Below are 57671 nucleotides of genomic sequence, written 5' to 3'. Positions count from 1 at the left end.
GATTCAATATCCAGCATCGACCTGAAGATTCTCAAACAGTTACAGGACGACTGCAGTCTCACCGCAGCGCAGTTGGCTGACCGAATCGGACTGTCTCAGAGCCCCTGCTGGCGCCGGGTCAACCGTTTGGAGCAAGAAGGCTTTATCCATAAGCGCGTGGCTTTGCTGGACGCCGAAAAGCTGGGTATGGACGTAGTAGTATTTTGCACCGTAAACCTCTCTGTCCACGGCAGACAGTCATTGGAAGAGTTTGAAGAAGCCGTGCGGCGGTTACCGGAAGTGACCGAGTGTTACACCATGACCGGCACCATGGACTACATGCTCAAGATCGTAACCAGGGATATCCGGCATTACGAGCAGTTTGTAAGAACCTTTCTTTCGCAGATGCCCGGCATTCAGGAGATTCATTCCAACGTGGCGGTCACCACCATCAAGAACACCACTGCTCTGCCGTTGGATACTCAGCTGGATTGACGGTGCTCGTGCAATAATTTCACCACAAAGTCGTCCAGCGCCTGACGCTGGGCATCGATTAACACCGGCAGTGGAAACTCTGCGGGCAGATTTTGCCGCAGTATGCGACCAAAAATGCTGTCCACATGACAGGCGACACCGATACACCCCTGGGACTGCAACTGACGATATCGCTCCATTAGCTGACCCATAGCGCCAGAGGTAAAGCCCGCGGTTTCGTCCGGGTGCTCGTAGAGAATCCAGCTGTCGAGAGAGGCAGCAGTTTGCTCCACTTGGTCAAAGGCCTGATCAATTGCGATAGCATCGAAATCCGCAGAAGGGTATGTATGAACTACCTGCCCTTCAACCAGAATATGCTTATATTCCCCGATCACCGTCATCAAGCTGTCTAACCTGAAGTCCCCTGAATATCTTCAGTATAGCTGAGACCGCAATGGGGGGAATATCAACTTTTCTCAGGTGACTCTTTCGTTTACGTACAGACCTGGAGCCTGACACAATGGCGGATAGCGGTAACTTCCCAAACGCTCAGGCGCGACTTGCTCCTCATCTGAGTGCTCCACCAGCCACTGCTGCCAGTGCTCCCACCAGCTGCCACTGTGGCGCTGTGCATCAGCCCGCCATTGGTCCGCGTTGGCCGGGCGCGAGTCGTTGGTGTAATAAAAAGTATTGGCAATACCCGGTGGCCGCAGAATACTTTGAATATGCCCGCTGGTACTGAGCACAAACGTGCAATCGGTATTCAGCAGGTCGGGCACTTCGTAGCATTTTTTCCAGGGCATCAAATAGTCTTCGTCGCCGCCGACACAATAAAAATCCATGCTAATTCGCCGAATATCAACTGGCTGCCCCTTGACCACCAACCGACCGGGCTCGGCAAAGGCATCGTCAATCAGGATATCCAGAAAGTCACTGTGCAACCCCGCCGGCAAGCGGGTGGAGTCGTTGTCCCAATAAAGTATATCCATCGAGGGCGGTTCCTTGCCCAGCAAGTAATTGTTCACCCAGTAGTTCCAGACCAAATCCGTTGGACGCAACCAGGCGAAGATATGTGACAACTCCTTGCCGTTCATGAAACCCTGGGCCTGTGACCGTTTTCGACTCAACTCCACGGCTTCACGGGTGGCGAACAAACCTAGCGCGGAGGTGTCATCTGTTTGCAGCGCGGTCACAAACATGGAATGAGAATGCACCAGCGGTTTGTCGACGGCCGCCAGGTAACCCAATAGCGCCATGGAAGTAATACCACCGGCACAGGCGCTGGCCAGGTTAATGCTGTCATTGCCGGTAATTTCGCACATCACCTCAATGGCTTTTTCCAACTCGGTAACATAGCGATCCAACCCCCAGTCAGCGCAGTGTGCATTGGGGTTACGCCAGCTGATAACAAATGGTTGAATGCCCTGCGTCTTGAGGTAGTGCACCAGGCTGTTTTTGGGTGTCAGGTCGAACACGTAAAATTTATTCACCTGAGGCGGGACAATAAGCACCGGGCGCTTTTGTACGGTTTGTCCTTCTTCCATACGATACTGGATCAGCTCCAATACATCACTGCGGTGCACCACTGCTCCCGCACTGTTAGCAAGATTGCGGCCGACCTCAAAGGCGTCTGACTTTATCTGGGTGGGCATACCGTGGTTGGTGCGCCAGTCCTGCAGGAGATTACTGACCCCATCGACATAGCTCTTGCCACCGGTCTGAAACGCACGCTTAACCGCTACCGGATTCATGGGCGAGTTAGTGGGCGAGATTAACGCGCTAACCTGCTGGTAGAGAAAATGGGTGCGACGATGATCCGCATCATCCAGATCGAGATCATCCACCCAACCGGATACTTCCCGATCCCAGGCTAAGTAGGTTTGCAGTGTCTTTCGATAGAGAAAGTTTTCTCTCCAGACCGCGTCACGAAAACGTTTATCGCCCCGTTCGGGTTCAATGTCCGATTTGTTGGTGGCAATCCTGGCTACTTCCTTGACGAAACTTGAGCAGTGATCAACAAACACCTCTGGTTGCCGGGACGTTTGCCGAAAGAACAGCCCAAACGATTCCAGCACACCTTTGCCGGGCAGTTTTTTGTCTGACTTCGACACATTGGAGCCGGCGGAAGCCTCGGCTTTGGCAACCTGGACATCAGAACTGGCTTGTGTCTTCAAACTGGCCGTTGATGTTGTTCTGGTAGTCGTTTTTGTTGCGTCGCCAGAACTCGCTTTTGCAGTTTCATAGCGAGATTTGCGAAAAGCATTCACGAAGCGATTAAGTTTCTGCGCACTGCTTTGAACTCGTTCGAGACTGGACAAGAGTTCATCATCAGGACAGTCTAGAGAAATCTCGTTAATAACGGAAAGCGGTTCGCGTCGAAAAACGGTTCCGTTGCCGGCGGCGATCTCAGTTGGCAAGTCCGCCAACTTGATGTCCACTGAAGCTTCCGGGGCAAGAGCCGCCAGCTCCGGAATTGGGCTGCCTGAATTCATTGTACTTCTCACTGCTGTTAATTCGGTCGGCAACACCTAGATGGAATACCAACCTGCATCGAAAGATGCGCACAAGTAACACCCTACCGGTATCAATCAGGCGGCGGTGGTAGACTCAGTTTTGCTGGTTTTTTTAGCCCGACTCGCGGTACTTTTCTGCGCTTGCAACTGCGAAGACAACTCAGTAATTGAGTCGGCCATGTCTTTCATCAGAGAAGTCATCTCGTCCATGTCCTTTCGACTGGGAACGCCCATAAAGTGCAGAGAGCGATTCACACCTTCGTCGATCATGTGTTCAACGTCTTCGATGCGTTCCTGGGCCTTGTGCTTGATATCTTCGCTGGCAGATGTGAGCTTTTCGCGACGCTCCAGAATCCGGCGAGGGGGGTTAAACTCAACCTTGGCTCCTTTTTCCGCCATTTCCCGCGCAAATTCGGTGATCTTTTCTTCCGCAGTCACGGCGGCACCCAGGCAGGTGTGCCAGGCGAATTTGTAGGCGTTCCCCACCTGACCAACCAATTGACGTATTGGCTTTTTGGGGGTTGTGGATTGTGTTACTTCAATTTCATTGGCAACTGACATGTCTATAACCTCAAAAAAATGTAGGCCATCTGATGTGGCGTTTGATCAGAAGAAACTGGAGCATCTGGAAGCGGCTATCCTTGCCCTGATAAATTCCCTGTTTGTGGAGTGTGACAAAATCGCATCCGAGATTGCTGGCGCCCCTGGATTTGAGATACTCAACGAGTTTCGGATTCAGGGCGCTTGGTACAGTTTCAAAATATGGAGATTAACGGTGACTTGTCAATGAAGAAACGATGAAAAAATTGTTAATCTTGAAATGGCGCGAAACATCGCCCCACAAAGGTGCAAGAAATTGTGACAGGGATAAAACATGGCGCAGGAGGCTGTCTTTTTTTCGTCATTTTCGACGTTGTTTAAAAAAACGGTCACAGACGCTTGATAAATCATTAGCGATGCACATACTGAATTTCTCATGCCCCATTAGGCCATCACAATGAATGCACCCGCCGACTGCACGATCGACATTGAGGAGAGCTTCGTGGAGGTCATGGGTCTGCAGATTCGTATTGCCCGTAAAGCGGGTTGCAGTCAGCGACCACTGCTGTTGTTTAATGGTATCGGTGCCAATACGGAGATTCTCTATCCGCTCATGCAAGAGCTTAAAGGCATCGAGTGCCTGACCTTTGACATGCCCGGTATCGGTTTGTCAGAGGTTTCGAAGATGCCGATGCGATTTAAGGGCCTGGCGCGAATGTCGACCCAAATTCTCGACCATTTCGGCTATGGCAAAGTCGACGTTCTGGGGGTTTCCTGGGGCGGAGGTATGGCGCAGGAATTTGCCTACCGTTACCCCAAGCGCTGCCAGAATCTGGTGCTGGCAGCGACCAGTGCCGGCGCCATTATGGTACCGGGCAAACCATCGGTGTTTATGAAACTGTCGAACCCGAAGCGTTACTTTGATAAGCATTATCTGCGCGACATCGCCCAGCACATTTATGGCGGCGAACTGCGCAAGGACCCCCAGCTTATGGAAGAGTACACCGATCGCGTAAGGGCGCCCAAGTCGGCACAAGGGTATCTTTACCAGCTTTATGCCGCCTCGCTTTGGACCAGTATTCACTGGCTATCGAAATTACCTCAACAAACGCTGATTCTCGCCGGTCGGGACGATCCATTAGTGCCCATTGTTAACGCCCGCATCCTCCACAGTCGAATTCCTTACAGTCAATTGATCGAGGTGGACTGCGGCCATCTGTTACTGATGACCCGAATGGTGGAGATCTCTGCCAGGATTGTGGAATTTCTGCAATTTGCCGACATTGACTCCGGCCACGACGCCGAATCAGGTCACGGCGTCGTGCACTGATACTGAGGAGATAGACCATGCTGACCGTCACCATTATCTTTCTCGCCTTTACGTTGTGGACCCTGTTCCACTGGCAAACCCTGCCGGAGCTGCTGACCAATGAGTCCGAGGGCGAACCCTGGCCGCTCAGTATCCACCATACGGCGACCCCGATTCGCTTGGTGGTGATGACGTTAATCTATGCCGGTTGGAGCTACTTTTTACTCTATGTCATGACCTCCCTGCTGGAAAACATCATGACTCCGGAAAGAGCATCCTGGTTGGCCCTGGCACTACTGATCGGCGCCCACTTCTTTCCCTATCTGTCCGGTTTGTGCTCCTTTGTGCGCTACTTTTTCCAGCGCCACTTGTTTTTTCCGTCTTTGCCCAGTCATCAGGAGGATCAGATCATTGGCGTGTTAATGGGACAGGCGGTAAAGGGTGGTAACTTGAGGAAGGAAATCAAGCATCTGCAGAAATTGCTCAAGCAGGAATTTCGCTCCCCTATCCATGCATTCAATCTGGTAGGACTGCGCAATGAGCACAAACTGGTGCGACAAGAATATAAAAGCCTTCGTCGTAAGGGCGTATTAAAACAACGCGAGCTTGATGAGTGGGAACGCCAGCTTCTGAACTTCCATTTGTATTCCTGCTACCGCCTGTTGACGCGAATCACGCTGGCCCGCTACTGGGCCGGACGGGACCGCCGCCGGGCATTTCGCGAGCTGGGTTATCTGATCAAAATCGGCGACGGAGATATCTATGCCAAAGCCAGGCGATTGAAATATGCGCTGTGGAATATTCTATTGCACGGTCATTTGCGAAGACCTCACGCGCACCAGGGCAGCAAATCGGCCCAAACTCAGTGACCTGTCTTACAGACCTGTCTCAAAGCCCCATGGCCTGGCGAACGATAGCGTTTTTTAGTGGCGCCAGGCCATTGAGCTGACGCATGCCTTCATTGCGTAACCAGCGCACGGGCAAGTCGCGGGTGCCAAAGAGGCGCTTGAAAGCTTCCATGATTGCCATCATGCTGAGATTGTGGCTCTTGCGACGGCGCTGATAGCGTTTAAGAATGGAATGCTCCGAGAGAGGCAATTGGCGCTCGCAGCCACGAAGGATTTCCTCCGTTAAAACTGCAACATCCAGAAATCCGAGGTTGACCCCCTGCCCTGCCAGGGGGTGGATGGTATGAGCGGCGTCCCCTACCAGAGCCAGGCCTCTGTCTACATAATCGGTGGCGTGGCGCTGGCGCAGTGGAAAGCTGTAGCGCTTTGCCACATCAACGATATCACCGAGACGGTATTCGAAGGCATCAGCCAATGCCTTGCGGAACGCTTTGTCATCCAGTGACATCAACTCGTCAACGAGTTGATCTTCGATCGACCATACGATTGAACTGTAGTTGGAACAAGCGTTACCCGCGTCGCTCTGCAACGGCAAAAACGCCAGAGGGCCGGTTGGCAAAAAACGCTGCCAGGCGGTGAACTGATGAGAAAGCTCCGTCTTGACGGTGGTGACAATGGCACTGTGCCCATAACTCCATTCTCGAGTATGCAAACCCGCCATCTGGCGTATCGGCGAGTTGGCACCATCGGCCGCGATGACCAGAGGCGCGTGCAGCTCTCGGCCGTCTTCGAGATTGACGAGACGAACCTCTCTCTGTTCATCATATTGCACGTTCAGCACTTTGGCCGGACGCAACAGATCGATGGCATCGAGCAAATCGATCCGGCTGAGCAGTGCACGGGTTACCACGCTGTTTTCAACAATATGGCCAAGGCTTAGCTGCTGCACTTCGCGACAATCGAAATGAATCTGACCGGTACCTTCAGCATCCCAGACATCCATATCGGTGTAGGGGCACACCCGTTGCGCCACAATGTCATGCCAAACATCGACCTGTTCCAACAGTGAACGGGATGCATGAGTTAAAGCGACGACTCTCGGGTCAAAATCGGTTCCGGAAAACTGCGCCGGATCTCCACCGGCTTCCACCACAGCGATGCGCAGGTGCGCCCCCTCCGGTGAGCTTGCCAGTGCACAGGCCATGGCGCTGCCGACAAGACCGGCGCCGACAATGATAAGGTCGTAGAATTCATGAGTAGATGACGATGTGGTGTCCATAATCCTGGATTCTTTAAAAAGGAAATGCCGTCAGAGAATCACTTTGCGCCCGGCGCTGCCCATAGTCTGCTGGGTCAGCCATCCTTTTGCCGGCGCCACCGCTTCCAGACCAATAAAACCTAACGCCCTTAACGCGGCACGGGGCAGCGCGCTGCTGGAAAACCATTTGGTGAGCTGATCACTGAATTGTATGGTCAGTTGTTGGTCGAGTTGTTGCTGCTGCTGGTATTGCTGCAAACGGCTCAAACTGCCTAATCGCTCGCCTGGTATATTTTGTTTCAACGTGGCTGCCAGAGCCGCACAGTCGCGCAGCGCCAAATTAAACCCCTGCCCTGCGACGGGGTGCAGGAAGTGCGCTGCATTGCCCATAATCACGATGGAGGAACGCACCTGCTCTTTTGCCACAGACAATGCCAGCGGGTAGCTATCGCGTTTGCCAACCTCAATCAGTCTGCCCAGACGATAGCCAAAGCGCTGCTGCAGTCGCTGCAGAAAGTCGTCGTCGGACGCTTGCAGCAATTCGCCCACACACTCACTCGGTTGCGTCCATACCAGCGCACTTTGGCAACCTTGTACAGAGCCGCCCAGAGGTAACAACGCCAGCGGGCCTTCGTCGGTAAAGCGTTCATAGGCAACCCCCTGGTGAGGTTGATCCAGACTGATATTGGCTATGACGGCAGTCTGCCGGTAGTCCTCCACCGCCAGATCAATACCCAGACTTTCGCGCAGGGGCGAGCGGGCACCGTCGGCAATGACCACCAAATCTGTGTGAAGACTGTACTCTTCACCCTGATAACGGAGCGAGAGCCTGGCGCCGTCCGCCACGGGTTGTATGCGCCCAACCTGCGCCGGCGCCAGCAACTGCAAATTCGGTAACTGATGCAAATGACTGAGCAGAGTCCGACCGATCCAGGTGTTGGGCACCACATAGCCCAGCGCTTCGACGCCGGCCTGGTGACGATCGATCAGACTGCCTCCCAAATGGCCGCGATCAGAAACGTGCACCTGATGAATAGGGGTCGCCTGCTGTCTGAGAATATCCCACAGGCCGGCCTGCTGGAGCAAGGTGACACTGCCCCAGGCAATGGCCGTTGAACGGTCATCAAAACTGGGCTGGTAAATTGGCTCACCAGCGGCCGGTAATTCAAACGCTTCCAGCAAAGCGATACGCCAATTGGGATTGGCCTGAGCCAGCAAGGCGGCCAAAGTGGCACCAACCATGCCTCCACCAATGATGGCGATGTCCACAGGTTCCAGCTCATTCATGGCGTTGCGGCTCGTCTATTGTTCAGCCATCAATTGTTCAGCCATCAGGGCCTCAATGGCCTCGATGCTTTTGGGTACCGCAGAGGTGAGAACATCACAACCTTCTTTTGTGATAATCACATCGTCCTCAATACGAATGCCAATGCCACGCCACTTGGCATCCACGCCGGCATTGTCAGGTGCCACATAGATGCCCGGCTCCACCGTCATGCACATGCCCGGCTCCAGCACACGCCACTCACCACCGACGCGATAATCGCCCACGTCGTGAACATCAATACCCAACCAGTGGCCAATGCGGTGCATATAGAATTCTTTGTAGGCTTCGTTTTCGATCAGCTCGTCAACATCACCCAACAAAAGCCCTAACTCAACCAGACCCTCGGTGATCACTCTGATGGAGGCTTCGTGGGGCTCGTTCCAGTGGTTTCCGGGTTTGATTTTGTCGATGGCGGCTTGTTGTGCCTTGAGTGTCAGTTCGTAAAGCTGCCTCTGTTCCGGATTAAAAACACCATTTACCGGAAATGTACGGGTAATATCTGCGGCGTAATATTCCAATTCACAGCCGGCATCGATCAATACCAGATCACCGTCCTTGAGTTCGTCCGAGTTCTCCACATAGTGCAGAATGCAGCCGTTGGCACCACCACCCACTATGGTGTTATAGGCCGGGAAACGCGCGCCGTTCATCGCAAACTCATGTTGAATTTCTGCTTCCAGCTGAAATTCAAAGCGCCCGGGGCGGCAGGCCTTCATGGCTCGCAGATGAGCGGCGGCTGAAATTTCCCCCGCCCGTTGCAGCAGTCGCACCTCAGCCGCACTTTTATAGAGCCGCATGTCGTGAAGAGTATGATCCAGGTCCAGCAACTCACCGGGCGGAATGGCTCCCGTGCGCACCCGCGCTCGAATGGCGTTCACCCACACCATCACCTGATGATCGAAGTCGGCATCTCGCCCCATAGCGTAATAAATGCGTTCACGCCCTTCGATCAGTCCGGGCAGAATATCGTCAATGTCGTCGATCGGAAACGCGTCGTCGGCACCGAATGTTTTGCAAGCGGCTTCCGGACCGGTACGGTAACCGTGCCACACTTCCTTTTCACGGTCTTTTTCCCGACAGAACAGCACATACTCACCGTGCTCACGGCCAGGCAATAACACCAATACGGCTTCGGGCTCGACGAAACCGGATAAGTAATAAAAGTCGCTATCCTGTCGATAGGAATATTCGGTATCCCGCGATCGGATCTTTTCCGGTGCCGCCGGCAAAATGGCGATACTGTTAGGCTCCATCATCGCCATCAATTGCTTGCGGCGGCGGGCAAATTCCTGCTTGGTAATGGTCATATTTGTCCTGTCGAATCTGAGTCTTTGTCAGCGATGCTGCCAGAGGGCGACGTTAATGGAGGGTGGGGCCTTCATCTTTGGGGCCAGTGCCAAAATCGGAAAACAGCGTCATGACCGCCAGACGCACGTATTCCACAATTTCGGTAAAGTCCGCTTCCGCATCATCTTCATCCATGCCGTCGCCAATACTGACAATTGCCGCCATATCCCTCAGCGCATCAGCGGCTTCGGCAGAAAATTTAGCGCTTGGATCCAGACCGGCACTGCCAAACCCGGACAAAAATCCGTGACACCACTCTCCCAATGCACGGGTACGCAGGTCCATCTCGGCATCGTCCTGTGGCAGCAGCAACTGAAAACCAAATTCACTGTCTTCCAATTGAGAAAGTACAACCGTATAGAGGCGAGCCAGTTCGGTTTGGCCTCGGTCTTCATCGTCACCAACGACTCCCTCTTCTTCAGAGGTGATCACATCCAAGAACACCAGGGCTTCTTCCATCCATTGGTCGGCTTCGAGGCGTTGCCCGCCGGTGAGCTTGCCACACAGCATACCGTGCAGCTCTGACGGACTGTTCAGGGCCCCAAGAGGCACCAACAGGTGGTTCAATTCTTCAAATGAAATAAGGGCTTCTGGGGCTTTATCGGTGGCACTCATGAAGGGTATCCCGGGAACTTACAGGGCGATTTAACCGGGCATCCTATCATGAATGCGCCCGAGCGTCCGCAAGGCAGGACTAAAGCCTGCTTTTTTCCTGTAAAAACAGTGTTCTAGCCCACATTCTATAGATCATTTCTAGATAAGTTGCAGCGCCATGTTGACCCCTCTCCGGCGTCGACTTATATTAGCTTGATTGAGTACCGCAACCAGGCCTCCCGTCCATGACCAACCAACACCTGCTTACCCTGGAAATCAAACTGGACCAGTTGATTGACCAATGTGAGCGTCTGAGGCTGGAGAACGACGCGCTTAAGGAAGACGCAGCCGCTGCCCAGGAACGTGAGGCCAGCTGGCAGGGAGAGCGCACGCGGCTGATTGAGAAGAACGAGCTGGCGCGCAATCGGGTGGAAGCCATGATCTCCCGCCTCAAGAGCCTGGAATCACAGAATTGAAGTATTTAAACGCGATGCTACCGGAGCCACAGGAGCCGCCATCGAGAGCCACCACTATGAGTAGTGAAACCGTCTTTGTGCAAATCCTGGATAAGGAATATCAGGTCGCCTGCCCGCCAGGTGAAAGAGACGCGCTGATGCAGGCTGCCCGCAAACTCGACGAACGCATGCGCGATATTCGGGCTGGAGGCAATGTGATTGGCCTGGAACGCATTGCGGTGATGGCCGCCTTGAACCTCAGTCATGAATTGCTTGAGGCCAAAAACGTGGTGCCGGACCCCGTGGATAATGACACCCTGCAGCGCCTGACAGAAAAGCTTGATCGAGCCCTTGACAAATTCTGATGTGAGTCACCAAGCAGCTGGATACCTCCTCCATACGATGAAACGCAGAAAAATACAAGATTTTGGCGATCGATCATCTGCGTTATAATCCACTCAACCCTGATGTGTTGGCCAGTTGACGAGTCCTCGAGCCGATAATGTATACCCCGGGGGTAACTAGCCAGTGTCGGTGTGCATGTCCGCATGACGGAAAGCCTGAGGCATTGCAGGAACCTCCACCTTGAGCCTTACGGTTCAAGGCCAAGTTGACAGCCGCACGTTCGGGGCTTCTGATTTTCAGGCCACGATTTTCTGAACTACTCAAATAGTTGGGATCTGGCCCATCGATAATAGTAAACCTACACAACCACCTCTCGACCGCAAGCAGTTGCGCCGCTCGTTGCGGGCTAAACGTCGCGCCCTCAGCTCCCGCGAGCAAAAACTTGCCGCCAGGCGCCTATGCAGACTGCTGCTCTGCCAACCCCTGTTTATCCGCAGTCGCCATATTGCGTTTTATTTGCCAAACGATGGAGAAATCGACCCTCGTCCACTTATCGTCGCCGCACAGAGGTTGGGCAAGCACTGCTACCTGCCGGTGCTGGCGCCAGGCAACGTCAACCGATTGTGGTTTGTGCGCTATACCGATAGCACTCCTATGGTGAAGAACCGCTATGGTATTAGCGAACCCCGACCCGATTTCCGCCGGCGCCGCCGGGCGCAGGATCTGGATCTGGTGTTATTGCCTTTGGTGGGTTTTGACCGCTTTGGCGGCCGTATGGGCATGGGAGGCGGCTTTTATGACCGCAGCTTCAGCTTCAAACAGCATGTGAACGCACATAAACCCTATCTGATTGGGCTTGCCCATGGCTGCCAGCAAGTGGACAGGCTGAAACTTGCCAGCTGGGATATTCCACTCGGTGCGGTCGCCACTGATGGGGACTTGTTTCACCCGCCCGGTAGCTTCACCCAAAGAGAGTTTCTGAAGTGATTTAGACCACGTCACAGTTTGATGTTTCCTTCACTTTGAGGCAATCTAAAACGCGTGTGAATACAGGCCGTGCGCCTATGAACTTTGATCAGGCCAAACGTTACTTGCTGGCAAAACCGGAGGCACTGGAGGACTACCCCTTTTATCCAGATGTCGCTGTGTTTAAGGTAAAAGGCAAGATGTATGCGACCCTTAGCCGGGATGATGGTGTGCCGCACATGAATTTAAAGTGTGACCCAGAGCAGGCTCTCGCGCTGCGAACCGTTTTTGAGTCTGTGCGGCCTGGCTATCACATGAACAAAAAACACTGGAACACGCTCGTCCTGGACGACAGTATTCCCTCCCACGAAGTCGAGCGCATGATCGACCATTCCTATTCCCTGGTCGTCAGGGGCTTGAAGAAGGCCGAGCGAACGTCGCTGGAGCTAAACTACGGAAGCGACTCGTTGTATTGCGATCCTCCCCTGAATGGCTGACAGGGGGCTGAAGGAGAGTGGTAAACTGACCCGCCTAGCCACCAATTCAATCCGTCGAACCCTGCCGCAAACGCAGGGCACGTCTAACCACAGCAGACATAGCAGCAAACACTAAACACGGCGGTCATCGATAGATGCCGCAAAAGAAGTACAAGAAGTAACGGAAGGTTTTAACTGTGATCAAACTCGATGAATCCGTCATCAAACACGTGGAATCCGGCTTTCATATCCCTCCCAAGCCGGAGATTCTGAACACGATTCAAGACATTGCCAACGACCCCGAGGGCAGTATCTCCGACATCGGTGACTGCGTTGCTAGCGACGTGGGCCTATCTTCCGCGGTCCTGAAAACTCTAAACTCCCCGTTTTATGGCATGAGCCGCACGATTTCTGACGTGCGTCAGGCCACTATGATGCTGGGCATCGAGAGCATAAAGGCCCTGGTGGCCAGCTACGAAATTCGCCGCGCATTTACCGGCGACTCCTGTATCTCCCTGGAACGTTTTTGGGACAGCGCGGCCGAAATTGCCAACGCCATGGTATTTATAGGCAAACGGGTAAACTCGAACATTCCTCTGGAAAACCTCCACGTAACCGGGCTGTTTCACGATTGTGGGCTTCCGGCCATGTCGATCAAGTTTCCGGATTACGTAGACACGCTGCGCCAAGCCAATGAACAACCGAATCTTCTGCTGACAGAGCTGGAAGAGGAGCGATATCACTGTAATCATGCTGTCATCGGTTATTACATTGCCAGCTCCTGGGGTCTGCCCAAGGAACTCTGCAGCGTAATCCTTCAACATCACGCCATGGACGCGCTCAACGGCAAGGTCTCATCAGAGTTCCTGTGGATGTATTCCTGCCTCAAAGCGGCTGAAAACCTGGTGGAACAGACCCGCCGCTTCAAACCCACCACAGACTGGATTCGCGTCGGTGATCAGGTGCTTGCGGCAATGGGCCTTTCGGATCTCGACTACTCGGATATCGAGGAAGACTACAACAATCTGGCCCTGGAGTAAGCTGATCGCGGACTGAGTGGCCAGCCCTATTGCCGTAGCTTGTTTTGCAGCGAAATGCGCACTGCGGCCGCTTCAGAGGAAACTCTGGTATCACAGTGATTTTGGATCTCCTTGGGACGAGTCTCACTGAGACGTCGCTGGAGTCGCTCAGCCAGCTCCCTATGACGACGGTGCAGATAGATGTAGGTAGGGTACTCCAACAGGGTTGGCGAGATGATCTCCAATCCTTTCATCTGGGACGGCGGCAGCAGCTTAGACACCACTGTCGGCAATAGCAACGCATCGAGCCGACCATAGGCCACCATATCCAAACCCTGCTGGAGCCGCTCCACCGGGTAAAATTGGTACTCTTGATTCAATTTGGGTATCGACTGGTTGAGATATTCCAGCCCCCTGATCACCCCCAGGTGGCGGATGGACTGGCTGGCATTGGCAGGCACTCCGTAGGCGACAACACAGGCATAGAAGAAAGGCTCATCGACCTGCACCAGGTTGGTGAAACCTGCTGCAACTGTCGCGGCCTTAGTCAGATCCCCGTCGATACGACCGGCATTGGCCTCTACCATACCCCGTTTGTTGGGCATCCAGACCACGTCGAAATCATAACCCTCGAACAGTAAGGCGTCTCGGAGCCAATTATAATGGCCCGTTTTGCTGAATTGACTTTCAAAAGCGGCGCCAAACGCCAGAGATAAACGGCGAGGTTCACCCTCCAGAGGATTGGACACACTCAAAGGGCACAGCAGCCCCCACCCCAGCACCAGACACAGCGCCTGCCAAAACGGTTTCAAAACATTCCTCGATGCCGCCGGCACAGTAACCGTTACTGCGGCTATTCATTGCTACTTTCAATATTGGAGTGAAAAAGGTTCGATGAATGCTTGCAAGACGGGATCATCGGCAATCCGCCATCATAGGGTATTACCCCCTTAGACCGTAGACTTTGCGAACCCCGGCTTTCGCCGGGGGTAGCCCTTTTCGATAGGCACAAGTTACAACAAAATGATTTACGTGCCAACCCCTTGATATCAATCAATGCAGAGAGGCGGTTTTGGGTTCCTGTAAACGCCATTGACCGACCACGGGTAAATGGTCAGAAACATCCAGAGTATCGTGCTGGCGCACATAGCCTTTTTGCAGCTGCCAGTGGTGGCTGTAGAACAGATAATCGATGGTGCGATCGGGACCTTCTACACGAGGGTCATTGGGAAAGTGGGTGTACCAGAGGTGGGGTTTTTCGCCAATGAGGTGCTGGCGTGAAGGAATCGCACCAAACTGCTCATACAGCGGTGCCAGTGCGGTTTCCCGGTCAAAGTCGGCGGTACCGGCCGCCTCCAGTTTGTGCCACTGGCGACCTTCATCCGGCGGCAGCAAATTAAAGTCGCCCCCAATAATCCACGGAATCTGTTCCCGTTCAAGCCGCTGAAACAGGTTCATAGCCACCCCCACCTGCGCGGGCATTAAGTCTGAACCGTCTCCCCAGGCATCGAAATGGGTGTTCAACAGAGCCAGGGAGCGGCCCTGTTGACTGATCATGCGGGTTTCGAGAATCGCCCTCTGGAAATAAAAGCGCCGGGTGAGTGAATCCTGATGCATATAGGGCAATTGATGGCGGCGCGCCTGGGTCATCGGATAGCGCGACAGGGTGGTGAGCTTCATGCTCACCGGCCCAAGAATTTTCGGGTGCAACACCAGGCCAGCTTTCCAATAGTGTGCATTGGCCTCACAGGGATAGGCCGCCTCCCCGAGCTGCTGTTGCAACAGGGCTAGCTGGTCCTGGTAGTGGGTGCGACTGTCATCAGCGTCATTGAGCTCTTGCAGCAGGACGATATCGGCCGACTCTGAGCGAATGATATCGGCCACCCGCTCCAGCGTCAGACCGAGATCCTCCTCGCTGGGTTGCGTGTCCGGCCCGTCCGCCACGTCGTAAAAAAAGACGTAGTTTTTACCCGCCAGATACTGCACGTTAAAGCTGACCACTTTAAGCGGTTGCGATTCGTCCCAGGGTTGAGCTTCACTGTGGCATTGTGTCTCCACGTCCAGGACCGGTGGGTACCAATCCACGGACTGCCAGGCCCAAGCCATCACTCCAAGCGCCGTGGTCAAAAGGACCAAAGCGCCGACACCCAAGTATTTCATGCTGTACCTGTTTTCTGTACCGATTAAAGCGCCGCGAGAATGGTTTCAGCGCTGCTTTTGTCGATACCTTTGGTGTCTACGTTGAGCAGTTCCACCACCCCGTCATTCACAATCATGGCGTAACGCTTGCTGCGCAGAGGACCCATTTTGAAACCACTGGCGTCCATAATCAGTCCCAGGGCCTCAGCCAGTTCGCCGTTGCCGTCGGCCAACATGGTAATGTGTTCCGCATTTTGGTCCTTGCCCCAGGCTCCCATGACAAACACATCATTGACAGAAGTACACACGATCTCGTCAACGCCCTTGGCCTTGATATTGTCCGCATTAACCACAAAACCGGGCAGGTGGGTCATGGAACAACCGGGTGTAAATGCACCGGGTACTGCCAGCATCACTACTTTTTTACCCGCAAACAGTTCATCAGTCGTAACTTCCTGAGGGCCCTCTGCGCCCATCACCTGCAGGGTTACTGAAGGTATTTTGTCGCCCGCTTGAATGCTCATTGTTGTATCTCCTTATTGCTGCTTTGGATCGTGTGCTTAGTTGAAATTGAATCCGCTAGGGAGTGTGAAACATGTCAGATCCCCTGGCAAGCGTGACCCGATGGTCCCGAAGCATGCCGGCGTCACTTGTTCGGAAATTGCTCTGCATCGGCGTGATACTCAATGATTGGTATTGATTCGAATGGCCTGCGGCAGCCAGCAATTTACCTGATTAAGGCTTGATCTGGATTAATACCTGCGGTGCGACAATACTTTCTAATAAATTGTCACCACACCCGGAGGTTTGCCGATGGGTCAGGATATCCACAGTGAGAGCTTCAGCGAGCAAGAGGCTGAACAGTTCGAAGAGCGCCTGCAGCAGAGCCTGGGCGTTCTGAAGAAGCTGTTGCAACACCCCGATTTCGGACGCGGAGAGCTCAGTCTGGGCGCTGAGCTGGAAAGCTACATTACCGACGACAAAGGGCGGCCCCTGTCCATAAATCGCCTGCTGCTGGATGATTTGCAACATCCGCAGCTGCAGCTTGAGCTCAATCGCTACAATATCGAATATAACTTCGCTCCCCAGTTGCTGCACGGAAGCCCTTTTAGCCGCTTGCACAGTGAGATGGACCAGTGTCTGACTCTGATGGGCAATGCCGCTCAGGCACGCGGTGGACAGATTGTTCCCATAGGTATCCTGCCAACCCTCGAACACCGCGACCTCACCGAAGAAGCCATGACCGACCTGACGCGTTACCGGGTTTTGTCGAACACCTTAAACCGGCTTCGCGGCGGCGACTTTAAAGTCGATATTCACGGCGATGATGACCTGCAGGTAAGTACCTCACAAGTGGTGTTTGAGGGCGCCAATACCAGCTTTCAGGTGCATTTGCGGGTGGAACCCCAACATTATGCCGATACCTTTAATACCTTGCAGCTGGTGTCTCCACTGGTGGTGGCCCTGAGCGCCAATTCACCGTTACTGTTACAGCGGCGCCTTTGGGACGAAACCCGCATCGCCTTGTTTAAACAATCTGTGGATTATCGTCATCGTGGCAGCGGCCGCTGGCAGCACCCCGCCCGGGTCTCATTCGGGCAGGGCTGGGTGAGAGACGGCGCCTGGGAATTGTTTGCGGAAACCGTGGCATTGCATCGCCCGATCATGACGGTGCTTTCCGACCGCGACCCTCACCAGCGCTACCATGAATTGTACGAGCACCCTGAAGAGATTATCGCACCCGAGCTGCCAGAGCTGAATCTGCATATGGGCTCCGTCTGGCCCTGGAACCGGGCGGTTTATGATCACAACGACGGTGGCCATTTGCGTATCGAGATGCGAGCCCTGCCCTCCGGCCCGACCCCACTGGATATGGTGGCCGCGGCAGCGCTTTATGTTGGCCTGGCACTTGGGTTAAGGGATCGCATCCGGGACTGGCTGCCCTCTATTCCGTTTTATTACGCCGAGTACAATTTCTATCGTGCCGCTCAACGTGGCCTGGATGCGGTACTGGTCTGGCCGGACCCGAATCTGCATCGGTTGGCGGAAGTCCCGCTGCTGGATGTGGTGGAGTCAGCCTTGCCGTTTGGCCGCGAAGGATTAAAGACCGCCGGTGTGGTCGAGGAAGACATCGAGCGCTACTTGAGTGTCATTGAACAACGCTTTGAACGGCAGTGCTCTCCCGCGCGCTGGCAACGCAACTGCCTGGACCACTATGAGCAGAAGCTGTCCAGGCCGGCTGCCTGTAAGGCCATGTTCGAGAGCTACTGTGAACAACAACGCAGCGGACAGCCGGTGCATTTGTGGCAGCCTTACTGACATGGTCCCTCTTTCACTCAGTTTACCCGTTATCTCCCGCCAGACGGACTTGCCACACTCCGCTTACGACTGGCTGAACCAGCTGCAGGACAGTTGCTGGATCTACGTACCGGGCTGGAACCCCAAACGCCGGCGTGTCATCGTCACACTATTGCATGGCAACGAGCCCTCTGGCACCGAAGCCCTGCTCGCCTGGCTCAAAGAGGATGTCACACCGGCCTGTGACCTTTATTGCTTACTGGCCTCTGTGGCCACAGCGCTGACTCCTCCGGAGTTCAGTCACCGGATGCTGCCCGGAAGCCGCGACCTCAATCGGTGCTTTGCCCCCCCTTACGATGATGATTGCGGTCGGCTGGCCCGCCAGATTACCGATGATATAGCCTACCTGGAACCCGAAGCCCTGATCGACATCCACAATACCTCCGGCAGCGGTCCATCTTTTGCTGTTGCGATGGATTACAGCCCCAGGCATCTCGCCCTGATCAGCTGGTTTTGCAACCGGGTAATCGTACCCGACGTGCGCTTGGGCAGTCTGATGGAAGTTGATGCGGGCTGCCCCACCATCACCATTGAATGTGGCGGGGCCCGGGACGAGGAGTCCCTGCAGGTGGCTTACCAGGGCATTCATCAGGTGGCTGTGCACGAGGATATTTTTAAGTCCCCCCCTCATGAGCCTGAGGTTCTCTTGCACCCCCAGCGGGTTGAGCTCAAGCCTGGAGTAAGTGTTCGCTATCACGAAGCTCCCTGCGAAGATGCGGACATTACACTCTGGCCAAGTATCGAGCACTGTAACTTCGGCACCACCGGTATCGACACTTCACTGGGATGGGTAGGGAATGATGGCATTGGGTTGATACAGGCTCTCGATCGCGACGGGGAGGATCATGCCAGCAGACTCTTCCGTATTGATCGCGGCTGGCTTCACCCTGCAATGCCATTGAAGATCTTTATGGCTACCAGCAATCCCGAAATCGCCACCAGCGACTGCCTGTTCTACGCTGTCCCGGCGGACTGACATTCAAGGGTTGGAATCGGTAAGGCAACCTCTTATACTGTATGAAAACACAGTACAATCTGAGTGCAGCCCTATGAATGTTTCCGAACTCGCTCCGGTAGAGATTCGCTCCCAAATTGCGTTACCCCTGTTCCTCCACAGCGATACCGCCGGTTTTGGTAGCCCGCTGGATGAAGAAGAACCAGGCCTGGACCTTAACGATTATTTGCTGCGCCAGCCGGATAACTCCTTTTATGCCCGCGCCAAGGGTGACGCGCTGCTGCATCAAGGTATCCAGGACGGCGATCTGCTGGTCATTGATCGCGCCCTCAAGCCCCAACATGGCGATATTGTGGTGGCGGTTTTGGATGGTGAACTGATTTGTCGCGAACTGGATTTGCGCAACAGCCTGCTGCTGTCCGGAGATGAGAACCTGCCGCCAGTGTCCCTTGGCGACAGCGCCGAGCTGCGCATCGAAGGGGTGGTGCTGCATTCCATTCGGCAGCACCGTTAGTATCGCGCAAAGCGATAGATTTCAACCCTACTGATCGAGCGTAAATCGAATACGCTCGGTCAGTACGGGCCATGGCGCCACCCTGTTTTCATCCGGTATGTATTTCCAGCGCTTGACCGCGCGCACCGCTGATTTCTCAAACACACCCTCCGGATTGGCGTGAACTACCTGAACATTAGTGGTCGCACCGGCACCGTTGACCTCAAAGCGCACATCCACAAATCCTTCCACCTCCTTTTGAATGGCGCGGCGCGGATAGGTGGGCGGAATCATCACCTGCTGCACAAGCCCCCCACCACCAAGTGTGACACCGCTAAGCGCGCCGGTCTCGGGCGTGTATCGGATGGTCGAGCTGATGTCTGTGCGTTCCAGGGTTAAGTCTGTGTCCATTGGCGGTGGATCAATAGTCGGCTCGATGGCCGGATCTTGCGGTGGTTCGGGTTTTGTTTCTTCGATGCGGGTTTCTATCACCTTCGGTACCGCCACTACATCAACGATGGGCCCCGACGGTTCGACGGTCTGCGGTATGTCCTCTGTATGCACCAGAAAATGCATAAAATACAATAGCCCCAGGGTAACGCATGTCGCCCCCAACAGACTTTTGAGAAAGGTAAATTCAGGCCGAGCGGTAGCTGCGATGTCCATAGACACCCTCCTTACAAGGTTTGGTTAAGTCAGAGTCGTGCGGTGTTTACCGCCGTTGCTCTAGTAGGTAAATGCGATCTCGGTGACCGCAGGTGGTGAAGAACGAGGTGGGGGTTTGCCTCCGGCAGATTCATCGGTAAGGCGGAAAATAAACTCTTCGCTGACACCGTGCATGTCCACGGCCTCTCCATTAATTGTCAGCGGAACAAATCGCGATGCATCCAGCGCCCGCAATACCGTACGTTCGAACACCCCCTTGGGTTGCGCGTAGATAATTTGGGGATGGCGGGGGTGGCCCTCAGCATCCACGGTAAATTGCACCATTACCCGCCCTTCCAATTGTCGCTCTATGGCGCGGCGGGGGTAGACCGGCGTCACCATTTTTACCGGCAGGTAGCCTCTTACCCGCACAGCCGGTTGGGCAAAACTGGGGTTGTCGACGCTCGCGATCAAACTTGGCGGGACGCTCAAGGTCGGAGCCGCCACCACCGCCAAGTGCTCCATCGGTCGATCCTGCGGAGGCGGTACCTGTACAAGAGTTCTGGGTCGGCGGTAGTCCTGCTCTGGAATCAGGTGATCCCAGCTAGACGGCCTTGCGGCCTGCAGTCCCATTTCCGCTAACGGCATGGCCTTTACCGGCTCTGCTGTTGTTTGACGCCCCGGATCGCGCAGACCCACGGCGCTCAGCGGCAGCAACAGTGCCACTGCCATTACCAGTGCACTCTTCCATTCCTGACGCACCAGAATATCGTGATCAGCGTAGCGTTCGAGCAGCGCTCTGATACGGGCATAGTTGCTGTTTTGCAACAGTGGTGTCACCGGCAGATCGGTTTCACCCACTCCCCGTTCGAGTTGCAACAGGAGCTGCGCATAGTCCTCGTTGCGGTCACGATGATTCAGCACCCAGTCATCGCAGGCACGTTCTGCCATATCGGCAAGGAGACGGTTTAACCACCATACTGGCGGCAAGAACCAAAACAACAGGCAAATGACCTTGCCCAATAGCATGGTGAACCAATCCCCTCGGCCGATGTGCGCCAGCTCGTGAAGAATAATCAGCTGCCGGCTTGCAGCCCCCCACTGCAGCGCTTCCACTGGCATCTCAATAACCGGTCGCCACAGCCCCCATGAAACCGGTGGGCGCTCTGCCTCGGTCAACATAAGTCTGACAGGCCGATCGATGCCACTGATTCGGCTCAGATGATCGATTTCCTGTTGCAGCTGATCATAGCCTGGCAAAGTGATATCCGGCTGACGCCGACTCAGCTGCCATATACCGAGCAACAGGTAATTGACGCCCCAGAGCAACGCAAACAGGTAGATTCCCAACAGCGTCCAACGATTGGATTGAAGCCATTCCGCGGGTACCTGGAACTGCGCTGTCGCAATGGTCAAGGGAGCAGGAAACCACCATGCCACCAGCAACGACAAGGGCAGTAGAGCCAGTACCATCAGCAGGTTGAGGTGTCGGGTGGTGGCGGAGAAGCTCTTTAGCCCCAGAAACTGAAACCACCCCAACAGCAATATCAACAGGGGCTTTAGCAGTCCAATGGTGATCAGGTGAGTCATTTCAAATCCTCCGGCAGCGCCATCCCTTCGGTTAACGATTGTTTCGTTTCGCCTCGGCGATCAGTGCCTCTAATTCTTCAATTTCGGCATTGCTGAGTTTTTTCTCACCCCCACCCAAAAGGGCATTCACCGCTTTGGCCGCCGACCCTTCGAAAAAGGTCTTCACCACACGCTGTAGCGCATTCTGGCTGACCGCCCGTTTGTCCTGACGAGGGAAATAGATATAACGAGCGCCATCCTGACGCTTATCCACCGCGCCCTTATCCAGCAGGCGAGCCAACAGTGCCCGAACCGTCGAATAGGACGGCGCATCGCTCATGGACTCTTGCACCTGTTGGGCTGAGGCCTCCTCTTTGGCGTACAGAATGTCCACAATTTCCCGCTCGCGGCGGCTGAGCTTGATCTCGGAACCGCTGGTGTTTTTTTCTGTCATGACGATACCCTTGCTTGCGCAGTCTGACTGCGGACAAATCGGAGAATTCAACTTCAGTTGTAAAACCTGCCTTGCAGTGTCGAGGTAGAACTTACAACCAGGATGCTACATTTTTAGCACCATGCTACAAATGTAGCACCTTAAATCTTTGAGTCAAGCCCCGGAACCCAATTAAAATTGGAGCCGGAGGACGTGACAGGACGGACTCCTAACAACAGGGTGCAGTGTTGCGATATCGGATCCGGAGTGAAAATCGCTTTGAGCGGCAGGTAATGGCAGCCTCCTTGCTGCTGGTGTTTCTGGCTTTGGGTGGATGCCAGGGGAAGGATTCCCTCGACTCACTTCTCAACAATTACCAAGGTCGAGTGAGCTCTGTTTTGGATCTGAAAGCAGATTTACTGCGTCCATCTGATCAAGATGCATTGTCTCGTTACCCGACACAACGCCAACTTGAACAGCCGTTAACACCGCTGCAGATCGATCTATTGGAGTTTCTACAACTTTCCCGCTGTGATCTGCAGCGTTTGATTGGAGAGCGCAATTCCAGCCTCGGCAAGGTGATGGCCCACTCCCAGCAGCTGCTTTACCACCGGCGTTTTATTCTGCTGACCCATGAGTGTCTGCGATTTCTCACTGATTTAAACGATAGCGAGGCGTTGGTCAGAGCGTTGGAGCTGGCCTTGGCTGAAAAACAGAAAGATCTTCCCGCAGCCCAATGGAATGCCAGTTTTGGCAGCCGCGAGTTCCAGCAGTTGTTTTCAACCGCCACTCCCGCCCTATCTCCGATCGAGGCGACACGGGGACAGGCACAATTGCTTCAGGCAATGACCGCATTGCGCAAAGCTCTGACACTCTCCACGCCTCCCGAGGGGGGCGAGTTCGAAGCACACTATGCCATTATTGGCAGCGATAAGCAGGCAGGTCGCTTGTTGCAGGCTCAGGCGCAACTGTCAGAAACCCTGAATAGGATGACCCTGGCCGTGGACGAGCGTCTGGCTCGCCGCCATCTATGCCTGACCGGCGCCCCCACGCCGGAAGCTCGCAGCCTGCAGCAGGTATTTCTGAAGTTTTACATCGGTGAGGTGCAGCCCTATATCGCTCAGGTCCACCGCCACAGCAAGGAATTGCGGCAAGAGTTGATAAGCCTTCGAGCCCTGTTCCCCGGAGCGAGAGAGGCCTTCGACCACTACTGGCACGGCACCTGGGGAGAACAACCCCCGTCAACCTGGTCGAGGTTCAATGCCGCCATTGCCGCCCATACTCAGATGTGGCAAAGCCTGCTCAGTGACTGCGGTCTCAGCCCGGGGAATCCTGCACCTTCCTGACCAAAATCTATATCAAAAAAATTTGATATAGATTAAATCTCTGCTAGACTGCTTGCCATGTCTCAGTCCGTTTCCACCCTTTCGGCGCCCGAATCCAGCGCCACCAGCGACCTGGCCGCCACACTCAAGGCGGCGGGTGATCCGCTGCGCCTGGAGATTTTGCGCCTGCTGGCGCGGGATTCCTTTGGGGTAATGGAGTTGAGCCGCATCTTCGAGATTAAGCAGTCGGGGATGAGTCATCACCTCAAGGTATTGGCCAATGCCGGCCTGGTGGCCAGCCGACGCGAGGGGAACTCCATTTTTTATCGCCGTGCGCTGCCCAGTGCCGGACCGCACCACGAGCTATTAAACAGCCTGTTTGTGACTCTGGATGGGCATTCGCTCAGCCTTTTGGTGCAGCAGCGGTTGGGGCAGATTCAGCAAGAACGAGCCTCTGCCTCCCAGGCATTTTTTGCGGACAACGCGACGAAATTTCGCGCTCAACAGGATCTGATTGCCAGCTATCCCGTCTATGCTGACGCCGTCGGCGAAATGCTGGCGAGCCTCGATACAGCCAAAAACGGTACTGCACTCGAGGTGGGCCCCGGTGAAGGCGAATTCCTGTCTCAACTGGCCCCTCGCTTCAAACAGGTTGTGGCGCTGGATAACTCAGAATCCATGCTTGAGAAAGCACGCGCGTTCGCCAGACAGGAAGCTTTGAATAACGTGGAGTTTCTGCACGGTGATTCCAAGCTCGCCGTTTCGCGACATCTCCAAGTGGACTGCGCAGTGATCAATATGGTCTTGCACCATGTACCCTCACCTGCGGAGATTTTCGACGATATCAGCCAGCTGTTGCGCCCCACTGGTCACCTGCTGGTCACGGATCTCTGTCGCCATGATCAACAGTGGGCGCGGGAAGCCTGTGGTGATATGTGGCTGGGTTTTGAGCCCGACGACTTTTCTACATGGGCTGGGTTGGCTGGTTTGCAAGAAGGACAAAGCCAGTACATTGCCCTGCGCAATGGTTTTCAAATTCAAATACGACACTTTTTTAAGCCCCCACGCTGATGCGCGGCGGCCTTTGACATTAGGAGAACGACTAGATGTCTGAATATTCCGTATTTACCTCCGAATCCGTTTCCGAGGGACATCCCGATAAAATGGCGGACCAGATCTCCGACGCCGTGCTGGATGCCATTCTGGCCCGTGACAAGTACGCCCGTGTCGCCGTAGAAACCCTGGTAAAAACGGGAATGGCGATTGTCGCTGGTGAATTGACCACCTCCTGCTATGTGGACCTCGAAGACATTATTCGTCAGGTCATCACAGGTATCGGTTACAACAGCTCCGACGTAGGTTACGACGGTGCCACTTGCGCTGTTCTGAATGCCATTGGCAAGCAATCCGTGGATATCAACCAGGGTGTGGACCGTGCCAAACCGGAAGATCAGGGTGCCGGGGACCAGGGGCTGATGTTTGGCTACGCCACCAATGAAACACCTTCGTTGATGCCGGCGCCTGTTTACTATTCCCACCGACTGGTGGAACGCCAGGCTCAGCTGCGTAAAGACGGCGTTCTGCCCTGGTTGCGTCCCGATGCCAAGAGCCAGGTGACTCTGCGCTATGAAAACGGCAAACCCGTGGCGATTGATGCGGTGGTCTTGTCTACACAGCATAATCCCGAGGTCAGTCAGCGCGATATTCGCGAAGCCGTGATGGAAAATATCATCAAGCATGTGTTGCCCTCGGATCTGCTGCACGCGGAAACTCAGTTCCACATTAATCCCACAGGTAATTTTGTGATTGGCGGCCCTGTTGGCGATGCCGGTCTTACAGGCCGTAAGATTATTGTGGACACCTACGGCGGTATGGCTCGCCACGGGGGCGGCGCTTTCTCCGGTAAGGATCCCTCCAAGGTGGACCGTTCCGCTGCCTACGCCGGTCGTTACGTGGCCAAAAATGTGGTGGCTGCCGGCCTCGCCGACCGCTGTGAGGTTCAGGTGTCTTACGCCATCGGTGTGGCAGAACCCACTTCCATTTCTGTCAACACTTTCGGTACCGGCAAAGTCAGTGACGAGAAGTTGATTAAAGCGATCCGTGAAACATTCGATCTGCGACCTTACGCCATCACCAAAATGCTGGACCTGCTGCACCCAATGTACCAACTGACGGCCGCCTACGGCCACTTTGGTCGCGAACCTTTTGAACACACCTACACCTGGCGCGATAACGGCGGCGAAGAACAGACCGAAACCTTTACCGCATTCACCTGGGAAAAGACTGACAAAGTGGACGAGCTGAAGGCCGCCCTGGGTTAACAGGCCCGCCAGACGACATATTTTTGGAGATACCGAGATGACCACCGAATTTACCGATTACAAAGTTGCCGACATCAGCCTCGCCGACTGGGGCCGCAAGGAAATTGAAATCGCCGAAGGCGAGATGCCGGCTCTGATGGCTCTGCGTCGCAAGTACAAAGACAGTCAGCCCCTGGCCAATGCCAAAATCATGGGCTGTATTCACATGACCATTCAAACCGCGGTTTTAATTGAAACCCTGGTGGATCTGGGCGCCGATGTGCGCTGGTCGTCCTGTAACATTTTTTCCACCCAGGATCACGCCGCTGCTGCCATTGCCGCTGCGGGCATTCCAGTTTTTGCCTGGAAAGGTGAAACCGAAGAGGAATTCTTGTGGTGTATTGAGCAGACCATTCTGGCAGAGAAAGATGGTAACCAAGTTTGGGATGCCAACATGATTCTCGACGACGGTGGTGACCTGACCGAGATGGTTCACGCCAAGTATGCGGATCTGTTGAACGATATTCACGGTATCTCTGAAGAGACCACCACTGGTGTTCACCGTTTGTTGGAAATGCTGGAAAAAGGGACTCTGAAAGTACCCGCCATCAATGTGAACGACTCCGTCACCAAATCCAAGAACGACAATAAGTATGGCTGCCGTCACTCGTTGAACGATGCCATCAAACGCGGCACCGATCATCTGCTGGCGGGCAAGAAAGCTCTGGTGATTGGCTATGGCGATGTGGGTAAGGGGTCAGCGGCTTCCCTGCGCCAGGAAGGCATGATTGTAAAAGTCACCGAGATTGATCCAATCTGTGCTATGCAAGCCTGTATGGATGGCTTTGAAGTGGTTTCACCTTATAACGGTGGTGTTAACACCGGTGAGACCAAAGACATCAATGTTGACGTTCTGAGCACCACCGATCTGGTCGTTACCACTACCGGCAATATCAATGTGTGTGATGCTGCCATGCTGCAAACCCTGAAGAGCGGTGCGGTGGTTTGTAACATCGGTCACTTCGATAACGAAATTGATACCGCCTTCCTGCGTAACAACTACGAGTGGGATGAAGTGAAGCCACAGGTACACAAGATCTACCGCGATAAGGCCAGCAATGATCACCTGATTCTTCTGTCCGAAGGCCGCCTTGTGAATCTTGGCAATGCCACCGGCCACCCTTCGCGCATTATGGATGGCTCCTTCGCCAACCAGGTGCTGGCGCAGATCTATCTGTACGAAGCCAAATTCGCGGATTTGCCGGATGCAGAGAAAACCGACAATCTGTACGTTAAGGTGTTGCCCAAGAAGCTGGATGAAGAAGTGGCTCAGGATATGGTCGAAGGCTTTGGCGGCGTGATTACCCGGATGACTGAGGCTCAGGCGGACTATATTAACGTTGATGTTAACGGCCCCTTCAAGCCCGAATCCTACAAGTATTGATACTTGAGTTGATTTTGAGAAGACTATGAACAAGCAAGACGATTTGCGCCTCAGCTTTGAATTCTTTCCTCCTAAAACAGAAGAGGGAAGAACCAAGCTGCTGAAAGTGCGTGAGGAACTCAGTGAGTTACAGCCGGAATTCTTTTCGGTGACCTACGGTGCCGGCGGTTCAACCCGCGACAACACCAAGGGCATCATCGTGGAATTCAAAAACCAGGGCGTCTCTGTGGCACCGCATCTGTCGTTCGGTGGCGATGATGAAGACACCATGAAAACCCTGCTGCAGGAATACCTGGATGCCGGGGTGGATCGCATTGTTGCCCTGCGTGGCGATATGCCCTCGGGCATGGGCGGCGCTTTCCAGATGGTGTATGCCAATCAGTTGGTTGCCTTTATTCGCAAGCATTTTGACAATCAGTTTCATCTGGAAGTCGCTGCGTATCCGGAGATCCACCCTGAGGCCACCAGTTACGATGACGATGTCCGTTATCTGAAGGGCAAGTTCGACGCCGGTGCCGACAGCGCATTGACGCAGTATTTTTATAGCCCGGACGCTTACTTTTACTTTATGGATCAGTGCCAGAGAGCGGGGATCGACAAACCGATCTACCCGGGTATTATGCCGATTCTCAATTATCGCAACCTGATTCGTTTCAGCGACAATTGCGGCGCCGACATTCCCCGTTGGCTGCGCAAACGTCTCGAAAGCTTTGGTGACGACATTGCCAGTGTCAAAGCGTTTGGAATCGACTTGGTCAGCGAACTGTGTGAAACTCTGCTCGACAACGGCGCGCCGGGTTTGCACTTCTATACCATGAACCAGACAGACCCGACAGCGACCATCGTTCGCAATCTCGGACTGGATTGATACTGCTCACCCATGCGTGTACCTCGCATTTTTTCCGGGGGGCCCCTGGCCCCCAATAGCCGTGTAGAACTGGATGAAAACGCCTCTCGTCATGTGGGCAGGGTGTTGCGCATGCAGGTCGGACGGGGTTTGGTACTGTTCAACGGAGAAGGTGGCGAGTACCCGGCAACCATCGCTGAAGTGGGCAAGAAGCGCGTCAGCGTGGATCTGGGCGAATTTCAGGATTGCGAACGGGAATCACCGCTGAGCATTCATTTGGGCATCGGCATTTCACGGGGTGAGCGCATGGACTGGGTATTGCAAAAGGCCACCGAGTTGGGCGTCAGCCAAATTACGCCTTTGTTTACGGAACGCACCGAAGTCAAGCTCACGGGTCCGAGACTGGATAAGAAGCACAACCACTGGCAGCAGATCCTCATCAGTGCCTGCGAGCAGTGCCAGCGTAATCGGTTGCCACAATTGAACACCGCCCTGACGTTTAATCAGTGGTTGCCTGCCATCACCGAGGCTGCACGTTTCGTCCTGCACCATCGAACCGAACAATCCCTGGCACAACAGCCGCCGCCCTCTTCCGTCGCTTTGGTTATAGGTCCGGAAGGCGGCCTCTCTGCCGACGAAATTGCGCGCTGCGGTGAATATCAGTTCCAGCCGCTGGCTCTGGGGCCACGTGTGTTACGGACTGAAACCGCCCCCATTGCCGCTATCAGTGTGCTGCAATACTTGTGGGGTGATCTGGCCGGTTGATAGTAACCTCAGGCAACAACGTCTAGAATAAGGATTGAAATACTGAAGCAACGTTGCCATGGCATCCAGCACATCTTCCAACAACAGCTTTTCCATTTATCGCACCAGCATTGAGCAGGTGATGAGAGGGCAGGAACGCCTCCCCAGCCTGCCTACCATTACACTCAAAATTCGTCGCGCCGCCGCGGATCCCAATACCACGATTCAGAACCTCAGCGATATGATTGGACAGGATCCGAGTCTGACGGTCGTGGTAATGCACCACTCTCGCAGCCCCCTGTTTAAGACCCGTACTGAAGCCAAATCCCTGGAGGATGCCATTCGTCTGATGGGCATTCCCTATGTTGTCAATTTGGTGATGATCCACAGCCTTAAGAGTCTGTTTCTGGTACAGAATCCCGGTCTCAAAGCACTATTCGCCATCAGCTGGAAACGCCAGGCCTTAAAGGCATCCATGAGCCGTTTCCTGGCGGTGAAACTGGGAATGCAAACCCCGGATGAAGCGTTTATCTCCAGCCTGCTTAGCGAGGTGGGTACACTGGCGATCCTGTCGGCCCTCAGCGAAACACGGCAAGTACCGGATCAGGTCGCTTACCTGCGCCTGTGCCGGGCATACAGCAAATCGTTGGCAGTGATTATTCTCAAGAAGTGGGATATGGACAGCCGCTATGTGGAAATTGCCAGGGGTTGCGGTGAATGGCAGCAGGTGAAATCGACGGATAACAGCCCCTTGACTACGCTGGACATCGTAAACCTGTCGCTCTATCACAGCGTCAGCTTACTTAAACGGGACCACTCTTTGCCGGCGCTGACAAATCTGGATTGCTACCAGCGTTTACCAGCTAGCCTGGCACAGCTCAGTAAAAACGGGTTACTGCAATTGGTGATGTCCAACCTTAAGGAGATAGTGGACTCGGCCCAGACTCTGCATTGACCAGCCCAACATCCCAAACTCAGAACAGGTAATTCAATCAGTTGTTACTCGTCCTCCAGTCCAGGTACGCCCATTCGAGCGCGGTAATATCCGGAATCACCACATCTTCGCCACTTAAGGTCACGTGCATGCGCTCGAAGGGCCGGGCTTCCTTACCTTCGGTAACCCGCAAGTCTTCTTCGCTGACTCGTGCCAGCTTGGGAATCCCCTGAGTCAACAGCGCTACAAAAGGGAGTTCTTCATCCACGCCGGTATGATTAAACACGGCTATCCGACTGTAGCGGTGTACCTCGGGTTTGGCGCCCCCATTCAGAACTTCAAGCATCATCAGAGGTACCTGCTGATCCCGCCAGCGCAATAATCCCAATAGCCACGCCGGTGCGTTGTCAATCGCTTGCGGCATTGAATAGGGCACCATCTCCGCTACTGACACCGTTGGTGCCAATAAAATGCGGTCTTCCAGTGGAATCATCAGGCTGGGCAGAACGTCGGTCAGACCGGATTCCAGCACCTGAACCTCATTTTCCATGTTGAATCCTCTTACGTCGTTTTCTGTTCCGTGGTTGTCTCAGCGATTCACGCAAACACGATTTAACTGTTGGGCCAGTTGTGCGGGGCTACCCTGGTAGCTTACCACCCCCGTATCCAGAGCGGCGTCAGGCATGGCACTGACGGTACAGGTTTGCGGCTCCTGCACCCAAACCTGACCACCCCGATGCTGCACGATTCGTGCACCGGCCGCGCCATCGTCACCCATGCCAGTAAAGATGATGGCACCGCAGTATTGCCCGTAGTGACAAGCGAGATTGCCAAGCACCTGATCGATTGAGGGGCAATACGGGCCGGGCCAGGCTTCGGCGTTGGCGGCAAAGGTGCCGTTTTCCTGCAACTCTATGCGATCTGCGTTGGCGATTACGCCTACGCTGCCGGCACGCAGGATGTCGCCGTGGCGAGCGATGTACGCCGGGTATTGGCCATGTCGCTCAAGCATTTGTGCCAGTGTCTGCTCATACCCGGGGTCCATATGCTGGACATAGACAAAACCCAATGCCAATCCACCTGACAACTCGCTAAAAAAAGCCCGTACCGCTTCAGGCCCGCCAGTGGAGGCGGCCAGGATCCACACCTCATTGGCAACACCTTGGGCTTTCTTCGCCAGATTGACGGTGCCTTTCAGCTGGTGCAGCTTTTCCTGCATACGCCGACACCAGGCTGTCAGTTGATCACTCTCACTGCAGCCTTCATCAACAATCACCGCTTGATCGAGTTGCGCCAACCAGTTTTCAAGCAGAGGGTGTTCCCGCTCAAGGATCACCAGCCAGGCATCCACCTGCTCATCAGCGGGCGGCCTATCTGCATTAAAAGCATTGGTAAGCAGAGCGACCTGCACCCGGTTACCACTGTCCTGAATCAGGTTGCGCAACTGATTGAGTTGAGCTCCTGATTCCACCAGCAGCCCCAGGCGAAGGCCTCCTGTGGTCATGCCAGATCCACTATCGCTATGGAATCACTCATCCTTAGTTTCCTCGATGCTCCCTCGGTAGCCATCTGGGTTCACGCTTTCACCGGTTACCTGGCGTATGTTCTCCAACAGTTTTTCTTCCTGATAAGGTTTACCCATATACATGTTCACGCCCAGCGACAACGCCCGCTGACGGTGCTTGTCTCCGGTTCGTGAAGTAATCATGATAATGGGAATATCCTTGAGACGACTGCTGCCACGCACATTTTTGGCCACCTCAAAGCCATCCATTCTAGGCATTTCGATGTCGAGCAACATGGCATCGGGAATATGGTCCTGAAGCAGCTGGAGCGCATCCGCACCATCTTTGGCGGTCAGGACTTCATAGCCTTCCCGTTCCAGGAAGCGGCCGGTTACTTTACGTACCGTCACCGAATCATCCACCACCATAATGGTTTTAAGGCCGACATCGCTATCGGGCTTGGGAGGCTGGTCGAGCAGCAGTTCGGCATGATGCATCAATGCCGCTTCCTGTCGGATCATCGCGTGTGGATCCAGAATGACCACTACGCTGCCGTCCCCCATCACAGTAGCCCCCGAAACCCCCAGCACATTGGAGAATTGTTGGCCCAGGCTCTTTACCACGATTTCACGGCTTCCCATGAGCATATCCACTTGCATGGCAACCGTGTTTTGAGCCGTTCGCACCAGCACAACCGGAAGCGGCATCGCCTGGCCCTCAAGCTTGGGCCGGGCATCCAGATTCAGCAGATTGCCAAGATAACGTACCTGGTATTTTTCACCGGCGTATTCAAAGCGCGCGTCCTCGTTGCGGTAATAATGCTCCAGCTCGAAGGGGCTGACGCGCACAATACCCTCGATGGTATTGAGTGGAATAGCGTAGCGGTCGTCACCGATTCTGACCATCAGTGCCCGGTTTACCGAGACAGTAAAGGGCAGCCGTACGGTAAATTCCGTGCCTTCGCCCCAGCGGGAGTTGATGGTCACTCCGCCGCCCAGCTGTTTGATTTCGGAATGCAACACATCCATGCCCACTCCACGACCGGAGATCTGTGTCACATTCTCCGCCGTACTGAAGCCAGCGTGGAGAATAAACTGCATGATGTCGCGATCACTGAGTTTGGCTTCGGGGCTCATGAGCCCTCGCTCGATGGCCTTTTCCCGAACCCTCTCCAGGTTGATACCGCGACCATCGTCGATCAGACGCAGGATAACGTCGCCGCCTTCCCGCCCGAGGCTTAATATGATGCGTCCCGCTTCCGGCTTGCCCGCGGCAATCCGCTCTTGCGGCGCTTCGATGCCGTGGTCCACAGCATTGCGCAGCATGTGTTCCAGGGGGGCGACCATGCGCTCAAGCACCGTTCTGTCCAGTTCGCCTTCGATATTATCGAGTTCGAAATTGACCCGTTTGTTCAACTCTCCTGACACCTGGCGAATAATCCGGCGCAGTCTCGGCACCAGACGCGAGAAAGGCACCATTCGCGATCGCATCAGGCCTTCTTGCAAGTCGGTGTTGATTCGAGACTGTTGCAGAAGCAGGGTTTCGGCGTCCCGGGTCTTGTCTGTCAGAGTGTTCTTCAGGTCCATCAAGTCTGAAGCGGACTCGATCAGAGAACGCGATAGCTGCTGCAACTGCGAGTAGCGGTCCATTTCGAGCGGATCGAAATCCTCCATTTCCGCCATCTGTTCTTGTCGGAAAAGAATCTGTGCTTCGGTTTCGATGTCCAGTCGGCGCAGCTGTTCCTGCAGGCGGGAAATGGTGGAATCCATCTCATCAATGGCGCCTCCGAGTTCACTCACCTGCTCTTCCATTCGAGCCCGGCTGATAGAGGTTTCACCCGCCAGATTGACCAATTCTTCCAGCAGTTCCGCAGAGACCTTGACGACTTCTTGTGGAGCCGCCCGACGTGCCTGCAACGGAGCCTGAGCGGCCCCACCGGTCGCAGCCGGTGCTACTTGTTGAGCAGCAGAAGGCAACTTGAAATCGTCGCCACTGGTGACTGTTGGTATGTTGTCTTTGGGAGTAAACGGCAGGATGTCCGCACCGCCGCTCTCCGGGCTGGTTGTGCCGGTTTCCGCCTCGGCTGCTGTGTCAACGTCTTCCACTGCCTGCGGCAAGGATGCCATCTCGGATTCCACAGGCTCACCTGCCAGCAGAATATCCGATGAACCGCCTGCCATTGCCGTTTTGACCTGCTCTACGCCTTGCAGTAATTGGTCCTGATAGGCATGCACTTTGGCGAAGAAGTTGTCGTCAAGCGAATCATTACTGCTGAGGTTGATCAGATCAGTTTCGAAATCGTGGGCAACATTGCCCAGCTCCATCAGGCCTGCCAGGCGCGCGCCGCCTTTAAGGGTGTGCAAGCTGCGTTTGAGAGCCTCAGCGCAATCCGTACGACTCCAATCCTCAGACCAGTCGTGGACCGACTGTTCGACTTCTTCCATCAGCTCATCGGCTTCATCCAAGAAGATTTCCACAATTTCCGGATCGAATTGCAAGTCTGATACGGCGGCTTCTGTGGTGGGTTCCGTCGCCTCGGAGTGTGACTCGATATCCTGGGGAGTTGTTTCCGCCTCAAGGCTGCCCGATTCCGGTATCAGCTGTTCGTCTGCCGCTGCGGGCTCCTCATGGCCAGCTGCAAGCTCTTGTTCGGTTGAGGGTTCTTCATTTCCAACGACGGGTTCCAGTTCCGCCGAGGGCTGTTCATCTCCCGCTGAGGGCTGTTCATACCCAGCTGAGGGCTGTTCATCTCCCGCTGAGGGCTGTTCATACCCAGCTGAGGGCTGTTCATCTCCCGCTGAGGGCTGTTCATACCCAGCTGAGGGCTCTCCCAATAAGTCAGCGGGTAAGGCGCCGCTTGCCATGGCGGTTTTGACCTGTTCCACGCCCTTAAATAATTGGTCTTGATAGGCGTAGACCTTGTCAAAGAAACCGTCATCAAGCTGATCATTGCCGGTAAGGCTGATCAGGTCGGATTCGAAGTCGTGAGCGACGTTGCCTAGGCCCATCAGGCCCGCAAGTCGGGCACCTCCCTTGAGGGTGTGGAGCGAGCGTTTAAGTGCTTCAGCGCAATCGCTGCGGCTCCAGTCCTCTGTCCAGTCGTGCACGGACTGCTCGATTTCTTCCATCAGCTCATCGGCTTCATCAAGGAAGATTTCCACAATCTCAGGATCAAAGTCGTGGAGCGAAGTATGGGCTTCGGCTTCGGCTTCGGCTTCGGCTTCGGCTTCGGCTTCGGCTTCGGCTTCGGCTTCGGCTTCGGCTTCGGCTTCGGCTTCGGCTTCGGCTTCGGCTTCGGCTTCGGCTTCGGCTTCGGCTTCGGCTTCGGCTTCCAGCCCAGTGTCGAAAGGTTCGACGTCAATGTCCAGTAATTCCTCACCATCGATGGCATCGTTGAGCTGCTGCAATGGCTCCAGATCCGGGGTTTCTGCCTCCACCGATTGCAACAGACTTGCGGTGAGATCTTCGTCGAGGACGGCGCCATCCACGTCAATCACTTCTATCTCGGAAGCATCGACAATAAATCCGGATTCCAGACCCCCGAGCAAAGCCTGCTCTTCGTCTGACGATGACAGGCGTTGAGCTAAAGATCGCAGCTGCTCCTGCTGCACAGTATCCAGCTCCGGCAGATTCTGACCGGCAGCGACGGCGTCTACGGTATCGAGCAGTTGTTCATGGGCTCGCAACAACAGCTCATAATCATCCGGTTGCAGAGCAGAGAGGTCGCCACGAGCCTGGCGATATACCCCGGCCAATTGGCGGCTGATCTGAGCCATGCTAGGCAGATTGGCAAGCTCGGCGCCTTCGGCCAATGCCTCCAACTCCTGGGTTAGAGGTTCTATTTTGTCGGTCAACTGGGGTTGCTGTTGCCAATGTTGCAGAATGTCGTCGGCATCGAGCAACAGATTCATTTCCTCTGCCATAAAAATGGACAGCAGCTGGGGATCGACAGATTTTTTCTGTTTGGCCTGCTCTTCCTTCCGAACAAGAGGACCAACGGTCATATCCCGCAGCTCGGCGACGCGCGCCTGAAATTGGCTCAGGCGCGGAATGTCGACGGAAACCCTGTCGCGAATCTGTTGCAGCGCTGAGTGCGTATAGGCAACGCCATCTTTCAAAAGTTGAAGAATATCGGCGTCGATATTGAGCTGATAAGTACGCAACTCCTTTGCGAACCGCTCCAGAGGCGTCGCCAATTCCGCAATGGCATGAACATCAGCCATATGAGCGCTGCCCTTGAGCGTATGCAATGCTCTTTGCATGGCTTCGCTCGGTGGCGTAAACAGCGGAGCTGCTTCATCCATTTCGGCAATAAAATCTTCCACGACCTGTAGATGGCCAATGGCTTCACCACCGAATATCTCCCACAGAATCGCGTTGCTGTCATCGTCTTCTTCGGCGGTTTCTTGCTGGGAGTCTTGCGTAACAACTTCCGGGGCTGTGACTTCTGCTGCATCCTCGGCTTTTGATGCCCCTGCAAGACTACCCGGGGCTTCAACGCCATCGATGGACTCGGGAGCCGGTTCGGTAACCGCGGCCTCTGTCATATCGGGCTGTTCGCCGCGACTGATCGCTTCGCCCCATAGGCGCAGCTGTTCCACTCGTTGAGGATCTTGCAGTGGGTGTCGATGCTCAAAGGCATCAATACAGGCGGGAATCACTTCACGCACCTGACGAATCAGCTCCACCTGTCTCTGGTCTGCGGTGATACCGCCTTCAATCAACCGGTTCAGCATATTTTCGACAGACCAGGCCAATTCGCCAATGACCGTCGCGCCTACCATGCGACCGCTGCCTTTCAATGTGTGAAAGGCACGGCGGAATTCTCCTAAAGCCTCGCTATTATTGAAGTCTTGTGCCCACTGGGGGAAGAATTCATCGATGTTTTCCAGGACTTCCCGAGCTTCTTCGATAAAGATCTCTATGATCTCTTCGTCAACTTCGTCTTCATCCTCATCGTCTTCCTGTGCCGTCATTTCCTCGCCAACAGCAGTGCCTTTGTCAGCCTCATCAGAAGACCCGGATTGAGCAATCTCTATCTCATCCGCGTCAGTTGCGACTGCCGCGGACGTCTCTTCAATTTCCTCGTCTTCTACCGATTCAATGGATTCTGAATCATCGAGCTGTTCGTACTGCAGGAGTTCATCTTCAGCAAGCGGCTCTGGAGAATCCGAGAGCTCGGCCTCACCAGAGTGCTCCGGCTCGGTTTCCAGTGGTGTCGATACCGGCGTCTCCTCGGCATGGTGATCGGGAACAGTCGGCTCCGGTGCCAGCGACAGGTGAGCAAGATCTTCCGGTGCCACACTGGCTACGGGTTCCGGCACGATGGGTTCTGGTTCGAGCTCAGCTGGTCGGTCTCCGGTAATGGCATACCCCAGAGACGCCAGGCTCTCTTCGGCCAAGGTGAGTAAGACATCATCGTTTTCCTCACGATCTCCACTCAGCCTTTCCAGATAGTATTCAACGCTGGTAATCGCATCAGCCAATGTATCCAGGGTGCTCCACTCCAGGCTGGTTTCTCCACCCAGCAGCTCCCTTTCAATATAGCGACCGCAGCCTTCGAGAATTGCAGCGGGGCGTGGCAGAGGCATCATAGTCAAACCGCCGCGAATCCCATTTAGCAATTCCGGAACAGGCTGCAGATGCTCACTGTTCCACTGTGAAGCAATGAACTCGATGATCGCGTCTTTCGCCTGCTCCAGACCATTACGCGCTTCGCGCAAAACCGATTCCTGTGCCTGACTGATCTGCAGATGACGGCCTTCCTGTGGTGTACCGACCACATCGACACTGACATTGCTGGCACCGGCCATGATCGCCAGGCGCTGCTCAATAGCCACAACCTCGTCGGCAACGCCGATCAGCACATCCTGATTGACCTGGCCCTGCTCATAGGCACATTCCAGATTATCCGCCTGCAGCATGATCTGGCGACGCAGGTCGCCAACACCCAACACCGCCAATGTGTCGGCCACCCTTCTCATAACTGGCAGAGCATCGCTTACCGCGGCTTCGTCATTGCCGGATAAGCTGATATCGAGTGCCTGCTTGATAGCGGTCAGCTCATCATTGAGCGCATGAACCACACTGCGAATGGTTTCCGGATCCGGACCCGATAACAATCCGCCTTCTTTTTCTCCGCCCTCTTTGACCGGCAGAGCCTCTTGTAGCGCGAACTGTGCTCGCAGGCGCTCAATCCGAGGAGTGGATGCTTCGCTGCGCGCGACATAATAAAGCAGGTTTTTAAGCAGTTCTTCGCGAGTGCCGCTGTTCAGTGCCTTGGGGCCGTGCTGGGCAAACAGTTTGATTTCCCGATCCAGCTGCCGCATCAGCGACTTTAGTGACACACTGATCTGGATATGCTCGGAGTCCAGTCCTTCGGCTACGGCAGAGGCGATATCCCACAGAGGCTGGCGAGGGCTGCCGGATGTGAGGTTATGGAGACGCTCAAATACTTTCTGCAGGTATTGGAGGTTCTCGTCAACTTTGACACCACGCATAACCCCGGCGGCAGCGTATTGGTACATCTGCCGCAGTTTTTCCATGATGGCTTTGAACTGCTTGGGGTTATTGCGAGCGGGGTTAGGCTCTCCACTGACTTGCTGGATGGAGGAAATATCGGGATTAAAAAACTGACTTTCAGACAAAAGACTGGAGCCCCGCGCCGCCCGCAGGTCATTCAGCAAGGGCAGAAGACTGCCCGGATCGTCATGGCGATGGGCTTTGACCTGCTCAAGATAAATGGGCAGCTGCAAAATAGCCCGCATTAATACCTCGTAAGCTTCGGTATCATTGCTGACGCCTTGATTCATCAGAGCCTGACAGATAGCTTCCATTTCTTCGGCTAACAGGGCGGCACCGAATACCTCGACCATCTGCAGACTGCCGTGGACCTGATGGATATGTGTCAGGCAGAAGCGGATACGAGTGGAGTCCTGGGGGTTGTCCACGTACGCTTCCAGTGCCTGGCGAGCCTGTTTGAGAGTCTCTTCGATCTCCCCCATGACCCAGTCAAGCGCTGTATAGTTGCGGTTATCCGCCATCATCTGGCTTCCCCCTGATTATTCTTGTCTGCGGCGATCCGGCCACTCATGAGCTATACCCTTATGTATGCTTGTACCCGATCATCCGGCACTCTCTGCAGACCGGGATGCTCCCAATCCACGATTTCTCCCAGGCCGATGAGCAGAATCCCCCCCGGTTTGAGCCGGGTGGCCAGTTCGTTGAGGATTTCCCGGCGCAACCAGCGCCTGAAGTAAATCAACACGTTTTGGCAGAAAATAATGTCCAGTGCCACCCGCGGTACTTCAGAGATTTTCAGCAAATTGCCGGGCGAAAAGCAGACCCTGTCGCGCAGTTTATCAATCACCTGCATACGTCCGTCTTCAAGACGATTGAAGTAGCGGGCCTGTTCGTCGGTGGCGACCGGTTGCAGTTTGCGGGCTGAATAGATGCCGGTGCGAGCATGCTGCAGAGCAGGCTGGCTGATGTCTGTGGCTGTGATCCCATAGTAGGGCTCAAGCCCGGCCAGTTCGAAGCAATCATTAATGACCATGGCCAGTGAATATGGCTCTTCCCCCGTGGCGCAGCCGAGACTCCAGACTTCAAAGCTCTCTGTCAGCACCTGGTTGTTAATTCGGTTCTGGAGATCCTGGCGCACCAGTTCCACCGAGTCCCGATGACGAAAGAAACTCGTTTCCTTGACCACCAGTCGATCGATCAGGATCGACCACTCCACCATACCAAGCGCGCCACTGGCGACTTGATCAAAGTACTGATTGTAATGCTTGACCTTGAGCTCTCTCATGCGCTTGGCCAGCTGTATCTGCAGAAACCCTCGCTGGTGAGGCGACACTTGGATACCTGTGCGCTCTTCCAGCAATTTGTTCCAACGCTCAAACTGCACGTCAGTCAGTTTCGGCGCCTGCTTTAGTGACCACGCCATCGAGATTACCCATCAATCCCCGAACGGTTCTGCCAAATACCACTCATTTGTCGTCAGGCCAGGCGCTGTTGGTTGTCCTGATCGTCATCAACAATGTCTTTGGCGATATCAAAGCCATCCAGATCTTCGCTGTCGAGGTCCAGATTGATGTCCGCGTTAAGGTCGTCCTGGGGTTCCGGTGCAGCCTGTACATCTGCAGACTGAGCTTCCGGGCTGAGGTTGAAGTCGGCCACTTCTGGCGCGAAGTCGTCTGTGGCAACAGGCGGTTCGTCGTTGCTGGCCTCTTCGGGCAGCGTGAAACCGGCAACCGACTGACGCAGATCCAGTGCCATATCAGCCAGGTGTCCAATAGATTCCGCCGTCGCTCCGGTACCGGAGGAGGTCTGTGAGGTAATTTCCTGAATGACGTTCATCGTATTGGAAATGTGGCCCGCTGAAGACGCCTGCTGGCGCGCGGCGTTGGAAATGTTTTGAATCAGGTCTGCGAGGCTGGTGGATACACCCTCAATCTCTTCCAGTGCCACGCCCGCATCCTGGGCCAGACGTGCCCCTCGTACTACTTCCGAGGTGGTCTGCTCCATGGAGATAACCGCCTCGTTGGTATCGTTCTGAATGGTCTTAACCAGCGCTTCAATCTGTTTGGTTGCAGCAGCGGAACGTTCCGCGAGGCGCTGTACTTCGTCCGCTACCACCGCAAAGCCTCGCCCGGCATCACCGGCCATCGACGCCTGAATGGCCGCGTTCAATGCCAGGATGTTGGTCTGATCGGCAATGTCGTTAATCAACGATACGATGTCACCAATCTCCTGGGACGATTCACCCAGTCGCTTGATCCGCTTGGAGGTGTCCTGAATCTGTTCGCGAATGGTGTCCATACCGTGAATGGTGTTCTGCACTACCTTGGAACCGTTGTTCGCAATGGATACCGAGCGCTCCGCAACCGCGGCGGATTCGGCGGCGTTGGCCGATACCTGGTCAATGGTCACAGCCATTTCGTTGACGGCCGCTGAGGCTCCGGCAATTTCCTGGGCCTGATGTTCAGAAGCTTCGGCGAGATGCAGCGCTGTCTGCTGGGTATCCTGGGCCGCCGAGGATACATTCACTGCCGTTTCGTTAATTCGCGATACCAGCACCCGCAATTGGTCAATGGTGTAGTTGATAGAGTCCGCAATCGCACCGGTGAAGTCTTCGGTTACCGTCGCCGTGGTGGTCAGGTCACCGTCGGCGAGATCCGCCAGTTCGTCGAGCAGACGCAAAATCGCGCTCTGGTTGCGTTCGTTGGTCTCAGCCGTTTCCTGCAGACGCTCCCTGGTACCGTTATAGATCTGTACACCCAGCAGCAACAGACACAACACCACAATGCCGCCGAGGATCAGTGACGTCAGGTTATTGGGCTGACGCTCTCCGGCCTGGGCGCTAATACCGTTAGACAGTTTGTTCAACGCTTCCAGCAGAACCGGGCCATCATCCAGCAGGGCATCGGCCGCCTGGCGGGCTTTAAACAGCGCCGGTGAGGCTTCGAAGATCTCGCGTACTGAGGAGCTCACGAATTCGAACAAATCGCCAATTTCGTTGAGCGATTCCACCGCATCGCCGTCAGTCACCCGGGAAATACTCATGGCGGTATCGCCCTCTTTCATGCCGAGCAGTACCTTTCCGAAGAGATTGGCGTCGAGGTTAAACTGGTCCGCCGCGCTGTCGGCATCGCCGCCGCCACGCAGCATCTTGTCGACGTTTCGCCCGATACGCTCAGCCCGCCAGGACTGCATCTGGGCTACCGCTACCTGGTCAGCCGGAGCGTTGTTTTCCAGAAGGATCTCGACAATGTAGTTGTGCTCGGCCTGCAGCTCCGGCAGAGACTCGTTCAGGGTCGTGGCCACATCATTGAGGAAGATAATGGTGTCTTTGTTGGTGATGATGGTCTCGGCGTTGGTCTTGACCCGCTGCCATACCCCTTCATAACCGGCGATTTCGTCAGCCAGCGCCGAGCGGGTACCGGCGTCACCAGAGCGGAGCTTGCCCCAGGTGTCGTTCATACTGCTCACCACGCTTTGCAGCTCCGCAAAAGCCTGTTCATTACCCGACGTGGACTCACGCGAAAGCGCCGTCAATCGGTATGAATAGGCCCGCAGCTCAGCGGTGAGCTGCAGATACTGCTGATCCCTGCCGGCATCGCGCTGCACAATGATGACACTGGCAACGGTCGCCACCAGGGCCAAAAACAGGGCAATCACCAGAACCGTCATGGTTCGGTTTGCCCTGATGGCGGCGACGAGGTTTCTGGACTCAATTTTCATGCTACGCGCTCCTGACCGACGTTGCGATTAATAGCCGCTGCGGGCAATCTTGCCCGCCCCTGCTTATCCTTTCCTGCTTTCTTTGCTCAGGCTGATGCCGCGTTTAGAAATTGCCCATCCTGGCTCAGTAACGCCGGGCTGAACACGATCCATTCGACATCGTCCTGACGATAACAGCCGCGGCTGAATGCCGAGGCCGGGTGTTCTGAACTCACTTGGTCACTGTAGGTATCAACGGGAAAGTGTTGCATGCCAAATACGCGATCCACCATCAGTCCGGTGTAGAGTTCATCGTTTTCCAATATAAGAATTCTTTGGAGTTTGCGCCCCGTGGTGAGTCGTTCGCCGAAAAAGGCGGCAAGATCGCACACCGGCAGTAGGCGTCCACGAACGTTGGAGACCCCTTTCACCCAGGGCTGTACGCCGGGGAGGCGGGTGTAGGGCGGCACTTCGAGCATCTCCGTCACTTCACCCATGGGGGCGACAAAACGACGCCCGAGCAACTCAAAACCAATTCCGCTCCAGTGCGGCTTGATATCAACTTGTGCGGGTAAACCGCGGGCAGATTTACGACACTGACGCGCCAACCCGAGCAGCGCCTGGAAAGCCCTGGCGGCCGAATCTTCTGCGCTGAGGGCGTCCGTTTGTTCAGCCATAGCGAATTACGCCAACACCTCATTGACCACATCCATTAGGATTTTTTCCTCAATGGGTTTGGTCAAATAGGCTTTGGCGCCCTGTCTAAGCCCCCAGACTCGATCGGTTTCCTGATCTTTGGTGGTCACTATCACCACGGGAATATTGGCGGTTTCCTGGGCTTTGCTCAGTTGCCGCGTTGCTTGAAAGCCGTTAAGTCCCGGCATCACGATATCCATAAGCACCGCGTCAGGTCTTTGCTGCTTGGCCGCACTGACCCCGGCCTCCCCGTTTTCCGCAGTGATAACCTGGTGCCCGTTTTTCTCCAGAATGCTGGTGAGCTTGTATGTTTCGGTTGGAGAGTCATCAACGATGAGTATCTTGGCCATGGCGTCCCCTGATGCGGTGTTGTTTTGTCTGACTTCAGGTCAGTTATTATCTGTTTTGTGTGCAACCAACCTATCGGCGTTAAGCCTGTGATAGTGGTTCCAATCTTACTGAACCAGCTCCTCTCAAGAGGCCTGACGATCAGCGACATGGGTTTCAATGGCCCCCAGCAATTCGCTCTTGCTGAAGGGTTTGGTCAGATATTGGTCAGACCCGACGATACGTCCTTTGGCCTTGTCAAACAGGCCGTCTTTACTGGAAAGCATGATCACTGGAGTATCTTTGAATTCACTGTTGTTCTTGATCAACGCGCAGGTCTGGTAACCGTCGAGACGCGGCATCATGATGTCCACAAATATGATGTCCGGTCGCGTATCCGCAATCTTGGCCAGAGCATCAAATCCGTCAGTGGCTGTGACAACCGTGCAACCCGCCTTTTTTAACAAGGTTTCCGCAGTCCGGCGAATGGTCTTACTGTCATCAATGACCATCACTTTCAAGCTTTCTAGATTCACGTCCATACACATCGACCTTCGTCATTATTGTCCTGATAAATCGCTGTCGTCACCCCCTTGACGGAAGCAATAACACCTTCTGATACCCTCCTGGGATTCCAATGCGGACACCGCAACGGGTACAGTGGGTCAGAATTCAGTGTAGTGCAGATGACGCCGGACTGGCGCGTTGCAAAATGAAGACTCGTGCGCCAACCCTGCCTGACACAACAGCGAATGAACTTTTTAACATACAAAACAGGTTTTATCTATAAGCCACTCATGAAACTGGAATTTCTCCGCCAGAGCTGTGAACTGCGCAACATTCATTCCGCGTTTTGAGCGACAATAATAAGCTTAGCATCGAATGAACTTATGGGCGGCTTGCTTTAGAGTGCTTTAGGTCTTAACTTACGGCCCACCAAGTCTGACCCTAACCCGCTGTATAGCGCCCACTGTTGAGCCCGGATATGACCATTAAGCTCGGGATCGTGATGGATCCCATTCAACGCATCAATACCAAAAAAGATACCAGCCTGGCGCTGCTGTTGGCCGCCCAGGACAAAGGCTGGCAATTGTTCTATATGGAACAGGGAGATCTGTTCCTCGACAACGGAGTCGCCCGGGCTCAGACCGCGGCCTTGAGCGTCTACAATGACTCTGAGCATTGGTATGAACTGCAGCCCCGCGAGACCATTGATTTGGGTGAACTGGACGTGATCCTGATGCGCAAGGATCCGCCTTTCGACAACGAATACATTTACAGCACCTATATTCTGGAAGCGGCCCAGAAACAAGGCAGTCTGATTGTCAACAACCCCCAAAGCCTGAGGGACTGTAACGAAAAGGTGTTCGCCACCCAGTTTCCCCAGTGTTGCCCGCCCGTATTGGTGAGCCGCAACAGTGAGCAGCTGCGCGCCTTTCACCAACAACATCAGGACGTGATCTTTAAACCCCTGGATGGTATGGGCGGCGACGGTATTTTCCGTTGCAAGCATGACGATCCCAATGTGGGCGTCATTCTTGAGACTCTGACCCATCACGGTACCCAACTGATTATGGCCCAGCGCTATATTCCGGAGATTAAAGCCGGGGACAAGCGGATCCTTGTCGTTGACGGAGAGGCCGTTCCCTATGCCCTGGCTCGGATTCCGGCTGAAGGAGAAACCCGTGGCAACCTGGCCGCCGGAGGTTCCGGTGTCGCCCAGCCACTGAGCGAGAGAGACCAATGGATCGTAAGCCAGGTCGCGCCGACTCTGAAAGAGAAGGGATTGCTGTTTGTTGGCCTGGACGTGATTGGCGATTACCTTACCGAAATCAATGTGACCAGCCCAACCTGCGCGCGAGAAATCGATAAGGCCTATGACACCAACATTGGCGGCCGGCTGATGGACGCAATTGAAGCCCGACTGCAGGACCGCTAAGCTGCAATCATGACCGCCCAGGCGCCCATTAACGCCACCGAACTCAAGCCGGTATCGGTCGACACTGTCGACCGCCTGACTTTTACCGTGTTTGTGGCCGTGGTGCTGCACGCGCTGCTGATTCTGGGCGTTACCTTTAAGACCAGCCTGAACAAGCAACCCAATCCCACACTGGAAATCACGCTGGCCACACACAAGGCCAAAGAGGCCCCCGAAAAGGCCGATTTTCTGGCCCAGCACGACCAGCAGGCCAGCGGTACCGGTGAACGTGCCAAAGAAGTCACTACTGACCAGATTGCCCCTATTGCCGACAGCCATATTCGGGAGGTAAACCCTACCCCTCAGGTTAAAGCCCACTCTCGCGAGCCCAGAGAGACAGTGCAGCCAATTGTCACGGAGAGCCGCAGTCGGCTGAAGGCTGTAGTGAAGAAAACTTCGGAACAGCAAGAAGAACAGCGGCAGCTCAGCGGCAAGGATCTTGTGGATACCCCTTTGAGCGCCGAAATTGCCAGCCTCAGAGCTAAGCTCGATCAACAGCGACAGGCAATTGCCAGGCGGCCACGGATTCATCGAATAACCTCCGTGGCCACTCAAGCCTCTGTGGATGCGGAATACCTCAGTAAATGGACCAGCAAAGTAGAGTTTGTGGGTAACCGCAATTTCCCCCGTGAGGCCATTCGCCAGCGTATCTACGGAAAGTTGCGCCTGCTGACGGTGTTACGGCCAAATGGCACCATCATGAACGTCGAAATTCTGCAATCCTCGGGTCATTCCATTCTCGACGAAGCCGCACTCCAGATTGTCCACATGGCATCACCATTTCCTCCATTTCCGCCGGAAATCAAGAAAGATGTCGACCAGTTGGAGATTATTCGTACCTGGCACTTCGAAATTACCGGGCTCTCCACCAGCGCCAGTAACACCCCCTGATCCCCGATTGCGCCCGGCCGATAAAAAAAAGCTTGTTTTCCCGGGTTTCGCCCCCAATACTGAAGTTATGGGATATTCAGCAGAAAGACATCATCGGCACGGAAAGCACAGTCAGCATGGAAACGAAAGTGGCGACAGCACTCAGCCACTCGGTAACCTTCGCAATCACTTCCTGATTGCCATGCCGAGTCTGAATGACTCTATTTTCTCTCACACCATCACCTACCTCTGTGACCACAGCAGCGATGGGGCCATGGGCCTTGTGATCAACCAACCTCTGGGCATCGATATGACCGAGGTCTACAAACAGCTCAACTGCGAGCAGATCAGCCAAGATACCCCGGCGCCGGTACTCTGCGGCGGCCCGGTGCAGCCTGAGCGCGGGTTTATCCTGCATAGCCCCGAGCAAATGTGGGACTCCAGCCTGGCGGTGTCCGATGAGGTGATGCTGACTGCATCGAGGGATATCATTGAAGCCATGGCTCGCGGCGAAGGCCCGCATAAAGCCCAGGTGACTCTCGGCTATGCCGGGTGGGGCCCCGGCCAGCTCGAAAGCGAAATTGCCGACAACGCCTGGCTGACCTTGCCTGCCGATAGCCGCATTATCTTCGACACCCCCATTGAGCAACGCTGGGCCGCCGCCTCGCAGCAACTCGGGGTAGACATGAACCTGATTTCCGGTATTGCGGGCCACGCCTGATCATCGAGCCACAACCTCTCCGGCCCCATATTCATACCTATGGCACAAACCTTATTGGCATTTGACTATGGTACGCGCAATATCGGCGTTGCCACGGGTAACACCATCGCCGGCGCGGCAACTGAACAGCCGCCCCTGGCCGCCCGTGATGGCATTCCCGATTGGAATCTGGTGGAAAAGCTGCTGCAAGAATGGCAGCCGAATCTGGTCCTGGTTGGACTTCCGCTAAATATGGATGACAGCGAGAGCGAACTCAGCACCCGCGCCAGAAAATTTGCCAATCGTGTACACGGTCGCTTTGGCGTTAAAGTGGAACTGGTGGATGAACGTCTAAGCACTTTTAGCGCCAAACAAGAGGCGGCAGAGCGAGGCCATCGGGGCAACTATGGCGACAGCCCCATCGATTCTATTGCCGCCAGACTGATTCTGGAAAGCTGGCTGCAATCCACCCGTTAATCACCTGGTTTTTGAGCCCCGTTACCCTAATTTCCTGCTATAGGGTAATATCAGTCAAAATAACAATTATGATCGCCTATGAAGCAGGATAAACCCACCTCCATTGATATCGCCTATCGGGCAGGCGTGTCCCAGTCGACGGTATCCCGGGCGCTGCGCAACAGCCCGCTGGTCAGTCAGGAAACCCGCGATCGGGTTCAGGCCATCGCCAGGGAGCTGAACTATCACGTCGATAAAATGGCCAGTAATCTTCGCAGTCAGGCCACACGTACCATTGCCTTGTTGCTGTGTGAGGACCCTACCAGCGATGACAGCCTTATCAATCCGTTTTTCCTCTCCATGCTGGGCAGTATTACCCGGGCCACCGCCCGCCAGGGTTACGATTTACTGGTGTCGTTCCAGCAATTGACGGAGGATTGGCACGCTCAGTACGAGGACGCTCACCGAGCCGATGGCATTATTCTTTTGGGCTACGGCGACTATATTGACGTCAAACCCAAACTTGACCGTCTGCAGGAGGCCGGCGCGCACTTTACCCTGTGGGGCCCGGCCCTGAAAGATTTGCCAGGCCACTCAGTGGGCTGTGACAATCACCAGGGCGGCTTTCTCGCCGGGGAACACCTGATCAAACAGGGAAGAACCAAAATCGCCTTCCTCGGCGATGCCTCCCGACACTTTCCGGAGTTCCGGGAACGTTATCTGGGCTGTGCCGACGCCCTTGCAAGCTACGACCTCAGCCTCAATCCGCACCTGCAGGAGGACGCTGAGAATCTGGAGGAATCAGGCTATCAGGCCTGCCAGCAACTACTGCAATCCGGGCAGGACTTCGATGCCCTATTGGCCGCCAGCGACCTGATTGCCATTGGCGCCATTAAAGCCCTGCAGGAAGCCGGCATAGAAGTCCCTGGACAAGTAGCCGTAGTGGGTTTTGACGATATTCCCTCCAGCGCCTACGTGAACCCGCCCCTTACCACTGTGCTGCAGGACACCAGTGCCGCCGGAGAGCTGCTGGTGGATAATCTCCTGGCCCAAATCCGCGGTGAATCCACTGGCACGCAGTTATTGGAACCGCGCCTGGTGGTACGGCAGTCCTGTGGTTGCCAAGCTACCCAACCTGAAGGCTAACGTTGAGTCAGTACACCGGGCGACTTTGACAGGCGTTTTACTAACTCGGGATGATTAATCGGCTGGTTAAACAGCAGTACCCGAATGCCGTGGGCCTCAACCTCCGCACTCAAACGCCCCTGCGCTAGATCTAGCGATTCACCGGTGAATGCGTCGGTCCAGCTCCCCTTTGGCAGCAGGTTCTCAAGGGAATAGGCCTCCGCTTTGTCACCTTTATTCAACAGCACCAGCGCCGTCTGGTGTATGCCGTCTTTTTGGTAGATGCGCAGAAAGCTGGCCCTGTGTCCGCTAAATTCAAGGTTGATCTGTACACCGCGCTGCAACGCAATATTGTCTCGTCGCAGGTGGGCCACTTTTTTAAGCGCCTTGTAGATGGGATGAGTGACAGCCTTATCGACATTCGCCTGTCCAAAATAATTACGATTGCCTTCGTGCTCGCGGGTACCCGCCATAAAACCGATTTCTGAGCCGTAGTAAACCACGGGAATCCCCCGCGATGTGAACAACCAGTTGTTGGCGTCGATAAAGCCCTTCTCGTCGGCGTTGATACGGCTCATATCGTGGTTGTCGTAAAACGTCATCAACTCATAGGGGTTGGCATAGAGCCCATCTTCCAGGTGCAGATAGTCGAGGAGCTGAGAAAAGTCGGTATCGCGCTTTTCAAAGACTTCAATCATTCGCTGGCGTCCGGCGAAGTCCAGCACGCTCATACCACCGTTTTGCGGCCAGGTGTGCTCGGCCAGCTTTTCCGCCTCCCAGTTGTAGCTCTCGCCAAACATAAAGAAACCGGGGTGGCGTGCGCGAATCCGCTCACTGAACAGTTTCCAAAAGCTGTGCGGCATGTGTTTGACGGTATCGATACGGAAAGCGTCGGCACCCTGATCAATCCAGTGCAGATAGGCGTTGATCAGATACTCCTGCAATTCAGGGTTCTGCTCGTTAAAGTTGGACAACTGAGCCGTGTGGGGATCCTTAATCGGATGAAAAAACTCATGCAGAGGCTCGCCTTGCGGATTCAACTGCTCAGGCAGTTTATTTTGGTGATCCGCCAGCAAACGATTTTCGGCGTCGTAAACTTCGCCATAGCCCGGTTGATCAATCGGCATGCTGAACGAGGGCGAACCATGGTTGGCCACGACATCCAGCACGGTTTTCAGTCCCTTGTTATCCAGCGCCTGTGTCAGCTGGCGAAAGCTGAGACCCGGCGATTCCCAGTGCTCGTCCACACGGTAAAAGTTCGTGCCCCAGTAACCGTGGAACCCGGTCTTGCCCTGGTCACCCCAGCCGCCGAATTCCACCTTGTCCCCGCCGGCAAATGCTTCGTCCGGATTATCCACAATGGGGGAAATCCATACCGAAGAAAACCCCATATCACGGATATAGTCCGCATTATTGAGCAAGCCACGGAAGTCACCTCCCATGTAACCGATATTGGCGTGACGCCCATCCGGTGCTATCAGAGGCCTGTCGTAAGTGGGGTGCTTACCGCCTTGATCGACTTGATTGTTGCCGGGATCACCGTCCACAAAGCGATCGGTAATCACAAAGTACACGGCCTCGGACGCGAACGGCTCATGGGTGCCGACAATCTCCATGGCGCTGTCAGAAATAGCGTTTTCCGATACGCCTGCGAACAGGGGTGCAGAAATACTGGCCGCCAACCATAAGAGTTTTTTCATAGCGATATCACAACCTGTCATAGCTTACTGAGCCGTGCTGCTTGCCTGAAAGGCGGCCAGATCCTGCGGCTCCTTAACCCTCAGTACCAATACGCCCGCCAGAATCCAGCTGGCGCCACCCAGTACCAGTGCATAAATGGCCTGACCGGCAAACAGATGGTTGATGAGAAAACCCAGAATGCTGGCTGCCAGAATCTGTGGAATTACGATAAAGAAGTTGAAAATCCCCATGTAAACACCCATTTTCTGTGTCGGCAGTGAACAGGATAGAATGGCGTAGGGCAGTGACAAGATGGAAGCCCAGGCAATTCCTACCCCTACCATGGAGAGCATCAGCCAGGCCGGATCGCGAATCCAGAGGAACGACATCAAGCCGAGCCCGCCCAACCAGAGATTCACAAGATGCGCCAGTTTGTGGCTGGTGCGATTGGCAAACCAGGCAATAAAGAACGCCGCCAGAGCAGCAAAACCATTGTAAGCGGCGAACAGCACACCCACCCAGTTAGCGCCTTCATTGAACAGCTCGGTGGTAGTGTCAGAGGTGCCGTAATGGTGAGCAGTAACCGCCGACGTGGCATAGATCCACATGGCAAACAGAGCAAACCAGGAAAAGAACTGCACCCAGGCCAACTGCTTCATGGTCTCGGGCATGGCAAACAGATCATCCATAATCTGCCCCAAACCGGTCTCTTCCTTACCGGCCTGCTTGAGCTTGGCAACCAGCAGCTGCAACCCACCGAACAGCATCAGGCCGAATCCCAGAATATAGAGCTCTTTCTCCAGACCAAACCCGGCCACAAGGGCAGTGGATAAGCCACCGGCCAGGATCCAGACCCAACAGGCCTTGAGATATTGCGCGGCGGTGCGCGGCGGTTCGTTGCCCTGCAATTGCTGGTGTACGGAATCCATTTCCTGCTCCGCAAATGCGGCCATCTGCTCCGGGGAATATTCGCGGGTGGTAAACACCGTCCACAGCACCGCCAGCAACAACACGACGCCACCGGCGTAAAATGAGAACACAACCGAATCCGGCAAACCGCCATCGGTGGCCACATTACTGACATCCCACCAATTGGCCATCATCCAGGGCAGGGCAGAAGCCACAACCGAGCCGACGCCAATAAAGAAGCTCTGCATGGCAAAACCGCTGCTGCGCTGTTGCTCGGGCAGCATGTCCCCGACAAAGGCGCGGAACGGTTCCATGGACACATTGATCGATGCATCCATAATCCACAACATGCCTGCGGCAATCCATAGGGTTGGGGAATGGGGCATAAACAGCAGTGCGGCGGATGACAGCAAAGCTCCGTACAAAAAGTACGGACGGCGACGACCCAGACTGGTCCAGGTGCGATCACTCATATAGCCAACGATGGGCTGTACCAGCAAACCGGTGACGGGAGCCGCGATCCAGAGAATGGGAATGTCGTCAATGGCCGCTCCCAAGGTCTGGAAGATTCGGCTGACGTTCGCGTTTTGCAGGGCGAACCCGAACTGGACGCCGAGGAAGCCAAAACACATGTTCCAGATTTGCCAAAAACTCAGTTGAGGGCGACTTTTATTCACTTCTCTCAATCTCCCGCGCCAGGCGCTTATGCTTTATCGTGTTACCCATGCTACGCCCCCGGACCCGTCATCAACAAGCGGCTACATACGTATTCAGGGGCTTGCAAGACAGATAGATTGAAGGCCCCTTAACCGTTGTTCAGAATCACGAACTGATGTGGTTCCAAGGCAATACTTTCTCCAATCAATTGGCCTTGCCCGAATATGGCTTTGTAACCATCCAGGGGCGTTTCCAAAGTCACCTTCGCAGGTTGGTCTGACAGATTCACCGCTATCACGAGATTTGAATCTTTATTCACCCGACGAAAAGCATAGGCCTTGGTCTGGTCAGACTGGTAACTGAGCGCCTGAAACTTGCCTCCGCCCGGCCCACTCCACAGTGCGGACTGACTGTCTTTAAGGGTCAACAAGTCGGAATAAAACGCCTGCAGTGGATAATCCTTCCAGTCAATGGCATCTTTCTGGAAAAACTTCAGCCGCTTGTCCATCGCGGACTCCTGACCTGAGTAAATCAGGGGCATGCCATCCAGGGTAAAGCTGAGCACGGCCGCTGCCTTATGGGCTTCGCCGAAGCGTTCAAACACGGTGCCGTTCCACGAGTTTTCATCATGGTTGGTGGTAAACATCATCAATTGATGGTCGGGGGCAAATTTCTCCGCACGCTGCTGCATGTATTCATCGATAACCTTGGGAGCTTTTTCACCCTTCACCACGGCATTGATCAGATGGTGTGCCTCCCAGCCGTAGGACATATCGAAAGCTTGCTGCAGCTCTGGTTTTTCTGCTTCAGCCAACATAAACACGGGTTTAATCGCATCAAGCTGTGGACGAACATGGTTCCAGAACTCCGTATGTACCTCACCGGCAACATCGCAACGGAAACCGTCCATATCCACTTCCCGAAGCCAGAATTGCATGGCTTCGCTCATCCCCTGCCACAGCGCCTTGTTGTCATAATTCAAGTCCGCCACATCAGTCCATCCCCAGGATTCACCGGTGCGCGCGTCAATGGGATCGGTAATATCACCGTCGGCATTCTTGCTGTACCAGTCAGGATGCTGGGTAATCCACGGGTGATCCCAACCCGTGTGATTCGCCACCCAATCAAGAATCACTTTTTGATTCAGCTCGTGTGCTTTGGCGACAAGCGCCTTAACGTCCTCCAGCGTACCGTAGTCCGGATGAACGGCGGTATAATCCGCTATGGAGTAATAGCTGCCGAGCTCGCCTTTGCGTTTGACTTCGCTGATGGGTTGAATCGGCATCAGCCAAATGATGTCCACACCCATTGCTTTCAACCGGGGCAATTGTTCAGTTACAGCCTCTAACGTACCTGCCTCGGAAAACTGGCGTACGTTAACTTCGTAGATGGAAGCCTGGGAATAAAAGTTCTCTGCGAAACCTTTGTCCTGGGTTTCCGTTACCACTTCAGCCTGTGGATTTGGAACAGAAGCTTGTTCGTTGATGCAGCCCAACAACAGGGAACTGGTCACCAGTGCAAGAGAAACCGGTTTGATCATAATCACTCTCTCATTATTTAATTGATTACAGTCGTGTATTAATTATTGAATTCGAACCTTCCGACGCTCTCCATCCCAGGAAAACGACAGGGTCAGTAAACGGGCTTTGCGGTCGTAATGAATCTGCTTGCGGTCCAGGCGCTGACCATCGACACGTACAGATTTTGGTTTGTGCCGCCAGTTGTGCACCTGCAGCTGAATCTGCCGGCTGGCGGGTCGACCTTCATAGGCGTAACCCTCTCGCTGCAGTGAAATGGTCAGACTCTTCGCGCTCTGGGTTGCCTCAAAATTCAGAAGTTCATACTGCTCTTTATTGAATGCCTGATGCGTCTTGCCATCGTCGTCATACATATGACCGCTGGACGCTTTTACTGAACGGTCCGCGTAGTAGTGAAGCGTCAGATCGCGTGTGGAGTATTGTTTAGTATTGGCGATATTGTGGCTCAGCATTGGAATAAACGCACCGGCCTTAACCATTACGGGAATAGCCTTGAGGTCAACATCAATATCTACGGTGCGCCCGCCTTTGATGCGTTTATCGCTGTGAAAATCGAACCAGATGCCTGCGGGCAAGTGCACTTGCTGAGAGTCCACACCGGGTCGGGTCACCGGGGTGATCAATAGAGAATCGCCCCACAGATAGCTGTCTGTATTGTCGATCAATGTCGGGTCGGATTCATCGGCGAACATCAATGGCCTTGCCAACGGCATTCCGGAAACGGAATTCTCCCAGGCCATGGTGTAAAGGTACGGCAGCAGACGGTAGCGCAGGTTGATTTGATCCCGCGCCATATCCTGTATATCCACCGAGTGGAATACCGGTTCAGGTGCAATATTTTCCTGGGCGTGAGGGCGGAACACCGGTTGGAATACACCGAACTGCAACCAGCGCGTATAAAGCTCCGGGTCAAATTCGTCGCCGCCGGCAAAGCCACCCAAATCTGAATGGGTATAGGCCAGCCCCAGCAATCCCATCTGCAATGACAATTCGACCTGCGGTTGCAATCCGCCCCAGCTGCGACTGACATCGCCGGTCCAGGGAATCATGCCGTAGCGTTGAGAACCCGCAAAGCCTGATCGCATCATAATCATGGGTCGACGTTCGGGATAGGCCTGTAGTGATCGCTCGAATAACATCTGTGCCCAGCGATGACCGTAGACATTGTGCAGTTCATCACCGCTGCCGCCCTTGTGATGGATGTCCGCCGGATGCACTTCGGGCTCTCCCAAATCTCCCCAGAGACCCGTCACGCCCTGCTTTAAAAGCTCGTCGTAAATGTTCCAAAACCAGTCCCGGGCACGCTCGTCGAAGAGATCAATCAGCCCGGTATTGCCAAAGTAGAAGTCAAATCGATAGGGTTCACCCTGCTCGTCGGTGGCCAGTACCTTTTCTCGTACCGCTTCTTCCCAGCGAGTCGAAGATGACAGGATAAATGGCTCGGTAATCAGTACCGTATCCACCCCTTGCTCGCGAAAATCGGCGATCATTTGCTTCGGCTCTGGAAACGCCTGTCGATCCCAGGCCAGATTACCCATATGTCCTTTGACATCGGCGCCGAACCAATATAGATCCAACACGACGGCATCGAGAGGAATATTCTGTTGTTGATAACGCTGCACCACGTCCCGGGTTTCCGCTTCGGTGTGGTAGCCAAAGCGCGAAGCAAAACTGCCAAATACCCAGCGGGACGGCAAAGGCTGATAGCCTGTGGCTGCCACGTAGTTTTGCACCAATTGAGCGTAGCTTTCGCCGGCCACCACCACATAAGCGCTTCGTCCGGAAACAGCTTCAAACTGCAGAATATCGCTTTCCTGCTTGCCCAGATCCAGGCTTCCTTTTGCGGTGTTATCGAACAGCAGAATATATTTGTTCGTCGATAACACGGCCGGCAATCCGTAGTACATTTGTTCTGCTTGGGTGGTGTAGCCATAGCTGGCTTTGTTATAAAGCGGCAGCCGATGTCCGCGACGATCCATGCCCAACACGCGCTGGCCAGTACCCATCAGCTTTTCGTGGTCCTGCAACTTGAAGCGAAAACCCAGAGCCGCTTCTTTTTGAAAGAAACCCTGCTCCTCAGCTAGCAATAACTCACCGTTCTGATAATAGGCGATTTGAAAAGGCTGTTTCTGAATGACGGCTTTCAATCCCGTCAGAGAAAACTCGATCCGGTCATGGTGCTCGATCAGATTGACTTCTGTATCCCGCGGTGTAACCAAACTGTGGGATGGGAAACGATGATTGTCCGACAAGCCGGCAGATCTATAGCGTACTTCAAGGGCGTCGCCGGAATGGGGTTTAAGTCTGATTTCGTGTTGATTGGTTTGAAGCTGGAGAACATTATCCACCAGCTTGTGAGAAAGGTAACGCTGTTCTTCGGCAACAACAGACAGCGCCAGAAATACGATAAAGAACAGCGGAAACTTAAGGGGGTGAGCAAAATGACTGGTCAAAATTATCCCGGCGCGTTTTTACCGCGCACATCCTTTTGAAAGTTGGTTTCGAGCTTGAATTTGGCCGGGCTATTTCAGGCAACGGCAACGGTGGCCTGACGTTTGCAATTTTCGTCAGATACCAACTTTAACTGCTCGTGATGCGGTTTAAAGTTGAGAGCACACCCTTGAATGAATTGTTGCATATCCTTGAGCTTGTATTTGTGCGCAAGCTCATTGCCGGGCCGAACCTGATCGGCTCCCGGAAGAAGCCCTTTACCGGCCAACAAACAGTTCCAGGAGACATTCGGGAAGTAGGCATCGAGTTTTTGCCGTTCGAGCTCATCGGTGATATTTTTCCCGGCCATCCACGACATCAAGATCTCTCGTAGAGAACGAGACAGGTTTTCGTTACGGCCGTTTTCAATCCAATAGTCTGTATCGGAGCGTGAAGTGATTCGGTAGTGACAGACAATATAGTCTCGAACAGCGTCAAACCGGGTGTTGATATGGTTGTTAAACTGATCACGGAATTGGTCGCTGCCCTGACCGCGATTGAAAGCGTCAATAAACTGCACGACGGTTTCCTGAACCATATCGAGGGCAGTTGCTTCCAAAGGTTCGATAAAGCCTTGTGACAAACCAATAGCCAAACAGTTTTTGACCCAGTGATTTTCGACTCTTCCCACTTTGAATTTTAATCGGCGGGCTTCCAAGTCTGAGTCTAACAGGCCAAGATGCTGGCGAAATTCAGTTTCCGCTGCATCGTCATCGACAAAACTGGAGCTATAAACGTAGCCATTACCGAACCGGTTGGTCAGAGGAATCTTCCAGGCCCATCCGTACTTTAAGGCCGTGGAAATGGTTTGTGGTGAGATCTGTTCCGCTTGAGGGGTTGGAAAAACCACCGCGGAATCATTAAACAGGCTCTTTGCGGCGCTGATAAAAGGCACCTTCAACGCCTGTTGCAGAATCTGGCTGCGAAAGCCACTGCAGTCAACGAAAAAGTCTGCCTTGATATTGTCGCCGCTGTCGGTCATCAGGCAGTCGACGTTGCCCTGGCCATCCAGGGCGACATCGGTCACCGTGGCCTGGTGATAGCGAACCCCTTTTTCGGCGGCTTTTTTCGCCAGGAATTTTCCCAGGAGGCCAGAGTCGAAATGGTATCCGTAGTTTATCTCGAACGGAAAATTGGGTGGCGTCACCGGAGCAAGGTTTTGTCGAGCCAGCTCGGTGGCCAAAAAGAAGTGGTCGGGGTGGCCGTCCAGGTCCACACCCTGGCGGCGCAAAAAGCTGTTGTGGAAAAACGCCGGCGCAGTAAATTCATCCGGCTGCGCCAGAAACGGATGAAAGTAATGACTGAATCCCGGTTTCGTGGACCAGTCCTTGAAGGTAATACCAACCTTATAGGTCGCATTACATTCCGGCATCCACTCCCACTCTTCCACGCCGATGGTGTCGAAGAATCCCTTCAGCGGTGGCGTCGATCCTTCACCCACACCGATAATACCGATGTTGGGAGACTCCACCAGCGTGATCTCGATATCCTTATTCTGCCAGTGGGTTGCCATTAAATTCGCGGCAATCCAACCGGCAGTACCGCCCCCCAGAATCACAATGTTCATTTTTTTGCTGTTCATTGTATCTCTCTGCGTTTTGGGAAAAAACGCCCGGCCGGCAGAGCCTTTCGGGCGGAGGATAACGTGTTAGCGTTCAGACAATCATCAGTACCTGTAGTTTAGCCCCAGGTAATACTGACGACCGAACTCCTTGTACTCTCCCAGTGCGGAGTCCACTCCGTAAGAGGTTATACTGGCTTCATCCGTCAGGTTATTCACCTGGAAGACCACCGACAATCCATTGTCAAAAGCGTAGGAAGCCTGGTAGTCCATAGTGGTGTATTCCTTGTTCCACACCGGCGTCGAGCTGCCGGGTACGGGCATGACGTTGACGAATTCGTCGCGGTAACGCACGTTCAGGTGTGTGGTAAAATTCTCCCACTCCCAGTAGACGGTTGTACTCCAAACGTTTTCTGACAACCCCGGTAATGGCAGAGTCTCGCCATAAAGGCTGCCGCCCTGCACCTCGGTCTCACTCTCGGTATAAGAGTAGCTGGCGGTAATACCCAGACCACTGAGCATGCCTGGCAGGTTGGAGAAGGTCTTGGTACCGGCGATTTCTATGCCGCGAATATAGCCGCCTTCATCGTTGTTCTGGAAGGTCTGGAAGATCCCGTCAACCATGCCTTCTGGCGTTTCAATACCCAATGATGCGAAATCGATCTCACCCGCGCCGTAGGAGATGCCTTCCACCAGGCTTTCAATGTCCTTCCAGAAAAGCGCAACGGTTACCGCACCTTCGTCCTCAAAGTAATGCTCATAGGAGAGGTCCAGCTGCTTGGCGCGGAATGGATCCAGATAAGGCGAGCCTTTGGTCCAGACATTGTACTGGTTGCCACCCAGCTCACCGCCGTTCCAGGAACCGGCCCCACCTTTGAGCTGGCCTGAAGGCGGACGCCCCATCACCTTGGCTGCCGCGAAACGTAGAATGTCATTTTCGCTCAGTTCAAAGTTCAGGTTAATGGACGGCAAGGTATCGGTGTACTCAGGACCAAAGCTAACGTAGTCGTAATTGGTCTGGGTCACGCCAACATCATCGGTAATGGGCACGCCATTACCCTCGCCCACGTTCTGCACGCCGCTGGACTTCACATCAGTCTTAACGACGCGGACACCGAAGTTACCGGTGACGGGGATACCGGCAAACTCAGTATCGATGTTGGCCATCAGGTAGTAGGCCTTGGTTTTTTCGGTCAGCTTACCGGATTCCACAAAGGTCCAATCGCGGCTGAATACCTGCTTGCCGACATAGTTGCCGGCACCGAATATGCTGTCGGCAAGGCCGGAAAGGTCGGTAACAGCGAGATGATCGGGAGCGCCAT

At 54.5% G+C, this 57671-nt stretch carries 50 protein-coding genes, 1 other RNA gene and 1 riboswitch (2 of these 52 running past the window's edge); of the genes, 24 read left to right on the top strand and 27 right to left on the bottom strand.

All coding sequences use genetic code 11. From position 1 onward, the window contains the following. Nucleotides 1–474, top strand: partial view of an Lrp/AsnC family transcriptional regulator gene (locus HBA55_RS08640; protein ID WP_166989417.1) — the 3' portion only. Its footprint begins 6 nt before the window's first position; only the last 474 of its 480 coding nucleotides appear in the window; its start codon lies beyond the left edge, outside the window; it ends in the stop codon at nucleotides 472–474. Here the strand turns inward: HBA55_RS08640 and HBA55_RS08635 are convergent. The 3 genes from HBA55_RS08635 to HBA55_RS08625 form a co-directional block, all read right to left on the bottom strand. After that, complete coding sequence (locus HBA55_RS08635; RefSeq protein ID WP_166989415.1) at nucleotides 462–857, bottom strand: hypothetical protein; 396 nt, start codon at nucleotides 855–857, stop codon at nucleotides 462–464. The genes HBA55_RS08640 and HBA55_RS08635 overlap by 13 nt on opposite strands. Nucleotides 858–929: 72 nt before the next feature. Continuing rightward, entirely contained in the window at nucleotides 930–2945 is a 2016-nt protein-coding gene (locus tag HBA55_RS08630) for a PHA/PHB synthase family protein (RefSeq protein WP_166989413.1), read from the bottom strand. Nucleotides 2946–3041: 96 nt separating this feature from the next. Beyond that, on the bottom strand, nucleotides 3042–3527 hold the full coding sequence (locus HBA55_RS08625) for a phasin family protein (protein ID WP_166989411.1): 486 nt from the start codon (nucleotides 3525–3527) through the stop codon (nucleotides 3042–3044). A gap of 436 nt (nucleotides 3528–3963) precedes the next feature. Between HBA55_RS08625 and phaZ the strand changes: the two genes are divergently transcribed. Together phaZ and HBA55_RS08615 are read left to right on the top strand one after the other, a co-directional pair. Then, nucleotides 3964–4836, top strand: a complete 873-nt coding sequence (phaZ, locus tag HBA55_RS08620; RefSeq protein WP_166989409.1) for a poly(3-hydroxyalkanoate) depolymerase — start codon at nucleotides 3964–3966, stop codon at nucleotides 4834–4836. A gap of 17 nt (nucleotides 4837–4853) precedes the next feature. Beyond that, nucleotides 4854–5684 (top strand): hypothetical protein, encoded by an 831-nt coding sequence (locus tag HBA55_RS08615; protein WP_166989407.1) that lies wholly within the window; start codon nucleotides 4854–4856, stop codon nucleotides 5682–5684. 19 nt (nucleotides 5685–5703) lie between these two features. Here the strand turns inward: HBA55_RS08615 and HBA55_RS08610 are convergent, their stop codons facing one another. Genes HBA55_RS08610 through HBA55_RS08595 form a run of 4 tightly spaced genes read right to left on the bottom strand, consistent with a single transcriptional unit; the run spans nucleotide 5704 to nucleotide 10210 of the window. Beyond that, nucleotides 5704–6942 (bottom strand): UbiH/UbiF/VisC/COQ6 family ubiquinone biosynthesis hydroxylase, encoded by a 1239-nt coding sequence (locus HBA55_RS08610; RefSeq protein ID WP_166989405.1) that lies wholly within the window; start codon nucleotides 6940–6942, stop codon nucleotides 5704–5706. 30 nt (nucleotides 6943–6972) lie between these two features. Beyond that, nucleotides 6973–8208, bottom strand: coding sequence for a 2-octaprenyl-6-methoxyphenyl hydroxylase (gene ubiH, locus HBA55_RS08605; RefSeq protein ID WP_206019614.1), 1236 nt, complete (start codon nucleotides 8206–8208; stop codon nucleotides 6973–6975). A 15-nt stretch (nucleotides 8209–8223) separates the two neighbouring features. Beyond that, nucleotides 8224–9555 (bottom strand): Xaa-Pro aminopeptidase, encoded by a 1332-nt coding sequence (gene pepP / locus HBA55_RS08600; protein ID WP_166989403.1) that lies wholly within the window; start codon nucleotides 9553–9555, stop codon nucleotides 8224–8226. 52 nt (nucleotides 9556–9607) lie between these two features. Next, a complete protein-coding gene (locus HBA55_RS08595; protein ID WP_166989401.1) occupies nucleotides 9608–10210 on the bottom strand; it encodes a UPF0149 family protein in 603 nt (200 codons plus the stop codon). A 224-nt stretch (nucleotides 10211–10434) separates the two neighbouring features. On the opposite strand from HBA55_RS08595, the gene HBA55_RS08590 reads away from it, so the two are divergent. The 6 genes from HBA55_RS08590 (at nucleotide 10435) to HBA55_RS08565 (ending at nucleotide 13471) form a co-directional block, all read left to right on the top strand. After that, nucleotides 10435–10665, top strand: a complete 231-nt coding sequence (locus tag HBA55_RS08590) for a TIGR02449 family protein (RefSeq protein ID WP_166989398.1) — start codon at nucleotides 10435–10437, stop codon at nucleotides 10663–10665. 56 nt (nucleotides 10666–10721) lie between these two features. Then, complete coding sequence (locus tag HBA55_RS08585; protein WP_166989395.1) at nucleotides 10722–11009, top strand: cell division protein ZapA; 288 nt, start codon at nucleotides 10722–10724, stop codon at nucleotides 11007–11009. Between the two features lie 93 nt (nucleotides 11010–11102). After that, a non-coding RNA gene (gene ssrS / locus HBA55_RS08580) (6S RNA) lies at nucleotides 11103–11280 on the top strand. A gap of 96 nt (nucleotides 11281–11376) precedes the next feature. Then, the gene (locus HBA55_RS08575) at nucleotides 11377–11976 is read left to right on the top strand and encodes a 5-formyltetrahydrofolate cyclo-ligase (RefSeq protein WP_206019612.1); all 600 of its coding nucleotides are present in this window, start codon (nucleotides 11377–11379) and stop codon (nucleotides 11974–11976) included. Nucleotides 11977–12053: 77 nt separating this feature from the next. Beyond that, entirely contained in the window at nucleotides 12054–12452 is a 399-nt protein-coding gene (locus tag HBA55_RS08570; protein WP_166989393.1) for an MmcQ/YjbR family DNA-binding protein, read from the top strand. Between the two features lie 176 nt (nucleotides 12453–12628). Continuing rightward, nucleotides 12629–13471: an HDOD domain-containing protein gene (locus HBA55_RS08565; protein WP_166989391.1), complete on the top strand. Its 843-nt coding sequence runs from the start codon at nucleotides 12629–12631 to the stop codon at nucleotides 13469–13471. A 26-nt stretch (nucleotides 13472–13497) separates the two neighbouring features. Here the strand turns inward: HBA55_RS08565 and HBA55_RS08560 are convergent, their stop codons facing one another. From HBA55_RS08560 to HBA55_RS08550, 3 genes are all read right to left on the bottom strand, one after another. Then, nucleotides 13498–14262 carry a type 2 periplasmic-binding domain-containing protein gene (locus HBA55_RS08560; RefSeq protein WP_166989389.1) on the bottom strand — a complete coding sequence of 255 codons (765 nt, stop codon included), beginning with the start codon at nucleotides 14260–14262 and terminating at the stop codon, nucleotides 13498–13500. Between the two features lie 105 nt (nucleotides 14263–14367). Continuing rightward, nucleotides 14368–14455, bottom strand: a riboswitch (cyclic di-GMP riboswitch). Between the two features lie 48 nt (nucleotides 14456–14503). Next, entirely contained in the window at nucleotides 14504–15610 is a 1107-nt protein-coding gene (locus HBA55_RS08555; protein WP_166989387.1) for an endonuclease/exonuclease/phosphatase family protein, read from the bottom strand. Nucleotides 15611–15633: 23 nt separating this feature from the next. Then, nucleotides 15634–16113: a peroxiredoxin gene (locus tag HBA55_RS08550; protein ID WP_166989385.1), complete on the bottom strand. Its 480-nt coding sequence runs from the start codon at nucleotides 16111–16113 to the stop codon at nucleotides 15634–15636. Between the two features lie 289 nt (nucleotides 16114–16402). Between HBA55_RS08550 and HBA55_RS08545 the strand changes: the two genes are divergently transcribed. From HBA55_RS08545 to HBA55_RS08535, 3 genes are all read left to right on the top strand, one after another. Beyond that, a complete protein-coding gene (locus tag HBA55_RS08545) occupies nucleotides 16403–17908 on the top strand; it encodes a glutamate-cysteine ligase family protein (RefSeq protein ID WP_166989383.1) in 1506 nt (501 codons plus the stop codon). Beyond that, nucleotides 17859–18923, top strand: coding sequence for a M14 family metallopeptidase (locus HBA55_RS08540; protein WP_166989381.1), 1065 nt, complete (start codon nucleotides 17859–17861; stop codon nucleotides 18921–18923). Before HBA55_RS08545 ends, HBA55_RS08540 begins: the two co-directional genes overlap by 50 nt. Before the next feature lie 73 nt (nucleotides 18924–18996). Continuing rightward, entirely contained in the window at nucleotides 18997–19416 is a 420-nt protein-coding gene (locus HBA55_RS08535; RefSeq protein ID WP_166989379.1) for a S24 family peptidase, read from the top strand. Nucleotides 19417–19443: 27 nt separating this feature from the next. On the opposite strand, the gene HBA55_RS08530 is transcribed toward HBA55_RS08535, so the two are convergent. Genes HBA55_RS08530 through HBA55_RS08520 form a run of 3 tightly spaced genes read right to left on the bottom strand, consistent with a single transcriptional unit; the run spans nucleotide 19444 to nucleotide 22063 of the window. After that, entirely contained in the window at nucleotides 19444–20061 is a 618-nt protein-coding gene (locus tag HBA55_RS08530; RefSeq protein WP_166989377.1) for an energy transducer TonB, read from the bottom strand. 60 nt (nucleotides 20062–20121) lie between these two features. Continuing rightward, complete coding sequence (locus tag HBA55_RS08525; RefSeq protein ID WP_166989375.1) at nucleotides 20122–21630, bottom strand: M56 family metallopeptidase; 1509 nt, start codon at nucleotides 21628–21630, stop codon at nucleotides 20122–20124. A 31-nt stretch (nucleotides 21631–21661) separates the two neighbouring features. Beyond that, the gene (locus tag HBA55_RS08520; protein ID WP_166989373.1) at nucleotides 21662–22063 is read right to left on the bottom strand and encodes a BlaI/MecI/CopY family transcriptional regulator; all 402 of its coding nucleotides are present in this window, start codon (nucleotides 22061–22063) and stop codon (nucleotides 21662–21664) included. 272 nt (nucleotides 22064–22335) lie between these two features. Between HBA55_RS08520 and HBA55_RS08515 the strand changes: the two genes are divergently transcribed. The 7 genes from HBA55_RS08515 to HBA55_RS08485 are packed head-to-tail and all read left to right on the top strand — an operon-like array spanning nucleotide 22336 to nucleotide 29657. After that, a complete protein-coding gene (locus HBA55_RS08515; RefSeq protein WP_166989371.1) occupies nucleotides 22336–23388 on the top strand; it encodes a DUF3080 family protein in 1053 nt (350 codons plus the stop codon). Between the two features lie 57 nt (nucleotides 23389–23445). After that, nucleotides 23446–24438, top strand: coding sequence for an ArsR/SmtB family transcription factor (locus tag HBA55_RS08510; protein ID WP_166989369.1), 993 nt, complete (start codon nucleotides 23446–23448; stop codon nucleotides 24436–24438). 35 nt (nucleotides 24439–24473) lie between these two features. After that, nucleotides 24474–25688, top strand: a complete 1215-nt coding sequence (gene metK, locus HBA55_RS08505; RefSeq protein WP_166989367.1) for a methionine adenosyltransferase — start codon at nucleotides 24474–24476, stop codon at nucleotides 25686–25688. Nucleotides 25689–25725: 37 nt separating this feature from the next. Next, nucleotides 25726–27111, top strand: a complete 1386-nt coding sequence (gene ahcY / locus HBA55_RS08500) for an adenosylhomocysteinase (protein ID WP_166989365.1) — start codon at nucleotides 25726–25728, stop codon at nucleotides 27109–27111. Between the two features lie 25 nt (nucleotides 27112–27136). After that, a complete protein-coding gene (metF, locus tag HBA55_RS08495; protein WP_166989362.1) occupies nucleotides 27137–27979 on the top strand; it encodes a methylenetetrahydrofolate reductase [NAD(P)H] in 843 nt (280 codons plus the stop codon). Between the two features lie 12 nt (nucleotides 27980–27991). After that, on the top strand, nucleotides 27992–28723 hold the full coding sequence (locus HBA55_RS08490) for a 16S rRNA (uracil(1498)-N(3))-methyltransferase (protein ID WP_166989360.1): 732 nt from the start codon (nucleotides 27992–27994) through the stop codon (nucleotides 28721–28723). Between the two features lie 58 nt (nucleotides 28724–28781). Then, nucleotides 28782–29657, top strand: coding sequence for an HDOD domain-containing protein (locus HBA55_RS08485; protein WP_166989358.1), 876 nt, complete (start codon nucleotides 28782–28784; stop codon nucleotides 29655–29657). Nucleotides 29658–29694: 37 nt separating this feature from the next. Here HBA55_RS08485 and HBA55_RS08480 read toward each other — a convergent pair whose 3' ends face one another. The 8 genes from HBA55_RS08480 to pilG all read right to left on the bottom strand — a co-directional run bounded on the left by HBA55_RS08480 (nucleotide 29695) and on the right by pilG (nucleotide 42927). Beyond that, the gene (locus tag HBA55_RS08480; protein WP_166989356.1) at nucleotides 29695–30186 is read right to left on the bottom strand and encodes a chemotaxis protein CheW; all 492 of its coding nucleotides are present in this window, start codon (nucleotides 30184–30186) and stop codon (nucleotides 29695–29697) included. A 39-nt stretch (nucleotides 30187–30225) separates the two neighbouring features. Further along, the gene (locus HBA55_RS08475) at nucleotides 30226–31140 is read right to left on the bottom strand and encodes a chemotaxis protein CheB (RefSeq protein ID WP_166989354.1); all 915 of its coding nucleotides are present in this window, start codon (nucleotides 31138–31140) and stop codon (nucleotides 30226–30228) included. Nucleotides 31141–31164: 24 nt separating this feature from the next. Continuing rightward, nucleotides 31165–38184, bottom strand: a complete 7020-nt coding sequence (locus HBA55_RS08470) for a hybrid sensor histidine kinase/response regulator (protein ID WP_166989580.1) — start codon at nucleotides 38182–38184, stop codon at nucleotides 31165–31167. 53 nt (nucleotides 38185–38237) lie between these two features. Next, a complete protein-coding gene (locus HBA55_RS08465; RefSeq protein WP_166989352.1) occupies nucleotides 38238–39086 on the bottom strand; it encodes a CheR family methyltransferase in 849 nt (282 codons plus the stop codon). A gap of 53 nt (nucleotides 39087–39139) precedes the next feature. Then, on the bottom strand, nucleotides 39140–41383 hold the full coding sequence (locus HBA55_RS08460; RefSeq protein WP_166989350.1) for a methyl-accepting chemotaxis protein: 2244 nt from the start codon (nucleotides 41381–41383) through the stop codon (nucleotides 39140–39142). Nucleotides 41384–41469: 86 nt separating this feature from the next. Then, complete coding sequence (locus HBA55_RS08455) at nucleotides 41470–42039, bottom strand: chemotaxis protein CheW (protein ID WP_166989348.1); 570 nt, start codon at nucleotides 42037–42039, stop codon at nucleotides 41470–41472. 6 nt (nucleotides 42040–42045) lie between these two features. Next, the gene (gene pilH / locus HBA55_RS08450; RefSeq protein WP_166989346.1) at nucleotides 42046–42408 is read right to left on the bottom strand and encodes a twitching motility response regulator PilH; all 363 of its coding nucleotides are present in this window, start codon (nucleotides 42406–42408) and stop codon (nucleotides 42046–42048) included. A 123-nt stretch (nucleotides 42409–42531) separates the two neighbouring features. Continuing rightward, nucleotides 42532–42927: a twitching motility response regulator PilG gene (pilG, locus tag HBA55_RS08445; protein WP_166989344.1), complete on the bottom strand. Its 396-nt coding sequence runs from the start codon at nucleotides 42925–42927 to the stop codon at nucleotides 42532–42534. Between the two features lie 443 nt (nucleotides 42928–43370). Here pilG and gshB point away from each other — a divergent pair, with 443 nt between their 5' ends. The 5 genes from gshB to HBA55_RS08420 all read left to right on the top strand — a co-directional run bounded on the left by gshB (nucleotide 43371) and on the right by HBA55_RS08420 (nucleotide 47535). Continuing rightward, nucleotides 43371–44324, top strand: coding sequence for a glutathione synthase (gene gshB, locus HBA55_RS08440; protein ID WP_166989341.1), 954 nt, complete (start codon nucleotides 43371–43373; stop codon nucleotides 44322–44324). Nucleotides 44325–44333: 9 nt separating this feature from the next. Further along, complete coding sequence (locus HBA55_RS08435; protein ID WP_166989339.1) at nucleotides 44334–45254, top strand: energy transducer TonB; 921 nt, start codon at nucleotides 44334–44336, stop codon at nucleotides 45252–45254. 181 nt (nucleotides 45255–45435) lie between these two features. Continuing rightward, nucleotides 45436–45954: a YqgE/AlgH family protein gene (locus tag HBA55_RS08430; RefSeq protein ID WP_240945979.1), complete on the top strand. Its 519-nt coding sequence runs from the start codon at nucleotides 45436–45438 to the stop codon at nucleotides 45952–45954. Nucleotides 45955–45993: 39 nt separating this feature from the next. Beyond that, entirely contained in the window at nucleotides 45994–46410 is a 417-nt protein-coding gene (gene ruvX / locus HBA55_RS08425; RefSeq protein ID WP_166989335.1) for a Holliday junction resolvase RuvX, read from the top strand. A 78-nt stretch (nucleotides 46411–46488) separates the two neighbouring features. Then, nucleotides 46489–47535, top strand: coding sequence for a LacI family DNA-binding transcriptional regulator (locus HBA55_RS08420; protein WP_166989333.1), 1047 nt, complete (start codon nucleotides 46489–46491; stop codon nucleotides 47533–47535). Here HBA55_RS08420 and HBA55_RS08415 read toward each other — a convergent pair. The 6 genes from HBA55_RS08415 to HBA55_RS08390 form a co-directional block, all read right to left on the bottom strand. Then, nucleotides 47532–49214 (bottom strand): alpha-amylase family glycosyl hydrolase, encoded by a 1683-nt coding sequence (locus HBA55_RS08415; RefSeq protein WP_166989331.1) that lies wholly within the window; start codon nucleotides 49212–49214, stop codon nucleotides 47532–47534. The two genes, HBA55_RS08420 and HBA55_RS08415, sit on opposite strands and share 4 nt — an antisense overlap. Before the next feature lie 24 nt (nucleotides 49215–49238). Continuing rightward, nucleotides 49239–50780: an MFS transporter gene (locus HBA55_RS08410; RefSeq protein ID WP_166989329.1), complete on the bottom strand. Its 1542-nt coding sequence runs from the start codon at nucleotides 50778–50780 to the stop codon at nucleotides 49239–49241. Nucleotides 50781–50908: 128 nt separating this feature from the next. Next, nucleotides 50909–52300, bottom strand: coding sequence for an alpha-amylase family glycosyl hydrolase (locus tag HBA55_RS08405; protein ID WP_166989327.1), 1392 nt, complete (start codon nucleotides 52298–52300; stop codon nucleotides 50909–50911). Nucleotides 52301–52342: 42 nt separating this feature from the next. After that, nucleotides 52343–54751 carry a glycoside hydrolase family 31 protein gene (locus HBA55_RS08400; RefSeq protein WP_206019610.1) on the bottom strand — a complete coding sequence of 803 codons (2409 nt, stop codon included), beginning with the start codon at nucleotides 54749–54751 and terminating at the stop codon, nucleotides 52343–52345. A gap of 74 nt (nucleotides 54752–54825) precedes the next feature. Beyond that, nucleotides 54826–56370: a tryptophan halogenase family protein gene (locus HBA55_RS08395; RefSeq protein ID WP_206019609.1), complete on the bottom strand. Its 1545-nt coding sequence runs from the start codon at nucleotides 56368–56370 to the stop codon at nucleotides 54826–54828. A gap of 84 nt (nucleotides 56371–56454) precedes the next feature. Further along, nucleotides 56455–57671, bottom strand: partial view of a TonB-dependent receptor gene (locus HBA55_RS08390; protein WP_166989325.1) — the 3' end only. It continues 1690 nt past the right edge of the window; the window shows 1217 of its 2907 coding nt (coding positions 1691–2907); the start codon falls outside the window, past its right edge; it ends in the stop codon at nucleotides 56455–56457.

This window comes from Pseudomaricurvus alkylphenolicus (genome assembly GCF_011683955.1).
Taxonomy (GTDB): domain Bacteria; phylum Pseudomonadota; class Gammaproteobacteria; order Pseudomonadales; family Cellvibrionaceae; genus Pseudomaricurvus; species Pseudomaricurvus alkylphenolicus.
This window is presented reverse-complemented; position numbering and strand designations above follow the sequence as displayed.

Excerpts from the sequence above, each read along its gene's own strand:
- HBA55_RS08630 (WP_166989413.1), bottom strand. The coding sequence starts at position 2,945 with ATGAATTCAGGCAGCCCAATTCCGGAGCTGGCGGCTCTTGCCCCGGAA.
- HBA55_RS08625 (WP_166989411.1), bottom strand. The coding sequence starts at position 3,527 with ATGTCAGTTGCCAATGAAATTGAAGTAACACAATCCACAACCCCCAAA.
- phaZ (WP_166989409.1), top strand. The coding sequence starts at position 3,964 with ATGAATGCACCCGCCGACTGCACGATCGACATTGAGGAGAGCTTCGTG.
- HBA55_RS08615 (WP_166989407.1), top strand. The coding sequence starts at position 4,854 with ATGCTGACCGTCACCATTATCTTTCTCGCCTTTACGTTGTGGACCCTG.
- HBA55_RS08610 (WP_166989405.1), bottom strand. The coding sequence starts at position 6,942 with ATGGACACCACATCGTCATCTACTCATGAATTCTACGACCTTATCATT.
- ubiH (WP_206019614.1), bottom strand. The coding sequence starts at position 8,208 with ATGAATGAGCTGGAACCTGTGGACATCGCCATCATTGGTGGAGGCATG.
- pepP (WP_166989403.1), bottom strand. The coding sequence starts at position 9,555 with ATGACCATTACCAAGCAGGAATTTGCCCGCCGCCGCAAGCAATTGATG.
- HBA55_RS08595 (WP_166989401.1), bottom strand. The coding sequence starts at position 10,210 with ATGAGTGCCACCGATAAAGCCCCAGAAGCCCTTATTTCATTTGAAGAA.
- HBA55_RS08590 (WP_166989398.1), top strand. The coding sequence starts at position 10,435 with ATGACCAACCAACACCTGCTTACCCTGGAAATCAAACTGGACCAGTTG.
- HBA55_RS08585 (WP_166989395.1), top strand. The coding sequence starts at position 10,722 with ATGAGTAGTGAAACCGTCTTTGTGCAAATCCTGGATAAGGAATATCAG.
- HBA55_RS08570 (WP_166989393.1), top strand. The coding sequence starts at position 12,054 with ATGAACTTTGATCAGGCCAAACGTTACTTGCTGGCAAAACCGGAGGCA.
- HBA55_RS08555 (WP_166989387.1), bottom strand. The coding sequence starts at position 15,610 with ATGAAATACTTGGGTGTCGGCGCTTTGGTCCTTTTGACCACGGCGCTT.
- HBA55_RS08550 (WP_166989385.1), bottom strand. The coding sequence starts at position 16,113 with ATGAGCATTCAAGCGGGCGACAAAATACCTTCAGTAACCCTGCAGGTG.
- HBA55_RS08545 (WP_166989383.1), top strand. The coding sequence starts at position 16,403 with ATGGGTCAGGATATCCACAGTGAGAGCTTCAGCGAGCAAGAGGCTGAA.
- HBA55_RS08535 (WP_166989379.1), top strand. The coding sequence starts at position 18,997 with ATGAATGTTTCCGAACTCGCTCCGGTAGAGATTCGCTCCCAAATTGCG.
- HBA55_RS08530 (WP_166989377.1), bottom strand. The coding sequence starts at position 20,061 with ATGGACATCGCAGCTACCGCTCGGCCTGAATTTACCTTTCTCAAAAGT.
- HBA55_RS08525 (WP_166989375.1), bottom strand. The coding sequence starts at position 21,630 with ATGACTCACCTGATCACCATTGGACTGCTAAAGCCCCTGTTGATATTG.
- HBA55_RS08520 (WP_166989373.1), bottom strand. The coding sequence starts at position 22,063 with ATGACAGAAAAAAACACCAGCGGTTCCGAGATCAAGCTCAGCCGCCGC.
- HBA55_RS08515 (WP_166989371.1), top strand. The coding sequence starts at position 22,336 with ATGGCAGCCTCCTTGCTGCTGGTGTTTCTGGCTTTGGGTGGATGCCAG.
- HBA55_RS08510 (WP_166989369.1), top strand. The coding sequence starts at position 23,446 with ATGTCTCAGTCCGTTTCCACCCTTTCGGCGCCCGAATCCAGCGCCACC.
- metK (WP_166989367.1), top strand. The coding sequence starts at position 24,474 with ATGTCTGAATATTCCGTATTTACCTCCGAATCCGTTTCCGAGGGACAT.
- ahcY (WP_166989365.1), top strand. The coding sequence starts at position 25,726 with ATGACCACCGAATTTACCGATTACAAAGTTGCCGACATCAGCCTCGCC.
- metF (WP_166989362.1), top strand. The coding sequence starts at position 27,137 with ATGAACAAGCAAGACGATTTGCGCCTCAGCTTTGAATTCTTTCCTCCT.
- HBA55_RS08490 (WP_166989360.1), top strand. The coding sequence starts at position 27,992 with ATGCGTGTACCTCGCATTTTTTCCGGGGGGCCCCTGGCCCCCAATAGC.
- HBA55_RS08485 (WP_166989358.1), top strand. The coding sequence starts at position 28,782 with ATGGCATCCAGCACATCTTCCAACAACAGCTTTTCCATTTATCGCACC.
- HBA55_RS08480 (WP_166989356.1), bottom strand. The coding sequence starts at position 30,186 with ATGGAAAATGAGGTTCAGGTGCTGGAATCCGGTCTGACCGACGTTCTG.
- HBA55_RS08475 (WP_166989354.1), bottom strand. The coding sequence starts at position 31,140 with ATGACCACAGGAGGCCTTCGCCTGGGGCTGCTGGTGGAATCAGGAGCT.
- HBA55_RS08470 (WP_166989580.1), bottom strand. The coding sequence starts at position 38,184 with ATGGCGGATAACCGCAACTATACAGCGCTTGACTGGGTCATGGGGGAG.
- HBA55_RS08465 (WP_166989352.1), bottom strand. The coding sequence starts at position 39,086 with ATGGCGTGGTCACTAAAGCAGGCGCCGAAACTGACTGACGTGCAGTTT.
- HBA55_RS08460 (WP_166989350.1), bottom strand. The coding sequence starts at position 41,383 with ATGAAAATTGAGTCCAGAAACCTCGTCGCCGCCATCAGGGCAAACCGA.
- HBA55_RS08455 (WP_166989348.1), bottom strand. The coding sequence starts at position 42,039 with ATGGCTGAACAAACGGACGCCCTCAGCGCAGAAGATTCGGCCGCCAGG.
- pilH (WP_166989346.1), bottom strand. The coding sequence starts at position 42,408 with ATGGCCAAGATACTCATCGTTGATGACTCTCCAACCGAAACATACAAG.
- pilG (WP_166989344.1), bottom strand. The coding sequence starts at position 42,927 with ATGGACGTGAATCTAGAAAGCTTGAAAGTGATGGTCATTGATGACAGT.
- gshB (WP_166989341.1), top strand. The coding sequence starts at position 43,371 with ATGACCATTAAGCTCGGGATCGTGATGGATCCCATTCAACGCATCAAT.
- HBA55_RS08435 (WP_166989339.1), top strand. The coding sequence starts at position 44,334 with ATGACCGCCCAGGCGCCCATTAACGCCACCGAACTCAAGCCGGTATCG.
- HBA55_RS08430 (WP_240945979.1), top strand. The coding sequence starts at position 45,436 with ATGCCGAGTCTGAATGACTCTATTTTCTCTCACACCATCACCTACCTC.
- ruvX (WP_166989335.1), top strand. The coding sequence starts at position 45,994 with ATGGCACAAACCTTATTGGCATTTGACTATGGTACGCGCAATATCGGC.
- HBA55_RS08420 (WP_166989333.1), top strand. The coding sequence starts at position 46,489 with ATGAAGCAGGATAAACCCACCTCCATTGATATCGCCTATCGGGCAGGC.
- HBA55_RS08415 (WP_166989331.1), bottom strand. The coding sequence starts at position 49,214 with ATGAAAAAACTCTTATGGTTGGCGGCCAGTATTTCTGCACCCCTGTTC.
- HBA55_RS08405 (WP_166989327.1), bottom strand. The coding sequence starts at position 52,300 with ATGATCAAACCGGTTTCTCTTGCACTGGTGACCAGTTCCCTGTTGTTG.
- HBA55_RS08395 (WP_206019609.1), bottom strand. The coding sequence starts at position 56,370 with ATGAACAGCAAAAAAATGAACATTGTGATTCTGGGGGGCGGTACTGCC.